Below are 55,610 nucleotides of genomic sequence, written 5' to 3' on the forward strand. Positions count from 1 at the left end.
GAAGGCCGCCAGGACGGCGACCAGCATGGCCGCGGTCTCGCCCGCCGCGAGCAGCAGCCATTCGTGCAGGATGCGGGAGCGCAGCTGCCCGGTGATTGAGGACAAGAAACGGTGAAAGGGCGGGACCGGGGAAGAACCCCCTACCCCACCACCGTCCACGTGTCGCCGCCGGCCAGCAGCGCGGCCAGGTCGCCCTTCCCCTTCTGCTCGATCGCCGCCTCCAGCTGGTCCGCCATCAGCGTGTCGTAGACCGGCCGGTCCACGCTCCGGAAGACGCCGATCGGCGTGTGGTGCAGCGTGTCGGGGTCGGCGAGCCGGGAGAGGGCGAAGGCGTTGGTGGGGGAGGGGGAGTGCGCGTCGTGCACCAGGACCCGCGCCTCGTTCTCCTCCGTGACGTCGACGACCGCGAGGTCACCGGTCAGCGGGTCGCGGACGACGCCCTTCGCGCCGTCCACGCCGAAGCGGATCGGCCGGCCGTGCTCGAGGCGGATGACGGCCTCCTCGGCCTGCTGCTTGTCCTTGAGGACCTCGAACGCGCCGTCGTTGAAGATGTTGCAGTTCTGGTAGATCTCGACGAGGGCCGTGCCGGGGTGGGCGGCGGCCTGGCGCAGGACCTCGGTGAGGTGCTTGCGGTCGGAGTCGACGGTGCGGGCCACGAAGGACGCCTCGGCGCCGATCGCCAGGGAGACGGGGTTGAAGGGCGCGTCGAGGGAGCCCATCGGCGTCGACTTGGTGATCTTCCCGACCTCGGAGGTCGGGCTGTACTGGCCCTTGGTCAGCCCGTAGATCCGGTTGTTGAAGAGCAGGATCTTGAGGTTGACGTTGCGGCGGAGCGCGTGGATGAGGTGGTTGCCGCCGATGGACAGGGCGTCGCCGTCACCGGTGACGACCCACACGGACAGGTCACGGCGCGAGGAGGCCAGGCCGGTGGCGATGGCGGGGGCGCGGCCGTGGATGGAGTGCATCCCGTAGGTGTTCATGTAGTACGGGAAGCGGGAGGAGCAGCCGATGCCGGAGACGAAGACGATGTTCTCCTTCGCCAGGCCGAGTTGGGGCATGAAGCCCTGGACGGCGGCGAGGATGGCGTAGTCACCGCAGCCGGGGCACCAGCGCACTTCCTGATCGGACTTGAAGTCCTTCATGGACTGCGCGGCCTCGGCCTTGGGGACGAGAGAAAGCGCTTCGATCGTCGTCTCGGTCGTCTCAGCCATGGTGGATGGCCTCCTTCAGCACAGTGGCGAGCTGCTCGGCCTTGAACGGCATTCCGCTCACCTGGGTGTGGGAGCGGATGTCGATCAGATATTTCGCTCGCAGCAGGGTGGCGAGCTGACCGAGATTCATCTCCGGTACGACCACCTTCTCGTAACGCCCCAGGACCGCCCCGAGGTTCCCGGGGAAGGGGTTGAGGTGGCGCAGGTGGGCCTGGGCGACGCTGCCGCCCTCGGCGCGCACGCGCCGCACGGCCGCCGTGATCGGCCCGTAGGTCGAGCCCCAGCCCAGGACCAGGGTCGTCGCCGTGCCGGAGGGGTCGTCGACCTCGACGTCCGGGACCTCGATGCCGTCGGTCTTGGCCTGCCGGGTGCGGACCATGAAGTCGTGGTTGGCCGGGTCGTAGGAGATGTTGCCGGTGCCGTCCTGCTTCTCGATGCCGCCGATGCGGTGTTCGAGGCCGGGGGTGCCGGGCACCGCCCAGGGGCGGGCCAGGGTGTGCGGGTCGCGCTTGTACGGCCAGAAGACCTCGGTGCCGTCGGCCAGCTCGTGGTTGGGGCCGGAGGCGAACTGCACCCGCAGGTCGGGCAGTTCGTCCGTCTCCGGGACGCGCCAGGGCTCGGAGCCGTTGGCGAGGTAGCCGTCGCTCAGGAGGAAGACCGGCGTGCGGTAGGTGAGCGCGATGCGTGCCGCGTCCAGCGCCGCGTCGAAGCAGTCGGCCGGCGTCCTGGGGGCCACGATCGGGACCGGGGCCTCGCCGTTGCGCCCGTACATGGCCTGCAGCAGGTCGGCCTGCTCGGTCTTGGTGGGCAGGCCGGTGGAGGGGCCGCCGCGCTGGATGTCGACGATCAGCAGGGGCAGTTCCAGGGAGACCGCGAGCCCGATGGTCTCGGACTTCAGTGCCACGCCCGGGCCGGAGGTGGTGGTGACGGCCAGCGCGCCGCCGAAGGCCGCGCCCAGCGCCGCGCCGATGCCGGCGATCTCGTCCTCGGCCTGGAAGGTGCGCACGCCGAAGTTCTTGTGCTTGGACAGCTCGTGCAGGATGTCCGAGGCCGGGGTGATCGGGTACGAGCCGAGGTAGAGCGGCAGGTCCGCCTGGTGGGCGGCGGCGATCAGGCCGTAGGAGAGGGCGAGGTTGCCGGAGATGTTGCGGTAGGTGCCCGGCGGGAAGGCGGCGGTTGCGGGGGCGACCTCGTAGGAGACCGCGAAGTCCTCCGTCGTCTCGCCGAAGTTCCAGCCCGCCCGGAAGGCGGCGACGTTCGCCTCCGCGATCTGCGGCTTCTTCGCGAACTTCCGTCGCAGGAACGACTCGGTGCTCTCCGTGGGCCGGTGGTACATCCACGACAGCAGGCCGAGCGCGAACATGTTCTTGCTGCGCTCCGCCTCCTTGCGGGAGAGGCCGAAATCCTTGAGCGCCTCGATCGTCAGCGTCGTCAGCGGCACCGGGTGCACGTTGTACGCCGCCAGGGAGCCGTCCTCGAGGGGGTTGGTCTCGTAACCGACCTTGGCCATGGGGCGCTTGGTGAACTCGTCGGTGTTGACGATGATCTCCGCGCCGTGCGGGACGTCCCCCAGGTTGGCCTTCAGGGCGGCCGGGTTCATGGCCACCAGGACGTTGGGGGCGTCACCGGGCGTGAGGATGTCGTGGTCCGCGAAGTGCAGCTGGAACGACGAGACGCCCGGGAGCGTGCCGGCCGGTGCGCGGATCTCGGCGGGGAAGTTGGGCAGCGTCGAGAGGTCGTTGCCGAACGACGCGGTCTCGGAGGTGAAACGGTCTCCTGTGAGCTGCATTCCGTCACCGGAGTCACCCGCGAAGCGGATGATCACCCGGTCGAGCCGGCGGACCTCCTTGGCGCCTGCGGGGGGCTCGGCCCCGGTCGCGGTCTGGCCGCGCTGATCGGCGGAATCGGCCTGCTCGGCCGGGCTGCTGACCTGGCTGGTCACTGCTTCGGACCTCCCTCATGGCGGCGCCGCGCACTCGGTGGCGCCGACCGGCGTTCCCCTGGCCATCGTACGTGGGCAAGGGTGGCCTTCACGGGAGGGATCAGCGGATGAACCGCAGGAAGTGCCTGTGGTATGCCCTGCTTGTCATGGTTTAGCAGGCCCCCGGGGCCGCCTTTTGAAGGCGTCCGCCCGTCAGGGGCCTGCTCGTCCCACGCGCCCGGGCCGCCGGCCGGGCTCGCCGTGGCCGGCCGCCGGTCAGGCGGTGGCCCGTCGGGGACCCGTCAGGACCGCAGGTAGGTCAGGACCGCGAGCACCCGCCGGTGGTCGCCCTCGCTCGGCGACAGGCCCAGCTTCAGGAAGATGTTGCTGACGTGCTTCTCCACCGCCCCGTCGCTGACCACCAGCTGCTTGGCGATGGCGGAATTCGTCCGTCCCTCGGCCATCAGACCGAGGACCTCACGCTCGCGCGGGGTCAGCCCGGCCAGCACGTCCTGCTTGCGGCTGCGGCCCAGCAGCTGGGCGACGACCTCGGGGTCCAGCGCGGTGCCGCCGCCGGCCACCCGGACCACCGCGTCCGCGAACTCGCGCACGTCGGCGACCCGGTCCTTCAGCAGATAGCCCACGCCCCGGCTGCTGCCGGCCAGCAGCTCCGTCGCGTACTGCTCCTCCACGTACTGCGAGAGCACCAGCACGCCCAGCTCGGGGTGGTCGCGGCGCAGCCGCACGGCCGCCCGTACGCCCTCGTCGGTGTGGGTCGGGGGCATGCGCACGTCGGCGACCACGACGTCCGGCAGGGCGTTCTCGTCGGCGAGCTCCCTGATGGACTTCAGCAGCGCCTCCGCGTCGCCCACGCCCGCCACGACCTCGTGCCCGCGGTCGGTCAGCAGCCGGGTCAGGCCCTCCCGGAGCAGGACCGAGTCCTCGGCGATGACCACCCGTACGCTGTCCTTCACGATCACGATCCACGGCCCCCTGGCGACGCTGGCTTGGCCCGCGCGCGGCGCGCGGGCGGTCCCAGCATCGCAGCATCCGGCCCCGGAACGGTGCGCTCCGGGGCCGAAGGGGTAGGTGGTGCCGCAGGTGGTGAGGGTCAGCCGCGCCAGGGCAGCTCCGCCGTCACGGTGGTCGGGCCGCCCGCCGGGGAGTCGACGAGCAGCAGGCCGTCGACCGCGTCCAGCCGCTCCGCCAGACCGGCCAGCCCGCTGCCGGAGACCGTCGAGGCGCCGCCGGCGCCGTCGTCCCACACCTGGAGCATCAGCCGGTCCGCCGAGCGCCACACGTCCACGCGGGCGGCCCGGGCACCGCTGTGCTTGCTGATGTTGCGCAGGAGCTCGGAGACGGTGAAGTAGGCGATGCCCTCGATCGCGGGCGCCGGCCGGGCCGGCAGGTCCACCTCGGCCCGTACCGGCACCGTGCAGCGCGCGGCCAGGGCCGACAGGGCCGGGCCGAGACCGCGGTCGGTCAGGATCGCCGGGTGGATGCCGCGGGCCAGGTCGCGCAGCTCCTTCAGGGCGAGCTTCACCTCGCCGTGCGCCTCGTCGACCATCTTCGCCGCCGCCTCCGGGTCCTGGAGCAGCTTCTCCTTCGCCAGACCGAGGTCCACGGCCAGGGCCGACAGCCGGGCCTGGGCGCCGTCGTGCAGCTCGCGCTCGATGCGCCGCAGGTCGGCGGCGGCGGTGTCCACGACCACCCCGCGGTCCTCCTCCAGCTCCCACACCCGGGTCGTCAGCCGCGAGGGCCCCAGCAGCCCCGTCACCAGCAGCCGGTCCACCTGGGTGGCGCCGCGGATCAGCCACGGGGTGACGAGCACCAGGGCCAGGCCGACGGCGCTGGTGACACCGATCTCGAAGGGGTTGTCCAGGTACAGGGCCCGGCCGCTGTCGTCGCCGAACACCTGCAGCCCCGGCTGGTCGGTGTACGCCGGCAGCGTCCACTGCCACGCCGGGTACAGGAACAGCGTCCAGCTCAGCGACGCCGCCACCACCGCCAGCGTGAAGCCGAAGATCGCCCACGGCAGGTACAGCACCCCGTAGAGCAGGTGCCGCCAGGACGTGCCGTCCTTCAGCAGCGCCGCCACCCAGCCCATCAGGCCGCCGCCCCCCTTGGTCCCGGGCCGGCGCCGGGGCCGTACGGGCGCCGGGGAGGCGACGTCCAGGCGCAGCAGCCCCCGGGCCCGCAGCCGCTCGAACGCGCCCAGCCCGCGCGCCCCGGCGAGCGTGCCCGCCAGCACCGGCACTCCCAGGAAGGTGATCAGCAGGCCGACGCCGAGGGTGGTCAGCGTGACGGCGTACGAGAACATGACCACCGCCACGGGCAGGCCCGTCAGGAGGTACAGGAACTCGCGCCAGGTGCGGCCCTCCACAGGCGCGCGCAGCGCGGCGGGCACCCGGTGGGGCCGGGACGCCGTCGCCGGCGCGTGGGGTGTTCCGTAGTCGATGGCCATGTCCTCGTCCTCGTCCGTCCTCGTCGTCCGCTCCGCGGTGCCTGCCCGCCCGGTGTCTTCCGGCTCCCTTCAAGGCTCCTCCGCGAAGGGGGCCCGGACCATGCGGCGGGTCGGTGTCCTGGGGGTGGGGCTGTCCCCACCCCCAGGGGGCGGCGGGCCGTCAGCCGGCCGTACGGTCCCGCCACGGCAGCTCCGCCGTGACGACGGTGGGACCGCCGGCGGGGGAGTCGACGACGAATACCCCGTCCACCGAGCCCAGCCGCTCCGCCAGCCCGGCCAGGCCGCTGCCGGCGCCGGTCGTGGCGCCGCCCTGACCGTCGTCGCGGACCTGGAGCATCAGCCGGTCCCCCCGCCGCCACAGCTCCACGCCGGCACTCCGGGCACGGCTGTGCTTGCTGATGTTCTGCAGGAGCTCGGAGACGGTGAAGTAGGCGATGCCCTCGATCGCGGGCGCCGGGCGGGCCGGCAGGTCCACGGCCACCTTCACCGGGACCGTGCAGCGGCCCGCCAGCGACGACAGGGCAGCGTCCAGACCGCGGTCGGTCAGGATCGCCGGATGGATGCCGCGGGCCAGGTCGCGCAGCTCCTGGAGGGCCAGCTTCACCTCGCCGTGCGCCTCGTCGACCATCTTGGCCGCCGTCTCCGGGTCCTCCAGCAGCTTCTCCTTCGCCAGGCCGAGCCCCATCGCCAGGGCGACGAGCCGGGCCTGGGCGCCGTCGTGCAGGTCACGCTCGATGCGCCGCAGGTCCGCGGCGGCGGTGTCCACGACCACCCCGCGGTCCTGCTCCAGCTCCGCGATGCGCCGCTCCAGCTCGCTCGACGGCGACAGCAGCCCGCGCACCATCGCCCGGTCCAGGTTCGTCAGACCCCGCGCGAGATGGCCCAGAACCGGCCATGCGACGAACAGCGCGACCAGGGTGATGGCGAACGTGAGAACACCCCATGGCAAACGGATGAACGAATACAGCGTGCTGCGCCACGCCACCGGGTCCTTCAGCGTCGTCCACAGCCAGCCGAAGAACCCCCCGTTGCCGCCCCTGCGCCGCAGGTCGCGCGGGAGCTGGCTGGGCTCGTCGATCCGTACGCCCAGCAGCGTGCGCGCCCGCTTGCGCTCCATCCGGCCCATCAGCCGCGCGCCCATCAGGCCGACCGCCAGCAGCGGCAGCCCCACGACCGTGATCGACAGCACCGCGCCCGCATACAGCCAGGTGGAGACGTAGACGAAGCCGATCAGCGCCTCCGGCAGATTGAGCAGGAGGTGCGCGATCTCCTTCCAGGTCCAGGAGCGGAAGGCGAAGTGGACGGGAGGCAGCCGGTCCTCGTCCTGGGGGCCGGCTTCGCGGGCGATCCGGCTGGTCGCGATATGGGCGGTCATATCGCAAGCCTGCCCCGGGCGGGCGGGCCACCGCCATGGGGGTCATGGGTGCGGCCCGGTGGGGATAACCCCACCTCCGGCCGGACAGCGCTGCTCACCCCGGCCGTGGCAGGGCCTAGACTCGCGTGCGTACAGATCGTCGAACAAACAGGACAGGGAGCGAGGGGCGGACGTGCCGGAGGCGACCGTGCGCACCAGGAGCGCCGATGTCCAGCTCGCGGCGGACTACTTCCACAGCTATACGGTGGTAGGGCTGATCGCCGTGGTCGGCGTGCTCTTCGTCGCCGTGGCCTTCGGCGCCTCACGGCTGCTGCGGCCGGTGGTGCCGACGCCCGAGAAGCTGCTCACGTACGAGTGCGGGGTCGACCCCGTCGGCGAGGGCTGGGCGCACACACAGGTGCGGTATTACGTCTATGCCTTCCTGTACGTGATCTTCGCGGTGGACTCGATCTTCCTGTTCCCGTGGGCGACGGTGTTCGCCGCCCCCGGCTACGGCGGAACGACGCTGGTGGAGATGTTCATCTTCCTCGGCTTCCTCGCCGTGGGCCTGTTGTACGCATGGAAGAAGGGCGTCCTCGAATGGACGTGACACCCGCCGTGGACCTGCCGGAGCCGCGCCGCCTCGGCCCGCTGGCGCGCCTCGCCCCCGAGCCGATGAAGGTCGTGCTGAACTGGGGCCGCCGCTACAGCCTGTGGGTCTTCAACTTCGGGCTCGCCTGCTGCGCGATCGAGTTCATCGCGGCCTCCATGGCCCGCCACGACTTCATCCGCCTCGGCGTCATCCCCTTCGCGCCGGGCCCCCGCCAGGCCGACCTCATGATCGTCTCCGGCACCGTGACGGACAAGATGGCCCCGGCCGTCAAGCGGCTCTACGAGCAGATGCCCGAGCCGAAGTACGTCATCTCCTTCGGCGCCTGCTCGAACTGCGGCGGGCCCTACTGGGACTCGTACTCCGTGACCAAGGGCGTCGACCAGATCATCCCGGTGGACGTGTACGTACCGGGCTGCCCGCCGCGGCCCGAGGCGTTGCTGCAGGGAATCATCAAGCTTCAGGAGAAGATCGCGCGGGAGTCGCTGGCCGAGCGGTACTCGCCGCCCTCGGCGGCGGCCCTGCGCAGCGGCCTGGTGACGCCACCCCCGGCGCCGCCTTCGCAGGAGACGGACCGATGAGCGAGCCGACCGAGCCGACCGCGCCGATCGAGCCCGGCGCGACGGAGGCCCCCGCCCCGGAGCCGGCCGTGGGCTGGCTGCCCGGCGCGGCCGCGGAGCTGTTCGGCGAGGGCGCGACCGCCGAGGAGGCGTACGGCCTGCTCACGGTCGACGTCCCCGCCGCGTCCTGGATCACCGCGCTCGAGACCGCCCGCGACCGGCTCGGCTGCACCTTCTTCGACTGGCTCAGCGCCGTCGACGAGCCCGGTACGGGCTTCCGCGTGAGCGCGCACGTCGCGGCCCTGCCGGCCGGCGGCGAGGGCACGCGCCGCCTCCTCCTGCGCACGACGGTGCCGCACGAGGCCCCGGCGCTGCCCACGGCCGTGGGCGTCTACGCCGGCGCGGCGTGGCACGAGCGCGAGACGCACGAGATGTTCGGCGTCGACTTCACCGGCCACCCCCACCTGGTGCCGCTGCTGCTGCCCGAGGGCTTCGAGGGCCACCCGCTGCGCAAGGACTTCGTCCTCGCGGCACGCGTGGCCAAGGCGTGGCCCGGCGCGAAGGAACCGGGCGAATCGGCGGAAGGCGGCCCGAAGCGCCGCCAGATGCTCCCCCCCGGCGTCCCCGACCCCAACGAATGGGGCCCCCTCAAGGGCCAACTCCCCCCGGCCCCCGCCCGCCCGACCCGCACCCCCCGCGCGGCGGGCGCCGCAGGCGCGGCAGAGCGCCCGGTACGCCGCGCCCGCAGCGCGGGCGAGGCGGAGGGCGCGGCTGCGGCGCCGCGGCGTGCGCGGTCGGTGAGCGAGGGCTCGGCGAGCCAGCAGGCGGAGGGTGCGGCTGCGGTGCCGCGGCGTGCGCGGTCGGTGAGTGAGGGTTCGGCGAGTCAGCAGGCGGAGGGTGCTGCGCCTGCTGCGCGGCGTACGCGCTCTGCGGGTGAGGGCTCGGCGAGTCAGCAGGCGGCGGAGGGTGCTGCGCCTGCTGCGCGGCGTACCCGCTCTGCGGCTGAGGGCTCGGCGAGTCAGCAGGGCACTGCAGGGCCTGAGCCCACGGGCTCCCGCCCGGCTCCCCGCTCTGCCGACGCCCCCTGGCACCACGCCGTCCCGGCCTTCGACGAACCGCCCACGAAGCCCGAACCGGAGACCGAACCCCAGCCCGCGAAGCCGGCCACAGACACCCCCCAGCCCGAGACCGAGCCCGCTCCTGCCCGCCGCGACGGCGATCAGCCGACCCGGCGCAGCCCGGCGGCGCCGAGCTCCCCGGCGGACCCCGAGGCCCCGGCGGCACCGGCGGCACCGGCGGTGCCCGAGGTCCCGGCCCCGGCTGCGGACGAGGTCGAGCCCGCTCCTTCCCGCCGCGACGGCGATCAGCCCACGCGGCGCAGCCCGGCGGTGCCAAGCTCACCGTCCCCCGAGGCCCCGGCCGAACCGGCCGCCCCGGCCGCCCCGCGCACCGGCGAAAGCCCCGCCGCAGGCGAACCCGGTACTGCCGCCGCCGAAGGCGGCGATGGCGAGCCCCAGACCGACACGAACCCCGCCGGAGGCGAGCCCGCATGAGCAGCAGCGACACTCTCGACGTCGTCCTGCGACTCCTGGCCGTGTTCGCCGTCTTCCTCGTGCTGCCGCTCGTGATCGGACAGACCGAGCACAAGGTGATGGCCCACATGCAGGGCCGCCTCGGCCCGATGTACGCCGGTGGGTTCCACGGATGGGCGCAGCTCGTCGCGGACGGTGTGAAGTTCGCGCAGAAGGAAGACATCGTGCCCGCGGGCGCGGACCGTAAGATCTTCCAGCTCGCGCCCGCCGTGGCGCTGCTGCCGTACCTGCTCGTCCTCGTGGCGATCCCGGTCGGGCCCGGCAACGCCGTCGGCCAGTTCATCGACGCCGGCATCTTCTTCGTCCTCGCCGTCATGGGCGTCGGCGTACTCGGCTCGCTGATGGCCGGCTGGGCGTCGGCGAACAAGTTCTCCCTCCTCGGCGGTCTGCGGACCGCCGCCCAGCTGATGGCCTACGAGCTGCCGATGCTGCTCGCGGCGGCCTCCGTCGCCATGGCGGCGGGCACGGTGTCGCTGCCGGGCATCGTCGACGCCTTCCACTGGTGGTGGGTGCCGTGGCAGATCGTCGGCGGGGTCGTCTTCTTCACCGCCGGGCTCGCCGAGCTGCAGCGGCCGCCGTTCGACATGCCGGTCGCCGACTCGGAGATCATCTTCGGTGCGTACACCGAGTACACCGGCCTGCGCTTCGCGATGTTCCTGCTCGCCGAGTACGCGGGCATCGTGGTGCTGTGCGGCCTGACGACGGTGCTGTTCCTCGGCGGCTGGCACGGCCCGTTCGGGGCCGAGGGGCTCGGCTGGCTGTGGACGCTGCTCAAGACGGCGGTCCTGGCCTTCGTCGTCATCTGGCTGCGCGTGACGTATCCGCGTCTGCGCGAGGACCAGCTGCAGAAGCTGGCCTGGACCGTCCTCATTCCGCTCGCCCTCGCGCAGATCGCGCTGACCGGCGTCGTCAAGGTGGTGACCCAGTAATGCCCATTCCCGGCTCCGGCCTGGCCAAGGGCCTGGCCGTCACCCTCCGCACGATGACCCGCCGGTCGGTCACCGCGCAGTATCCGGACGTCCAGCCCGAGCTGCCGCCCCGCACCCGGGGCGTCATCGGGCTGTTCGAGGAGAACTGCACGGTGTGCATGCTGTGCGCCCGCGAGTGCCCCGACTGGTGCATCTACATCGACTCCCACAAGGAGACGGTGCCCGCCGCCACCCCGGGCGGCCGTGAGCGCAGCCGTAACGTCCTCGACCGCTTCGCGATCGATTTCGCGCTGTGCATGTACTGCGGCATCTGCATCGAGGTGTGCCCCTTCGACGCGCTGTTCTGGTCGCCGGAGTTCGAGTACGCCGAGACCGACATCCACGATCTCACCCACGAGCGGGACAAGCTCCGCGAGTGGATGTGGACCGTGCCCGAGCCGCCCGCGCTCGACGCGGCGGCCGAGGAGCCGAAGGAGATCGCGGCGGCCCGTAAGACGGCCGAGAAACTGGCCGCACAACAAGCACAGGCAGAGGCAGAGGCCCAGGCCCAGACCCAGGAGAAGGAGGGAGAGGCATGACCGGCACGGCCACCGCGCTCGCCGCGGACGCGCACGGCTTCCTTTCCCCGACGGGCGTGGAGATCGCCTTCCTGCTGGTCGGCATCGTCACCCTCGGCGCGGCGGTCATCACCGTCACCACCAAGCAGCTGGTGCACGCCGCCCTCTGGCTGGTGGTGGCGCTCGGCGGGCTCGCCGTGGAGTACCTGCTGCTGACGGCGGAGTTCATCGCCTGGGTACAGGTGCTGATCTACGTCGGCTCGGTCGTGGTCCTCCTCCTCTTCGGGCTCATGCTCACCAAGGCCCCCATCGGCCGCTCCCCGGACGCCGACTCGGCCAACCGGTGGCCCGCCCTCGGCGTGGCCGTCGCGGCCGCCGCCGCCCTCGTCTGGGTGGTCGTGGACGCCTTCCGCGCGACCTGGATCGGCCTCGACGGCGCGCCGCAGGGCACCACCAAGGTCTCCGGAGAGATCCTCTTCCGGCACTGGGTGCTGCCGTTCGAGGCCCTGTCCGTACTGCTGCTCGCCGCGCTCGTCGGCGCGATCGTCCTCTCCCGCAGGAAGAACGAGGAGCGCTGATGCATCTCGTCTACCCGGCCGTCCTCGCCGCCCTCCTCTTCTGCGTGGGCCTGTACGGCGTACTGGCCCGGCGCAACGCGATCCTCGTCCTGATGTCCGTCGAGCTGATGCTCAACGCCGTCAACCTCAACCTCGTCGCCTTCGACGTATGGCTGCGCGACGAGCTGCACGCGGGCCAGGCGCTCACCCTCTTCACCATCGCCATCGCCGCCGCCGAGATCGGCATCGGCCTGGCGATCGTCCTGCTCGTGTACCGCAACCGCGGCACCGCGGACGTCGACCGTCTCCGCGACCTCGGCGAGGACGCCCCCGAACCCGGAACCGAACGCGCAGACCGCGAGGAGAAGGCCGAGGCCGCCGCGTGAGCACCACGACCACCGCCGTTCTCGTCCCCCTGCTGCCCTTCCTCGGTGCCCTCGCCGGCCTGCTGCTCGGCCGCCGCGCGCCCGGGTTCGTCCGGCCCCTGGCCGTGCTCCCGACGCTCGCCTCCGCCGTCCTCGCGGCCGTCGTCGCCTGGCGGCAGGGCGGCGGCACCGGCGAGGCGGCCCTGGACGCCGCCATGCGGCTCACCCCCACCGGGTCCGTGCCGATCGACCTCGCCCTGCACCTCGACGGCTTCGCCGTCCTGGTCGCCGTGCTCGTCGGCGCGGTCGCGACCTGTGTGCAGCTGTACTCGACCGCCTACCTGCGCGACGACCCCCGCTACCCCTCCTACGCGGCCCTCGTCTCCCTCTTCACCTCCGCGATGCTGCTCGTCGTCTACTCCGGCGACCTGATGGTGCTGCTGGTCGGCTGGGAGATCATGGGCATCTGCTCGTACTTCCTCGTCGGCCACTACTGGGAGACCGAGGCCGCACGGGCCGCCTCCCTGAAGGCATTCCTGGTCACCAAGCTCGGCGACGTCCCCTTCCTGATCGGCATCTTCGCGCTGGCCGCCGACGCCGGAACGTTCCGCGTCAACGGCATCCTCACCGCCGCCGTCTCCGGCGGCATCGAGCACCCCACCCTCGTCGCGCTGCTGCTGCTCGCCGGAGTCGCCGGCAAGTCCGCGCAGTTCCCGCTGCACACCTGGCTGCCCGACGCGATGGCCGGCCCCACCCCGGTGTCCGCGCTGATCCACGCCGCGACGATGGTCGCGGCCGGCGTCTACTTCATCGCCCGGCTCCTCCCCGTCTTCACCGCCTCGGCGGCGGCACTGGTCGTGCTCGCCGTCATGGCCGCCGTCACCATGGTCGGCTCGGCGCTCGCCGCCCTCGCCCAGGACGACATCAAGCGCGTCCTCGCCTACTCCACCGTCGGCCAGCTCGGCTACATGACCGGCGCCCTGGCCGTCGGCGACCGCGGTGCCGCCGTCTTCCACCTCATCTCGCACGGCGCGTTCAAGGCGCTCCTCTTCCTCGGGGCAGGCGTGATCATCCACGCCGCCGGCACCAACTCGCTCGCCGCGATGGCCCGCATGAACGGCCTCGCCAGGCGCATCCCCGACGCCTACTGGACGATGACCGTCGCCCTGCTCGCGCTCGCCGCGATCCCCCCGTTCAGCGGCTTCTTCTCCAAGGAAGCCGTCCTCGGCGCCGCCGAGCACGCCGCCACCGGCGACGGGCCCGGCATCCCCGGCGCGGCGGGCTGGACCGTGCTGATCGCCGGCCTGGTCACCGCCCTCCTCACCGCCGGCTACGCCACCCGCCTGTGGTTGCTCGCCTTCCACGGCAAGGGCACCGAGGCCGCCGACCACGGCAGGGAGCCCCTGGCCATGAACGCCGTGCTGTGGGTCCTCTTCCTGCCCACCATCGCCCTGGGCCTGGCCGCCTGGAAGCTGCCCGACTGGTTCGACGGCGGCTCCCTGACCCCCACGCTCACCACCTCCGTCCTCTCCACCGGCTGTGCGCTCGCCGGCGTGATCGTCATGTACGCGGCCTGGCGCCGCGCCGAAGCGCTCACCGCCCGCACCCCCCTCGGCGCCGTCGCCGCCGACCCCGGGCGCGCCCCGTACATCTCCGAGGAAGAGACCATCGCCTCCCACGAGGCCGCCTACGGCACCATCGCGGGAGCCCCCGACCCCGCCGACCCCGGCAGGCTCCTCCTCGGCCCCCTGCACCGGCACGCCGTCACCGGCTTCCGGCTCGACGCCGTGTACTCCGCGCTCTTCGTCCGGCCCGTGCGCGGCGCCGCCCGGCTCGCCCGCTTCCTCGACCGCGAGGTCGTCGAGGCGTACGTGCGCGGCGCGGGCACCGCCCCCCGCCTGCTCGGCGCGGCCGTCCGCCGCGCCCAGACCGGCAATGTGCAGACCTACCTCAGCGCCCTGCTCGCCGGCTCCGTCGTCCTGGCCGTCGCCGCCGTTCTCGTAGCCACCGGAGCCTGACCATGAGTCACACCGTCATGCAGATCCTCCTCGCTGCGATCGTCGTCGTCCCCCTCGTCGGAGCCGTCGCCGCCCTGCTCCCGGCCCCGCCCGGCCTCAAGGGCAAAAGCCCCGAGCAGGCCGTACTGCGCCACGGCGTCACCGTCACAGGCGCCGTGCTCGCGCTGTCCATCGCCCTCGCCGCCGGCTTCGACCACGACCGCCCGGCACGCATGCAGGCGACCACCGACATCAGCTGGATCCCGGCCCTGGGCATCCGGATCCACCTCGGCGTGGACGGCGTCTCGCTCCCCCTCCTCGTCCTGACCGCGCTGCTGACCTTCCTCTGCGCGCTGTACAGCTACTTCAAGATGCCCACGGGCCCGTCCCCCAGGGCATTCGTCGCGCTGCTCCTCGTCCTCGAGGCCGGCACCCTCGCGACCTTCGCCGTCCTCGACCTGATGCTGTTCTTCCTCGCGTTCGAGATGGTGCTCATCCCGATGTACTTCCTCATCGCCCGCTGGGGCGGCGAGGGCAGGGAACGCGCGGCGTGGCGGTTCATCCTCTACACCCTGCTCGGCTCCGTCGTGATGCTGCTCGGCCTCCTCCTCATCGGCATCAAGGGCGGCACCTTCGACATGGTGGCACTCGCCACTGACAACGGCGCCGGGCTCAGCCACACCACGCAGGTCATCGCGGTTCTCGCCATCGGCGCCGGGCTCGCCGTCAAGGCCCCGATGTGGCCCCTGCACAGCTGGCTGCCCGACGCCCACACCGCCGCCCCCACGGTCGGCTCGGTGCTCCTGGCGGGCGTGCTGCTGAAGATGGGCACGTACGGCTTCGTCCGCATCGTCCTGCCCATCACCCCCGAAGGCGCCCACACCTTCGCGCCCTACCTGGCCGCCTTCGCGGCCGTCGGCATCGTCTACGGCTCCCTGGTCTGCCTCGCGCTGGCCCGTTCCGGCGCCAAGGGCGACCTCAAGCGGCTCATCGCCTACTCCTCCGTCGGCCACATGGGCTTCGTGCTGCTCGGCATCGCGACGCTGACCCCCACCGGCGTGAACGGCGCGCTGTTCGCCAACATCGCCCACGGCCTGATCACCGGCCTCCTCTTCTTCCTCGTCGGTGCCATCAAGGACCGCTACGGCACCAGCGACCTCGACAGCCTCTCCGGCGCCACCGGTGCCGCGCTCTACGGCCGGGCCCCCCGCCTGGGCGGCCTCCTGGCCTTCGGCGCCGTGGCCTCTCTCGGACTGCCGGGACTGGCCGGGTTCTGGGGCGAGATGCTCGCGATGTTCGCGTCGTTCCGCCCCGCCGAGGGCCTCAGCCGCCCCGCCTTCCTCACCTTCATGGCCCTGGCCGGCCTCGGGACGCTGCTCACGGCGGCGTACATGCTGGTCGTCGTCCGCCGGGTGTGCATGGGCGGCGACGGGGACGGGGACGGTGTCACGCCCGCCACCGCCGCCACCGCGGGCAAACCGCTCGCCGACGTCCGCCCGTACGAGCTCGCCGCCTGGACCCCGCTCGTCGTCCTCACCGTTCTCGCCGGACTCTGGCCCGCGGCCCTCATCGGCCTCAGTGACCCGGCCGTTCAGCAGCTCCTCGCAGGAGGCAACTGATGGGCTCCATGGTCCAGTCCGTCGACTGGCTCGCCATCGCCCCGCCCACCGTCACGGCCGTCGTGGCCCTGGCGATCCTGGTGGCCGACCTCTTCCTCCCCGAGGGCCGCAAGCCCCTGCTGGGCTGGATCGCCATGGCCGGCCTCGTCCTGGCGGGTCTGTCCCTGCTGCCGTTGCTGGACGGCGACCGCTCGACCTTCTGCCTGACGGGCACGGACGCCGGCGACGCCTGCAGCTATACGGCGGACCACTTCACGCTCGTCATCCAGCTCCTGGTCCTCGGCGGCGCTCTGCTGACGGCGCTTCTGTCCGTCGGTGCGATCGCCGACTTCAAACTTCCCGCGGGCGAATTCTGGTTCCTGCTGCTGTCCTCCGCGGCCGGCGCCGCCCTGCTGCCCGCCTCCCGCGACCTCGCCACCCTCGTCGTGGCCCTGGAAGTGGCCTCGCTGCCCGCCTTCGCCCTCGTCGGCCTGCGGCGCGGCGACAGGCGCTCCTCCGAGGCGGCGCTGAAGTTCTTCCTCTCCTCGGTCACCGCGACCGCCGTCACCCTGCTCGGCGTCAGCTTCGTCTACGCGGCCACCGGCACCCTGCACCTCACCCAGGTCGCCGACGGCCTCACCCACGTCGACCCGCGCCTGGCCGTCCTCGCCAAGGCCGGCGTCGCCCTGACCCTGGTCGGCTTCGCCTTCAAGACCGCGGCCGCCCCCTTCCACTTCTGGGTGCCCGACACCTACGTGGGCGCACCCCTGCCGATCGCCGCCTACCTGTCGGTCATCGGCAAGGCCGTCGGCTTCACCGGCCTCATCCTGGTGACCGTCGTCGCCTTCCCCTCGTACTCCGCGGTGTGGGCCCCGGCCCTCGCCGTCCTCGCCGCGCTCACCATGACCGCAGGCAACGCCGCCGCGCTCCGCCAGCGCCCGGACCGCCGCCACAGCGCCGTCCGCCTGCTGGCCTGGTCCTCCGTCGGCCAGGCGGGCTACCTGCTCGTCCCCATCGCCGCCGCCGGCTACGCCGACGACCCCTCCCGCGCCATCGGCTCCACCGTGGCGTACGCCCTGATGTACGCCGCCGTGAACCTCGGCGCCTTCGCCGTCGCCGCCCTGGTCGCCCGCACGAGCCCGGCCCACCGCATCGCCGACTACCGCGGCCTGTACGCCCGCCACCCGCTGGCCGCCCTCGCCCTCGGCTTCTTCCTGCTCTGCCTCGCGGGCCTGCCGCCGGGGATCATCGGGCTCTTCGCCAAGGTCACCGTCTTCTCGGTGGCGGTCGACGCCGGGCTGGGCTGGCTGGCGGTCGTCATGGCCGTCAACGTCGTGATCGCCCTGTACTACTACCTCCAGTGGACGGCGGTGCTGTTCCGCGGCGCCGAGGAGCCGGGCCAGCCGGGCCAGCCGGGGGAGCCGGAGAAGCGGGGACGGCGCGTCCCCGCCCCGCTCACCGTGGCCATCACCCTGGCCGCCGTCCTGGGCGTGGCCCTCTCCGGTGCCCCCCAGCTGGTCCTGCGCTTCGCCTCGCAGGCGCTGCTGTAAGCGGCATCACCCGAATGGCGCGGCCCCCGGCACAGTGCACAAGGGAACTAGCGGCCCTCGTCTGGCGTTGACCTGTTCGAAAGGTTCCACTGGTTCAAGGGTTCCCCTGCCGCACCATTTGGAGGGCGTACCGTGCACCGCCGGCACAACGGGCTCAGGACAGCAGTGCTCCTCGGGGGGCTGTCCGCGCTCATCATCGTCATCGGCAGCATGTTCGGGCGTACGGGCCTGATCGTCGCGGTCCTGGTGGCGCTCGGCACCAATGCCTACGCCTACTGGAACAGCGACAAGCTCGCTCTGCGGGCGATGCGCGCCCGGCCGGTCAGCGAGTTCGAGGCGCCCCAGCTCTACCGCATGGTCCGCGAGCTCTCCACGGCCGCCCGCCAGCCGATGCCCCGCCTCTACATCTCCCCGACGGAGGCCCCCAACGCCTTCGCCACCGGCCGCAATCCGCGCAACGCCGCCGTCTGCTGCACCGACGGCATCATGCGCCTCCTGGACGAGCGTGAACTGCGCGGCGTCATCGGCCATGAACTGAGCCACGTCTACAACCGCGACATCCTCATCTCCTCCGTCGCCGGCGCGCTCGCCTCGGTGGTGATGTTCCTGGTCAACTTCGCCTGGCTGATCCCCATCGGCCGCTCCGACGACGACGAGGGCCCCGGCATCCTCGGCATGATCATGGTGATGATCCTCGGGCCCGTCGCGGCATCCCTCATCCAGCTCGCCGTCAGCCGCTCCCGCGAGTACGAGGCGGACGCCTCCGGCGCCCGCATGACCGGCGACCCCCTCGCCCTCGCCTCCGCGCTGCGCAAGCTCGAGACCGGTACGCAGCGGCTGCCGCTGCCGCCCGAGCCACGGCTGGAGACGGCGAGCCACATGATGATCGCGAACCCGTTCCGTCCGGGGGAGGGCATGTCGAAGCTCTTCTCCACCCACCCGCCGATGCGCGAGCGCATCAGCCGCCTGGAGCAGATGGCCGGCCACCGCAACCCCTGACCGGCCGCACCGCCGACGGGCCTAGGTGGTGAGGGGCTGGCCGTTGTACTTGCCGCCCTGGCAGACCTTCTTGATCTTCGGCGACAGGACGCCGCCGGCGGGGTCGAGCGAGAAGTCGGGAAAGCCGCCGCCGTCGATGCACGTCCGCACGTCGGTGTCCGTGGGGGCGGCCGCGGCACGGCCGGCGCCCGGCGCGAGCGCCAGCACCGCGACGGCGACCAGCACACCGCCGGCCGTTCGGGGTCCACGCATGGGGGAGCTCCTCTTCGTCGTCCCGTGGAAGGGCTTGGCCCACCTTGACCACACGGGGCGGCATTCCGCGCGCTGTGCTGCGCCGTACGGGGAACGGAGCGGCTCAGCCCTCGCCGCGGATGGCCTGGACGCAGCGCGCCAGCAGGGCGCGCAGGCTCTCCTGCTCCTCCGCCGTGAACGCGTCGGCGAGGCGGCGCTCGATGCGTACGGCCTGCCGGTCGGCGAGCTCGACGGCCTGCTTGCCGGCGTCGGTCAGCCGGGTCTCCAGCATCTTCTGGTGCCACGGATGCGCCGACCGCTCGATGAGTCCGCGCCCTTCGAGGTTCTTGAGCACGGCCGTCATGGCCTGCGGGGTGACGAGACAGGCGCGGGCCAGCGCGGCCGCGGACATGCCCGGGTTCTGCGACAGGGCCAGCAGGGCCGCGTACTGGGCGACGGTCAGGCCGGCTTCCTTCACCGCGCCGCTCTTGGCGGACATCAGGGCGTGCTCGGCGCGCTTGATGTCCAGGCCGAGCCGGCTGTCAGGGGCCATGTCCATGGGGAGGACCCTACCGTCCGAACACACGTCGACCCCGGGCCGTCCGAGCACCACCTCGTGCGCTTCCCCGCGCGAGCCCATCGCGCCAAGTGCCACTGCTGTGCGCCTGTTCGACGTCTCGGCGGGCTGCGACCGTCGGACCAGGCGCGCCCCGCGCGGGGTGGCCGGGAGGCGGCGAGGAGGGAGGTGACAGCGATGGTGCTCCTCGACCTCCAGATCATGGAGACGGCAGGGGGCCACGAGGACCCGATGGCGTTCAGTGGCGACGGCAGCGGACTCAGCCTGCTGCTTTGCGACGAAGAACCACCGTGAGAGAGGCCGGGGGCATCCACGTGATGCTCCCGCCTTATGGAGCCTGCGCGGTCCGGCCGAACCCCCAGACGCCCCCTAGGTACTTCCTCAGGGTCCGCCACCTGCGAGAACGTGCAACCCGGTGTTGACGCACACGCGTCTCAGTAGCCGGAGCATCGGTCACGTGGAAGGCTGTACATCATGAGGTTCATCCTGAATATCATCTGGCTGGTCCTCTGTGGGCTCTGGATGGCGATCGGCTATGTCGTCGCGGGCGTCATCTGCTGCGTCCTGATCATCACCATTCCGTTCGGCATCGCGAGCTTCCGCATAGCCTCCTACGCCCTGTGGCCCTTCGGCCGGACGACGGTTGAACGGCGCGACGCCGGCGCGGGCTCCCTCATCGGCAATGTCATCTGGTTCGTCTTCGCGGGATGGTGGCTGGCGCTCGGCCACATCGTCACCGGCATCGCGCTGTGCGTGACCATCATCGGAATCCCGCTCGGCATCGCGAACTTCAAGCTGATCCCGGTCTCGCTGATGCCGCTCGGCCGTGAAATCGTCCCGACGGACCGGCCGTTCGCCACCCGCTGAGCGAGCGCGCGTACGCGCCGGCGACCCGGCGAAAGCGGCGAGGGCGCGCCCGGAGCGGTGGTGAACACCACTCCGGGCGCGCCCTTTCGGCATGCTGCGCGGGCCGTCCCGCCGCTGTTCAGCGGTAGTTGACGAACTGCAGCGCGAAGTCCAGGTCCTTGCCCTTGAGAAGGGCCTGGACGGCCTGGAGGTCGTCGCGGCTCTTCGAGGACACGCGGAGCTCGTCACCCTGGACCTGGGCCTTGACGCCCTTGGGGCCCTCGTCACGGATGATCTTGGCGACCTTCTTCGCGTTCTCCTGGGAGATGCCCTCCACGATCGTGGCGAAGAGCTTGTACTCCTTGCCGGAGGGCTGCGGCTCGCCGGCGTCCAGGGCCTTCAGGGAGATGCCGCGCTTGATCAGCTTGGACTGGAAGATGTCGAGAACCGCCTTGACCCGCTCCTCGGCGTTGGCGCGCATCTCGATCTTCTCGCCCGACCACTCGATCGAGGCGCCGACGCCCTTGAAGTCGTAGCGCTGCGAGATCTCCTTGGCGGCCTGGTTGAGGGCGTTGTCGACCTCCTGCCGCTCGACCTTCGAGACGATGTCGAAACTGGAGTCGGCCATATTGAGTTGGCTCCTCGTACGTAGATCCATCAGGGGGTGCGGCCGGTGGCCGCGCAGCCAGCCTAGTCACCCGGGGCGGGATCGAGGGGCTGTGAACCGAGTGGCGGACCACCCCAGGTCATCGGGTATGGTTTACGTCGTTGCCACGGAGCAGCTCGAAAGAGCGACCGAGACGACAACCCATGGCGGTGTGCCCGAGTGGCCAATGGGAGCGGACTGTAAATCCGTCGGCTTAGCCTACCCAGGTTCGAATCCTGGCGCCGCCACGGACTGAGGCCCCTGACCTGCGAAGGTCAGGGGCTTCTTTCGTCGTCGTTTCGTTGTCGCCCGCTAGCCCGCCGCGGCCTTGACGGCCTCCGCCACCGGCGTGCCGCCGCCGATCAGCTCCAGCGTGCGGCCCGCCGTGCCCGGCTCGTCCAGCACCGCCGCCAGCACCGCCGCCACGTCGTCCCGGGACACCTCGCCGTGGCCCGTGGAGCCGGCCGACAGCTCCACCAGGCCCGTACCGGGATCGTTCGTCAGACGGCCGGGGCGCAGAACCGTCCAGTCGAGGCCGGCCCGGGCGCGTACGTCGTCGTCCGCGGCGGCCTTCGCGCACAGGTAGGCGGCGAAGACCGGGTCCGTGCCCGGCGGGGGTTCGCGGTCGGCGCCCATGGACGAGACGATCACGAAGCGCCGCACCCCGGCGGCCTCCGCCGCGTCGGCGAAGAGGCCGGCCGCCGCCCGGTCGACGGTGTCCTTGCGCTCGATGCCGCTGCCCGGGCCCGCCCCGGCCGCGAACACGGCGGCGTCGGCTCCCTCCAGGTGCCGGGCGACGTCCTCCACGGATGCCGACTCCAGGTCGGCCACGACCGGCTCGGCGCCCGCCGCCAGCAGGTCTCCCGCCTGTTCAGGGCGGCGGACGATGCCCGCCACCTCGTCACCGCGCCCGGCGAGCAGCCGCTCCAGCCGCAGCGCGATCTGACCATGTCCTCCAGCGATGACAATGCGCATGATCCGACCGTACGCCGGAGGTCACCGCTCGGGATCCCCGCCGCGCGGCGACTGGCGGGGCAGGTCCAGCGCCACCGTGGCCCGGTCGTCGGCCTGGACGTCGCCGTACTCCCGTACCGCGCTGGTCCGGGCCACCACCCGCCCCCGGTGGACCACGAGCCGGCTGTAGCCGAGCGAGAGGACCCCCGCGATCCCGCCGCCCCGCACGGCCAGCAGCTCCGCCGGGAAGCCCGCCTCCACCCGTACCTCCGGAAGGCCCATCGCCGCCCGGGCCCGCCCGCTCACGGCCTCGTACGCCTGCTCCGGGCTGAGCTCGCCGTGCGAGGCCAGCAGGAAGGCGGCCTCCAGCGGGTCGCCGCGCCCCACCGGGTTGGCGGCGTCGCGCAGCGCGCCGCTGCCCGCCGCCACCCGCACGCCCGCCGCCCGCAGCAGCCGTACGGGGGCGCACCACGCGCCGTGGCCGCCGCCCAGCGCGCCGCAGTCGCCCTGCGGCAGGCAGATCACGGTCACGCCGGCCGCCGCGAGCTGCTGGCCCGCCCGTACGGCCTGGTCGTGCGGCAGGCGCGCCAGCCCTCCGCAGGGGCCGATGGAGACCCCGGGGCGCAGTCCGCCGGCCATGGCGGCGAGCCGGGCCAGGCGGGTGGGGTCGGCGCCGTCCGTGTGCAGGTCGACGGCGCAGCCGTGCTCGGCGGCGATCGCCAGCACGGTCTCGGCGTAGCCGGTCGGGTCCGGGTCGAGGTCCGGGCAGCCGCCGACGACCGTGGCGCCCATCTTGACCGCGTCCCGCAGCATCGCCAGGCCGTCGGCGCCGGCCACCCCGGTCAGCAGCCGCGGGACGGCCACCACGCTCAGCTCGGTGAGCCCGGCCAGCGCCCGCCCGGCCTGGAGCACGGCCTCCAGCGAGCGCAGCCCCTGGACGTCGCCGACGCGGACGTGGGAGCGCACGGCGGTGGCGCCGTGGCCCAGTTGCAGCAGGGCGGCCTCGGTCGTGCGGCGCTGGACGTCCTCGACGCCGAAGGTCAGCGGCCCGGCGTCGGCCGTGAGCGCGGTGTCGCAGTGGGCGTGGGGCTCGGCGGGCGCGGGGAGCAGGACGTAGCCGGTGAGGTCGACGCGCGGGCCGGGGGCGAGGCTGCCGGCCGTGCCGACGGCCTCCACGCGCCCGCCGCTCAGACGCACGTCCACCACCCGGCCGTCCGCCAGCCGGGCGCCGCACAGCACCAGGACGCCGTCGCCGGGCGTGGTGGCGGCGGCGTCGCCGTCGGGACTTCTCGCGGGCTGCGGCTGACTGTCGGGCATCGCGATCCTCCGGGTGGCCGGGGCGGGCATGATCACGCAGCGCTCCGAGCGTAGGCCGGGTACGAAGCCGGTTCGAGCAGGCGCCGAATAGTCGTACTGGTGTGGTTCTCGTGACCGATGGGGAGACAGGGCCGGCGGGCAGGGAGCGGGATCTCCGGATCGGGCGGCCCACCGGCCTGCGCAAGGGCCCCGGCGCCGGTGCGGGGAAGGCCCTCGTGGGGGCGGCCCGATACGGATTTCACCTTCGGCGGCAGACCGTGTAATGTCTTCCTCGCTCGCCCCAATAGCTCAGTCGGCAGAGCGTCTCCATGGTAAGGAGAAGGTCAACGGTTCGATTCCGTTTTGGGGCTCTGGTGTGTGAGGTTTCCCCGTCTTCGGACGGGGAAGCTCTCCCTCATCAAAGCGGTGTAGCTCAGTCGGTAGAGCAAGCGGCTCATAATCGCTGTGTCACCGGTTCAAGTCCGGTCACCGCTACACACAGTAGCCGATTGTGGGGTCGGTCCTCCGATCGGCTACTCTTTTCTGCGTTAATCCGTCCATTCCGTCAAGGAGCACTCACGTGGCTGCCACCGACGTCCGCCCGAAGATCACGCTGGCCTGCGTGGAGTGCAAGGAGCGGAACTACATCACCAAGAAGAACCGGCGCAACGACCCGGACCGTCTTGAGATGAAGAAGCACTGCCCTCGTTGCAACGCCCACACGGCGCACCGCGAGACCCGCTAAACGCGAACGTTCATGAGGCCGTCCCCAATTTCTGGGGGCGGCCTCATGGCGTATGTACCCACGGAATCCCAGTCCACTGCAGGAGGTGCCGAGCCCATGGCGCTCGACCAGTCCTTCGTCGGACGGACCTATCCGGCCACCGATCCCTATGAGGTCGGCCGGGAGAAGATCCGCGAATTCGCCGAGGCCGTCGGCGACGCCAATCCGGCGTACACCGACCCCGAGGCCGCCAGGGCGCTCGGACACCCCGATGTGATCGCTCCGCCGACGTTCGTCTTCGCGATCAGTTTCCAGGCCGCCGGGCTCGTCATCAGGGACCCGCAGCTGGGCCTGGACTACGACCGTGTGGTGCACGGCGAGCAGAAGTTCGCCTACACCCGCCCGGTCGGCGCGGGCGACCGGCTGACGGTCACCTCCACGATCGAGTCGATCAAGTCCCTGGCCGGCAACGACGTGCTGATGGTCCGTGGCGAGGTCCACGACGCCGACGACCAGCACGTGGTGACCGTCCACACGAAGCTGGTGGCGCGCGCCGCCGAGGAGGCGTGATGGCCGCCACGATCCCGTACGACGCGGTGGAGGTCGGCACCGAGCTGCCCGCCCAGTCCTTCCCCGTGACCCGTGCCACTCTCGTCCGCTACGCGGGTGCCTCCGGCGACTTCAATCCGATCCACTGGAACGAGAAGTTCGCCAAGGAGGTCGGGCTGCCGGACGTCATCGCGCACGGCATGTTCACCATGGCCGAGGCGATCCGCGTCGTCACCGACTGGGTCGGCGACCCGGCCGCCGTCATCGACTACGGGACGAAGTTCACCAAGCCCGTCGTCGTGCCGAACGACGACAAGGGCGCGACCATCGAGGTCAGCGCCAAGGTCGCCGCCAAGCTCGACGACGAGGCCCGTACGGTCCGCGTGGACCTGGTGGCCATGAGCGACGGCCAGAAGGTGCTGGGCATGGCCCGCGCCGTGGTCAAGCTCGCCTGAGCAGCAGACCCAGGTAAGGGGCGCCCGCAAAAGCGGGCGCCCCTTACCCATTGACTCCTTAGTGAGTGACCACTAACTTACTGCCCATGCCCAGGATGACCGCCGAAGAGCGCCGCGAGAGCATCATCCGCGCCGCGATGACCGAATTCGCGCGCGGGGGCTACCACGGCACCTCCACCGAGGCGATCGCCCGCCGCGTCGGGGTCTCCCAGCCGTACCTCTTCCGGCTCTTCCCCGGCAAGCAGGCGATCTTCCTGGCCGCGGCCAACCGCTGCCTGGAGGAGACCCGGCTGCTCTTCGAGGAGGCGCGCAAGGACGCCGCGTCGCCCGAGGAGGCCCATCGCCTGATGGCGGAGGCCTACCTGGCGGACACCGACCCCGACCAGCTGCTGTTCCAGATGCAGATCTATGTCGCGGTCGCCTCCGCCGAGGCCGCGGGGGACCACGAGTTCGGCCGCACGATCAGGGAGATCTGGCTGGAGTTCTGGGACTCCGTCCACCTTGCCCTCGGGGCGGACCAGAAGGAGACCACCGAGTTCTGGGCCTACGGGATGCTCATCAACACCCTGCTGGCCCTGGGCTTCCCGGGGGATCACCGCGTCTGGGCCGGCTTCCCCCTCGCCAAACCCCGCTAGACCGACAACGGGGGCATCTGGGCATCGGCACGCCCCAGAAAATTAGTAAGCAATAACTAACAAACAAACCAACCAGGGGGGAAGTAAGTGCAGCACCACCCACCCACATCCCGCTCGGGCGCCATCTGGGCCCTGATCATCACCAGCGCCGCCGGCTTCATGGCGGCTCTGGACAACCTCGTCGTCACCACCGCCCTGCCCTCCCTCCGCGCGGACCTCGGCGGAGGGCTGGAGGAGCTCGAGTGGACGGTGAACGCCTACACCCTCACCTTCGCCGTCCTGCTGATGCTCGGCGCGGCGCTGGGCGACCGGTTCGGCCGCCGCAGGCTCTTCCTCGTCGGCCTCGCGATATTCACCGCCGCCTCGGCCGCGGCCGCGGCGGCACCCGGCATCGACAGCCTCATCGCCGCCCGCGCCGTCCAGGGCGCGGGAGCGGCGATCATGATGCCGCTGACCCTCACCCTCCTCACGGCCGCCGTCCCCGCCGAACGACGCGGCATGGCCTACGGCATCTGGGGCGCGGTCAACGGCCTCGCCGTCGCCTGCGGCCCCCTCGTCGGCGGCGGCCTGACCGAGTACGTCTCCTGGCACTGGATCTTCTGGCTGAACGTCCCGCTCGGCCTGGTCCTCCTGCCGCTCGCCCGCTTCCGCCTGAACGAGTCGTACGCCCCGGGCGCCCGCCTCGACCTCCCCGGCACACTCCTCGTCAGCGGCGGCCTCTTCGGCATCGTCTACGCCCTGGTCAAGACCCCGGCAGACGGCTGGACCAGCGCCCCGGTCCTCACCGGCCTGCTGGCCGGAACCGCGCTTCTGGGCTGGTTCGTCCACCACGGCAAGCACCACAAGGCCCCCATGCTCCCCATGCGCCTCTTCCGCAACCGGGCCTTCAGCGCGATCAACGCCGCGAGCCTCCTGATGTTCCTGGGCATGTTCGGCTCGATCTTCCTGCTCAGCCAGTTCCTCCAGAACGTGAACGGCTACTCGCCCACGGAGGCGGGCCTGCGCATGCTGCCCTGGACGGGCATGCCGATGATCGTCGCGCCGCTCGCCGGCTACCTCTCCGACCGTGTCGGAGGCCGCCCCGTGGTCACCGCCGGGCTGGCGCTCCAGGCCCTCGGCCTGGCCTGCTTCGCCGTCGTGATCGAGGCCGACCTCTCCTACGCGGCCCAGCTCCCCGCCCTGATCCTCAGCGGCATCGGCATGGCCCTGTACTTCGCGCCCGCCGCGAACCTGGTGATGTCCAGCGTCCGCCCCGCCGAGCAGGGCATCGCCTCCGGCGCCAACAACGCCCTGCGCGAAGTGGGCGGCGCCCTGGGCGTGGCCGTCATGGCCTCCGTCTTCTCCGCGCAGGGCGGCTACGAGTCCGCCGCGAGCTTCACGGACGGCATACGCCCGGCCCTGTGGGCAGGAGCGGCGGCGGTGGCCCTGGCGGCGGCAGCGGCGGCACTGCTCCCGACAGGGAAGCAACGCGAGCCGCAAACGGACCGCATCCCGGCCAGGGTCTGAGAACGAACGGGAGGGCGACGGCGGCGGAGGGGGTCGTTCCGGAATGCTGCCGGATATTTGTGGGCGGCGGGCGCGGCTCCCTCAGCGTGGGCGGCTCCCCGCCCGTAAATATCCGATTCCGGAATGGCCCCCGGAGCCGCCGGCGCCCGGCACCACGACGGACCCCCCGTACCCTGGTGCCCGTGCAGGAACGACACGACGCCCCCCTTGCCCCCCTGACCACCTTCCGCCTCGGCGGCCCGGCGACCCGCCTCATCACGGCCGTCACCGACGCCGAGGTGATCGACGCGGTCCGCGAGGCCGACGAGAGCGGCACCCCGCTGCTGATCATCGGCGGCGGCAGCAACCTCGTCATCTCCGACAAGGGCTTCGACGGCACCGCCCTGCGCATCGCCACCACCGGCTTCACCCTCGACGGCACCCGCCTCGAGCTCGCCGCCGGCGAGAACTGGTCCGACGCCGTGGCCCGGACCGTGGCCGCCGGCCTGGCCGGCATCGAGTGCATGGCCGGCATCCCCGGCTCCGCCGGCGCGACGCCCATCCAGAACGTCGGCGCGTACGGCCAGGAGGTCTCCTCCACGATCACCGAGGTCGTCGCCTACGACCGCCGCACCCGCGAAACGGTGACGATCCCCAACGCGGAGTGCGCGTTCTCCTACCGCCACAGCCGCTTCAAGGAGGACCCCACCCGCTACGTCGTCCTGCGCGTCCGCTTCGAGCTGGAGGACGCCGGCGGCCTCTCCGCGCCCCTGAAGTACCCCGAGACCGCCCGCGCGCTCGGCGTCGAGGCCGGCGACCGCGTCCCGGCCGCCGTCGCCCGCGAGACCGTGCTCAGGCTGCGGTCCGGCAAGGGCATGGTCCTCGACGCGGAGGACCACGACACGTGGTCCGCGGGATCGTTCTTCACCAACCCGATCCTCACCGCCGCCGAGCACGCCGCGTTCCTGGACCGCGTGGCCGAGCGGCTCGGCCCGGACGTCGCACCGCCGGCGTTCCCGGCGGGCGACGGGCTGATCAAGACCTCGGCGGCCTGGCTGATCGACCGGGCCGGCTTCACGAAGGGGTACGGGGCCGGGCGGGCGCGGATCTCGACGAAGCACACGCTGGCGCTGACCAACCGGGGCGAGGCCACCACGGAGGACCTCCTGGCGCTGGCCCGAGAGGTGCGGGACGGGGTCCACGCCGCGTTCGGAGTCACCCTCGTGAACGAGCCGGTCACCGTGGGCGTCAGCCTGTAGGTCGGCCGGGGCCGTCGCCGGGCTGCGGGCCGGGTTGTGCCCACCCGTTCCGCCCTGCGGAACGATTGCCCACAACCAGCCAGTCGTCGATCCCCGCCAGCAGCCTCTGCCGCACGGCATCCGGCGCCCGGGAGGCCCGTACCGACTGGCGGGCCAGTTCGGCCAGCTCCGTGTCCGTGAAGGCGTGGTGCTCGCGGGCCAGCTCGTACTGGGCCGCCAGGCGGGAGCCGAAGAGGAGGGGGTCGTCCGCGCCCAGCGCTATCGGCACGCCCGCCTCGTACAGCGTGCGCAGCGGCACGTCGCCCGGCTTCTCGTAGACGCCCAGGGCGACGTTCGAGGAGGGGCAGACCTCGCACGTGACGCCGCGGGCGGCGAGCTTCGCCAGCAGGCGGGGATCCTCGGCGGCACGCACACCGTGGCCGATACGGGCCGCGTGCAGGTCGTCCAGGCAGTCCCGGACGCTGCCCGGGCCCGAGAGCTCACCGCCGTGCGGCGCGGCCAGCAGACCGCCCTCCCGGGCGATCTCGAAGGCGCGGTCGAAGTCGCGGGCGAGCCCGCGCCGCTCGTCGTTGGAGAGCCCGAAGCCGACCACGCCGCGGTCGGCGTAGCGCACCGCCAGCCGGGCCAGCGTCCGCGCGTCCAGGGGATGCTTCATGCGGTTAGCGGCGACGAGCACCCGTATCCCCAAACCGGTCTCCCGGGACGCCGTCTCCACCGCGTCGAGGATGATCTCCAGCGCGGGGATCAGCCCGCCCAGCCGGGGCGCGTACGAGGTCGGGTCGACCTGGATCTCCAGCCACCCGGAGCCGTCCCGTACGTCCTCCTCGGCGGCCTCCAGGACCAGCCGCCGGATGTCCTCCTCGGACCGCAGGCACGAGCGCGCGATGTCGTACAGCCGCTGGAAGCGGAACCAGCCCCGCTCGTCCGTCGCCCGGAGCTGCGGCGGCTCCCCGCCGCTCAGTGCCTCGGGCAGGTGCACGCCGTACTTGTCGGCGAGCTCCAGCAGGGTCGAGGGGCGCATGGACCCGGTGAAGTGCAGGTGCAGGTGGGCCTTCGGCAGCAGTCGGACGTCGCGAACACTCTCCATCCTGGGATCTTGCCGTACGGACCGGACAACCGGAAGGGGCTTTCCCTGAACGGGCGCCGTCCCGAAAACCAATGCGGGCCCCGGCGCGTCGCCGGGGCCCGCATCACGCAGGCGCTCGTACAAGCGGCCGTACAGGCGGCCGCGTCAGTCGCGGGCCTCCGCCAGCAGCTTCTGCATCCGCGAGACGCCCTCGACCAGGTCCTCGTCGCCCAGCGCGTAGGAAAGGCGCACGTAGCCCGGGGTGCCGAAGGCCTCGCCGGGGACGACCGCGACCTCGACCTCGTCCAGGATCAGCGCGGCGAGCTCCACGGACGAGGCGGGCCGCTTGCCGCGGATCTCCTTGCCGAGCAGACCCTTGACCGACGGGTAGGCGTAGAACGCGCCCTCGGGCTCGGGGCAGACGACGCCGTCGATCTCGTTGAGCATCCGGACGATCGTGCGGCGGCGGCGGTCGAAGGCGACCTTCATCTCCTCGACGGCCGTCAGATCGCCGGAGACCGCCGCGAGCGCCGCGACCTGGGCGACGTTGCTCACATTGGACGTGGCGTGCGACTGGAGGTTGGTCGCGGCCTTGACGACGTCCTTCGGGCCGATGACCCAGCCCACCCGCCAGCCCGTCATGGCGTAGGTCTTGGCGACGCCGTTGACCACGATGCACTTGTCGCGCAGCTCGGGGACGACCACCGGCAGGGAGGAGAACTCCGCGTCGCCGTAGACGAGGTGCTCGTAGATCTCGTCCGTGAGGACCCACAGGCCGTGCTCGGCCGCCCAGCGGCCGATCTCCTCGACCTGGGCGCGGGTGTAGACGGCGCCGGTCGGGTTGGACGGCGAGACGAACAGGACGACCTTCGTGCGCTCGGTGCGCGCGGCCTCGAGCTGCTCGACCGACACCCGGTAGCCGGTGGTCTCGTCGGCGACGACGTCGACCGGCACGCCGCCCGCGAGGCGGATCGACTCGGGGTAGGTGGTCCAGTACGGGGCCGGGACGATGACCTCGTCGCCCGGGTCGAGGATCGCGGCGAAGGCCTCGTAGATGGCCTGCTTGCCGCCGTTGGTGACCAGGACCTGGGAGGCGTCGATCTCGTAGCCGGAGTCGCGCCGCGTCTTCTCGACGATCGCGGCCTTCAGCTCGGGCAGGCCGCCGGCCTGGGTGTAGCGGTGGTACTTGGGGTTGCGGCAGGCCTCCACCGCGGCCTCGACGATGTAGCCGGGGGTGGGGAAGTCGGGCTCGCCGGCGCCGAAGCCGATGACGGGCCGGCCGGCGGCCTTGAGGGCCTTGGCCTTGGCGTCGACGGCGAGGGTGGCGGACTCGGAGATCGATCCGATTCGCGCCGACACCCGGCGTTCGGTGGGGGACTGGGCGGAAGGAGTCGCAGCGGTCATAAAGGCATCGTCGCAGACCTTCCGGCGGCCGGGCACACGGGTTTCGCACACTGGTCGCGGCGCGGTCAGGGGCCTCGACGGCGGGGGGTTTCCCGGCCTTCCGGGCCCCTCTTCCGACCGCCCTTCCCGCCACCCTTCCAGCCACCCTTCGAGCCGCCCTTCCAGCCGGTTTGGGGCGGCTTCGGGGAACTCCGGGTCCACAGCTGTTCGACGACACGCTTCGGAGCACGTACACTCAACCGTCGTTGGCCCCTCACCGGCGAATCCGCTCCGTGCGTGCACACCGTGCATCCGGATGGATGCGGTACGTTGGGGGAACCACAAAGGGTCGTAGCTCAATTGGTAGAGCACTGGTCTCCAAAACCAGCGGTTGGGGGTTCAAGTCCCTTCGGCCCTGCTACACGCATCACACTGGGTGCGTACGTGCGTACGTACTGAAATGCACCGCCGTGCGGCTCAACCGGGCGCGGCACGGCCACGACCCGGATTCAGGTGAGGACGTAGTGACGGAAGCCCTTGGCTCCACCGCGACGCCTGAGAGCGGTCGTCCCGAGGACGAGGTGGCCACCAAGAAGGGCCGCCGTGGTGGAAAGCGCGGGAAGAAGGGCCCTCTGGGTCGCCTCGCGCTCTTTTACCGTCAGGTAGTCGCCGAGCTCCGCAAGGTCGTCTGGCCCACCAAGAGCCAGCTGTCGACGTACACCACTGTGGTGATCGTCTTTGTTGTCATCGTCATCGGTCTGGTGACCGTGATTGACTATGGGTTCGAGCAGGCCGTCAAGTACGTCTTCGGCTGAGCCCGGTCCCGCGCGTAAGGCGGCCTTTCCGGAGAGCCGCCTCTTCGCTCGTTCCACCCCTTGAAGCCAGGAAGAAGCAGCCACGTGTCTGACCCGAACCTGAACGACGCCGCCGAGCCCGTCGCGGCGGCTGAGGCCAACGTTGACGAGGCTGTCTCGGCCGAGGTCGAGGGCGACGACACGGCGCAGGAGATCGTCGAGAACGCCGACGGCGCCGACGAGCTCGACGCCGAAGAGGCCGCCGCCGGCGAGCCGGCCGAGGAGGCCGCGCTGCGCGTCGAGTCCGGCGACGAGGCGGAGGCCGCCGAGGCCGACGAGACCGAGTCCGAGGAGGCCCCGGAAGAGGCCGCTCCGGTGGACCCGGTCGCCGCGCTCCGCGAGGAGCTGCGCGGTCTGCCCGGCGAGTGGTACGTCATCCACACCTACGCCGGTTACGAGAACCGCGTGAAGACCAACCTCGAGCAGCGCGCCGTCTCGCTGAACGTCGAGGACTACATCTTCCAGGCCGAGGTGCCGCAGGAAGAGGTCGTCCAGATCAAGAACGGCGACCGCCGCACCGTCCGCCAGAACAAGCTCCCCGGCTACGTGCTGGTGCGCATGGACCTGACGAACGAGTCCTGGGGCGTCGTCCGCAACACCCCGGGCGTCACCGGCTTCGTGGGCAACGCCTACGACCCGTACCCGCTGACCCTGGACGAGATCGTCAAGATGCTCGCCCCCGAGGCCGAGGCGAAGGCCGCCAAGGAGGCCGCCGAGGCCGAGGGCCGTCCGGCCCCCAGCCGCAAGGTCGAGGTCCAGGTCCTGGACTTCGAGGTCGGCGACTCGGTCACCGTCACGGACGGTCCGTTCGCGACGCTGCAGGCGACGATCAACGAGATCAACGCCGACTCGAAGAAGGTCAAGGGCCTCGTCGAGATCTTCGGCCGCGAGACCCCGGTCGAGCTCAGCTTCGACCAGATCCAGAAGAACTAACCCTTCTCTGGCACCACGCCTCCGAACAGGTCAGACCGGCTGATACAGCCGGTCTGACCTCTCGGTTTTTGGCCCGGCCACGTTACCCGTTATCGTGGTGCGGTATGCCTGCGCGCAGTGTGCGTGGGCAAAAAAACTCTCACTAGGACCCGGAGAGAGCAATGCCTCCCAAGAAGAAGAAGGTCACGGGGCTTATCAAGCTCCAGATCCAGGCCGGTGCCGCGAACCCGGCTCCGCCGGTCGGCCCCGCGCTGGGTCAGCACGGCGTCAACATCATGGAGTTCTGCAAGGCCTACAACGCCGCGACCGAGTCGCAGCGTGGCATGGTCGTGCCGGTGGAGATCACGGTCTACGAAGACCGTTCCTTCACCTTCGTCACGAAGACTCCGCCGGCCGCCAAGCTGATCCTCAAGGCCGCGGGCGTGGACAAGGGCTCGGGCGAGCCGCACAAGACCAAGGTCGCCAAGATCACCGAGGCGCAGGTCCGCGAGATCGCCACGACCAAGATGCCCGACCTGAACGCCAACGACCTGGACGCCGCCGCGAAGATCATCGCCGGCACCGCCCGTTCCATGGGCGTCACGGTCGAGGGCTGATCAGGCCCGTTTGACCACGCGGCGTCAGCCGCATGATCGACACCTCAGTGGCAGGGCCGGCGCTGGCCCGGACCACGACTCCACGCTCAACCATTTCAGGAGCAGAAGTGAAGCGCAGCAAGACTCTCCGCGCTGCGGACGCCAAGGTCGAGAAGGAGCGTCTGTACGCTCCCCTCGAGGCCGTCCGTCTCGCCAAGGACACCTCGTCCGTGAAGTTCGACGCGACCGTCGAGGTTGCCATGCGTCTGGGCGTCGACCCGCGCAAGGCCGACCAGATGGTCCGCGGCACCGTGAACCTTCCGCACGGCACCGGTAAGACCGCCCGGGTCCTGGTCTTCGCGACCGGCGACCGTGCCGAGGCCGCGCGTGCCGCCGGCGCCGACATCGTCGGCTCCGACGAACTGATCGACGAGGTTGCGAAGGGCCGTCTGGACTTCGACGCCGTCGTCGCCACCCCGGACCTCATGGGCAAGGTCGGCCGCCTCGGCCGCGTGCTCGGTCCCCGTGGCCTGATGCCGAACCCGAAGACCGGCACCGTCACCCCGGACGTGGCGAAGGCTGTCACGGACATCAAGGGCGGCAAGATCGAGTTCCGCGTCGACAAGCACTCGAACCTGCACTTCATCATCGGCAAGGTGTCGTTCGATGAGACCAAGCTGGTCGAGAACTACGCCGCGGCGCTGGAGGAGATCCTCCGTCTGAAGCCGTCCGCCGCGAAGGGCCGCTACGTCAAGAAGGCGACCCTGACCACCACGATGGGCCCCGGCATCGCGCTGGACCCCAACCGCACCCGCAACCTCCTGGTGGAGGACGAGACCGTCTGAGGACCGTCTCGTAGCGCGTAGCTACGCAGTGGGCCGGGCCCCGCACCTTTCCGAAGGTGCGGGGCCCGGCTCGATTTGCATCATTGTGCACGTATCGCGTAATCTCCTTCAGAAGCCAAAGACCGCTGGTCGTTGCTGTACCTCCTCCCGGAGGTGTGGTGGCCGAAGGATCCGCTAGCTGCGGGCGACCTGCGCAGGTGATTGTGGTTGCACTCCCGTCGAGGCGTAAGCGAATTACGTCCGCACGGTCGAGTCACGCCCCGAGCGCCTGCGCCGGGGCGTTTCGTTTTGCCCAGGTCCCTTCTCGCGCCTATGCGGTCCGAATCACCCGGAAGGAGGCCGAGGCTCATGGCGAGGCCCGACAAGGTCGCAGCCGTCGAGGAGATCGCGGACAAGTTCCGCAGCTCCAACGCCGCTGTTGTGACCTCGTACACCGGGCTCACCGTCGCGCAGCTCAAGGAGCTGCGCCGGTCGCTCGGTGACAACGCTCACTACGCCGTGGTGAAGAACACGCTGACCAAGATTGCGGCCAACGAGGCCGGGATCCAGCTGGACGAGCACCTCGTGGGCTCGACCGCTGTTGCCTTCGTGACCGGTGACCCGGTCACGGCGGCGAAGGGTCTCCGTGACTTCGCCAAGGAAAACCCCTCTCTCGTCATCAAGGGCGGTGTCCTTGACGGCAAGGCGCTGTCCGCCGACGAGATCAAGAAGCTTGCGGACCTCGAGTCCCGCGAGGTTCTGCTCGCCAAGCTGGCGGGTGCCATGAAGGGCAAGCAGTCCCAGGCTGCGTCGCTCTTCCAGGCCCTGCCCTCGAAGCTGGTCCGCACCGTGGACGCGCTTCGCGACAAGGTCGAGCAGGGCGGTGCCGGTACGCCGGCTCCCGTCGAGGCCGAGGCTGCCGAGTAATCCAGGCGCACGCCTGAATCACTCGCGCCCGTCACGGTCGCAGCGGGCCCTCCGTACGCCCGCCGAAATGTACATCCGGCACCTGCCGAATTAGTGGAAGGACCGCCATCATGGCGAAGCTCACCCAGGACGAGCTGCTCGCGCAGTTCGAGGACATGACCCTCATCGACCTTGCCGCGTTCGTGAAGGCGTTCGAGGAGAAGTTCGACGTCACCGCCGCTGCCGCCGCCCCGGTCGTCATGGCCGGCGGTGTCGCCGGTGGCGAGGCCGCCGCTGCCGAGGAGCAGGACGAGTTCGACGTCATCCTCACCGGCGCCGGCGACAAGAAGATCCAGGTCATCAAGGTCGTGCGTGAGCTGACCTCCCTGGGTCTGAAGGAGGCCAAGGACCTCGTCGACGGCACCCCGAAGCCGGTCCTCGAGAAGGTCGCCAAGGACGCCGCGGAGAAGGCCGCCGAGGCCCTCAAGGGCGCCGGCGCCTCCGTCGAGGTCAAGTGATCTCACGGAGTCTGCTGACTCCTCCGGGACGCGCGTCCTGACGTACGTCCCCAACTCAAGGGCGATCACCCACACGGGTGGTCGCCCTTGGGCGTTCCCGGAACGGATGCGCGCACGCGCCTCCGTGGGCGAGTATGGTGATCTTCGTTGCCCCGGCGCGGCCCCGCTCTTCGGTGAACCCGTCGAAGCCCGCTACGGAGGCTGCCGGGGGCCGAGGGGCCTTGACGAACGGCACGTCGCGCGCGATTCTCAGGACGCGTCCCAGACGCGTCGCACATCGATCCTCCGACCGAGGCATGGATCGACGGCGGAGAGGGAAGTATCGTCATGCGCTTCCGGCGCATGGCTTGCGTCGGGCGGGCGCCAGGCGATGAGGAACAACAGGATCCCGGAGGGAGAGATTGGTATCGCACCGGTCTCCGGAAATCCGCTCTGGACATCAGTGGGCCAAGTGGCTACACTGACCCTTTGCGCTGCCTGTTAGCTGCTCCCTGCCCGTCACCAGGGGCATGCCCACTCTCGAGCATTGCTGATGGAAACCCCCTGAGCTGGGATTTCTCTCGTACGCACGGAGTGGGACCGGTACGCGCGTAGTGAGTCCGAGCCCTCGGAAGGACCCCCTCTTGGCCGCCTCGCGCAACGCCTCGACCGCCAATACGAACAACGGCGCCAGCACCGCCCCGCTGCGCATCTCTTTTGCGAAGATCAAGGAGCCCCTCGAGGTTCCGAACCTCCTTGCGCTGCAGACCGAGAGCTTCGACTGGCTGCTCGGCAATGCCGCCTGGAAGGCTCGCGTCGAGGCTGCGCTGGAGTCTGGTCAGGACGTCCCCACCAAGTCCGGTCTGGAGGAGATCTTCGAGGAGATCTCCCCGATCGAGGACTTCAGCGGGTCGATGTCGCTGACTTTCCGCGACCACCGTTTCGAGCCCCCGAAGAACTCCATCGACGAGTGCAAGGAGCGCGACTTCACGTACGCGGCCCCGCTCTTCGTCACGGCCGAGTTCACCAATAACGAGACCGGTGAGATCAAGTCCCAGACGGTCTTCATGGGCGACTTCCCGCTCATGACGCCCAAGGGCACCTTCTGCATCAACGGCACCGAGCGTGTCGTCGTCTCGCAGCTGGTCCGTTCGCCCGGTGTCTACTTCGACTCCTCCATCGACAAGACGTCCGACAAGGACATCTTCACCGCCAAGATCATCCCGTCCCGGGGTGCCTGGCTGGAGATGGAGGTCGACAAGCGCGACATGGTCGGTGTCCGCATCGACCGCAAGCGCAAGCAGTCCGTCACCGTCCTCCTGAAGGCTCTCGGCTGGACCACCGAGCAGATCCTCGAGGAGTTCGGCGAGTACGAGTCCATGCGCGCCACCCTGGAGAAGGACCACACCCAGGGCCAGGACGACGCGCTGCTGGACATCTACCGCAAGCTGCGTCCGGGCGAGCCGCCGACCCGTGAGGCCGCGCAGACGCTGCTCGAGAACCTCTACTTCAACCCCAAGCGCTACGACCTCGCGAAGGTCGGCCGCTACAAGGTCAACAAGAAGCTGGGCGCCGACGCCCCGCTCGACGCCGGTGTGCTGACCGTCGACGATGTCATCGCGACGATCAAGTACCTGGTCAAGCTGCACGCCGGTGAGGTCGAGACCGTCGGCGAGAACGGCACCTCGATCGTCGTCGAGACCGACGACATCGACCACTTCGGCAACCGCCGTCTGCGCAACGTCGGCGAGCTCATCCAGAACCAGGTCCGCACGGGTCTGGCTCGTATGGAGCGCGTCGTCCGCGAGCGGATGACCACCCAGGACGTCGAGGCGATCACGCCGCAGACCCTGATCAACATCCGGCCGGTCGTCGCCTCCATCAAGGAGTTCTTCGGCACCAGCCAGCTGTCGCAGTTCATGGACCAGACCAACCCGCTGTCGGGTCTGACCCACAAGCGTCGTCTGTCGGCGCTGGGCCCGGGTGGTCTCTCCCGTGAGCGGGCCGGCTTCGAGGTCCGAGACGTTCACCCGTCGCACTACGGCCGCATGTGCCCGATCGAGACGCCCGAAGGCCCGAACATCGGTCTGATCGGCTCGCTCGCCTCCTACGGCCGCGTCAACGCGTTCGGCTTTGTGGAGACCCCGTACCGCAAGGTCGTCGAGGGCCAGGTCACCGACGAGGTGCACTACCTGACCGCCGACGAGGAGGACCGCTTCGTCATCGCCCAGGCGAACGCGCCCCTCACCGAGGAGCTGCGCTTCGCCGAGGCCCGTGTGCTGGTCCGCCGCCGTGGTGGCGAGATCGACTACATCGCGCCCGACGAGGTCGACTACATGGACGTCTCGCCGCGCCAGATGGTGTCGGTCGCGACGGCCATGATCCCCTTCCTCGAGCACGACGACGCCAACCGCGCGCTCATGGGATCGAACATGATGCGCCAGGCCGTTCCGCTGATCAAGGCGGAGGCCCCGCTGGTCGGCACCGGCATGGAGTACCGCTGCGCGGTCGACGCCGGCGACGTCATCAAGGCCGAGAAGGACGGTGTCGTCCAGGAGGTCTCCGCCGACTACGTGACGGTGGCCAACGACGACGGCACGTACAACACCTACCGCGTCGCCAAGTTCTCCCGCTCGAACCAGGGCACGTCCTTCAACCAGAAGGTCGTCGTGGACGAGGGCGCCCGCGTGGTCACCGGCCAGGTGCTCGCCGACGGTCCGTCCACGGACGAGGGCGAGATGGCGCTCGGCAAGAACCTGCTCGTGGCGTTCATGCCGTGGGAGGGTCACAACTACGAGGACGCGATCATCCTGTCGCAGCGCCTCGTGCAGGACGACGTCCTCTCCTCGATCCACATCGAGGAGCACGAGGTCGACGCCCGTGACACCAAGCTGGGCCCCGAGGAGATCACCCGGGACATCCCCAACGTCTCCGAGGAGGTCCTCGCCGACCTCGACGAGCGCGGCATCATCCGCATCGGTGCCGAGGTCGTCGCCGGCGACATCCTGGTCGGCAAGGTCACGCCCAAGGGTGAGACCGAGCTGACGCCGGAGGAGCGCCTGCTCCGCGCGATCTTCGGTGAGAAGGCCCGTGAGGTCCGTGACACCTCGCTGAAGGTCCCGCACGGCGAGATCGGCAAGGTCATCGGCGTCCGCGTCTTCGACCGCGAAGAGGGCGACGAGCTGCCGCCGGGCGTGAACCAGCTGGTCCGCGTCTACGTCGCGCAGAAGCGCAAGATCACCGACGGTGACAAGCTCGCCGGCCGCCACGGCAACAAGGGTGTCATCTCCAAGATCCTTCCGGTCGAGGACATGCCGTTCCTCGAGGACGGCACCCCGGTCGACATCATCCTCAACCCGCTCGGTGTCCCGTCCCGAATGAACCCGGGACAGGTCCTCGAGATCCACCTCGGCTGGCTCGCCAGCCGCGGCTGGAAGGTCGAGGGCGACGAGGACTGGATGAAGCGCCTGCAGGCGATCGGCGCCGACGACGTCGCGCCGGGCACCAACGTCGCGACCCCGGTCTTCGACGGCGCCCGCGAGGACGAGATCGCCGGTCTCTTCGAGTCCACGATCCCCAACCGGGACGGCGAGCGCCTGGTGCTCCCCTCCGGTAAGGCCCGGATGTTCGACGGCCGCTCCGGCGAGCCGTTCCCGGACCCGATCTCGGTCGGGTACATGTACATCCTCAAGCTCCACCACCTGGTCGACGACAAGCTGCACGCCCGGTCGACCGGTCCGTACTCCATGATCACCCAGCAGCCGCTGGGTGGTAAGGCTCAGTTCGGTGGCCAGCGCTTCGGTGAGATGGAGGTGTGGGCGCTCGAGGCTTACGGCGCCGCCTACGCCCTCCAGGAGCTGCTGACCATCAAGTCCGACGACGTCACCGGCCGAGTGAAGGTCTACGAGGCGATCGTCAAGGGCGAGAACATCCCCGAGCCCGGCATCCCCGAGTCCTTCAAGGTGCTCATCAAGGAGATGCAGTCCCTCTGCCTCAACGTGGAGGTGCTGTCCTCGGACGGCATGTCCATCGAGATGCGGGACACCGACGAGGACGTCTTCCGCGCGGCGGAGGAGCTCGGTATCGACCTGTCCCGGCGCGAGCCGAGCAGCGTCGAAGAGGTCTGACGGGTCTGGCCGGGGCCTCGTAAGAGGCCCCGGCCGTCCCCGGACCCCCAGACCACTGATGTAGAGCCCACACCTCGCTAGCGCGAGAGGGCACGAACCCTGAAAGAGGGATTGACGACAAGTGCTCGACGTCAACTTCTTCGACGAGCTGCGGATCGGCCTGGCGACCGCGGACGACATCCGAACCTGGTCCCACGGCGAGGTCAAGAAGCCGGAGACCATCAACTACCGCACCCTCAAGCCCGAAAAGGACGGACTCTTCTGCGAGAAGATCTTCGGTCCTACCCGGGACTGGGAGTGCTACTGCGGCAAGTACAAGCGTGTCCGCTTCAAGGGCATCATCTGTGAGCGCTGTGGCGTCGAGGTCACGCGCGCCAAGGTGCGCCGTGAGCGGATGGGCCACATCGAGCTTGCCGCTCCCGTCACCCACATCTGGTACTTCAAGGGCGTTCCGTCGCGTCTGGGCTACCTGCTCGACCTCGCCCCGAAGGACCTCGAGAAGGTCATCTACTTCGCCGCCTACATGATCACGTGGGTGGACGAGGAGCGCCGCACGCGCGACCTGCCCTCGCTGGAGGCCCACGTCTCCGTCGAGCGTCAGCAGATCGAGCAGCGTCGTGACGCCGACCTCGAGGCCCGCGCCAAGAAGCTCGAGTCCGACCTGGCCGAGCTCGAGGCCGAGGGTGCCAAGGCCGACGTGCGCCGCAAGGTGCGCGAGGGCGCCGAGCGTGAGATGAAGCAGCTGCGCGACCGTGCGCAGCGCGAGATCGACCGCCTCGACGAGGTGTGGAGCCGCTTCAAGAACCTCAAGGTCCAGGACCTCGAGGGCGACGAGCTGCTCTACCGCGAGCTGCGTGACCGCTTCGGCACGTACTTCATGGGTGCGATGGGCGCCGCCGCGCTGCAGAAGCGCCTGGAGTCCTTCGACCTCGACGAGGAGGCCGAGCGCCTCCGCGAGATCATCCGGACCGGCAAGGGCCAGAAGAAGACCCGTGCGCTCAAGCGCCTCAAGGTCGTCTCCGCCTTCCTGCAGACCCGCAACAGCCCCAGCGGCATGGTGCTGGACTGCATCCCGGTGATCCCGCCGGACCTGCGTCCGATGGTGCAGCTGGACGGTGGCCGCTTCGCGACCTCCGACCTGAACGACCTGTACCGCCGTGTGATCAACCGCAACAACCGCCTCAAGCGTCTCCTTGACCTCGGTGCCCCCGAGATCATCGTGAACAACGAGAAGCGGATGCTGCAGGAGGCCGTCGACGCGCTGTTCGACAACGGCCGCCGTGGTCGCCCGGTCACCGGTCCCGGTAACCGCCCGCTGAAGTCCCTCAGCGACATGCTGAAGGGCAAGCAGGGTCGATTCCGTCAGAACCTGCTCGGTAAGCGTGTGGACTACTCCGCGCGTTCCGTCATCGTCGTCGGTCCGCAGCTGAAGCTGCACCAGTGCGGTCTGCCCAAGGCCATGGCGCTGGAGCTCTTCAAGCCGTTCGTGATGAAGCGCCTGGTCGACCTGAACCACGCGCAGAACATCAAGTCGGCCAAGCGCATGGTCGAGCGTGGCCGCACCGTCGTGTACGACGTCCTCGAAGAGGTCATCGCCGAGCACCCGGTGCTGCTGAACCGTGCGCCCACGCTGCACCGCCTCGGCATCCAGGCCTTCGAGCCGCAGCTGGTCGAGGGCAAGGCCATCCAGATCCACCCGCTCGTCTGCACCGCGTTCAACGCGGACTTCGACGGTGACCAGATGGCCGTCCACCTGCCGCTCTCCGCGGAGGCGCAGGCCGAGGCCCGCATCCTGATGCTGTCCTCGAACAACATCCTCAAGCCGGCCGACGGCCGTCCGGTCACCATGCCGACCCAGGACATGGTGCTCGGTCTGTTCTTCCTCACCACCGACGAGGAGGAGCGCAAGGTCATCGGCGAGGGCCGGTCCTTCGGCTCGGTCGCCGAGGCGATCATGGCGTTCGACGCCCGTGAGCTCTCGCTCCAGGCGAAGGTCGACATCCGCTTCCCGATCGGCACCGTTCCGCCGCGCGGCTGGGTTCCCCCGGTCCGCGAGGAGGGCGAGCCGGAGTGGCAGCAGGGCGACAGCTTCCGCCTGCGCACCACCCTGGGCCGCGCGCTCTTCAACGAGCTGCTGCCCGAGGACTACCCGTTCGTCGACTACTCGGTGGGCAAGAAGCAGCTCTCCGAGATCGTCAACGACCTGGCCGAGCGCTACCCCAAGGTCATCGTGGCGGCGACGCTCGACAACCTGAAGGCGGCCGGCTTCCACTGGGCGACCCGTTCCGGCGTCACCGTGGCCATCTCCGACGTCGTCGTTCCCGAGGCGAAGAAGGAGATCGTCAAGGGCTACGAGGCGCAGGACGAGAAGGTCCAGAAGCAGTACGAGCGCGGTCTGATCACCAAGGACGAGCGCACGCAGGAGCTCATCGCGATCTGGACCAAGGCGACCAACGAGGTCGCCGAGGCGATGAACGCGAACTTCCCCAAGACGAACCCCATCTTCATGATGGTTGACTCGGGTGCCCGAGGAAACATGATGCAGATGCGGCAGATCGCCGGTATGCGTGGTCTGGTGTCGAACGCGAAGAACGAGACCATTCCGCGACCCATTAAGGCGTCGTTCCGTGAGGGTCTCTCCGTGCTGGAGTACTTCATCTCCACCCACGGTGCCCGTAAGGGTCTCGCGGACACCGCGCTCCGTACCGCCGACTCGGGTTACCTGACCCGTCGTCTCGTGGACGTCTCGCAGGACGTGATCATCCGCGAGGAGGACTGCGGCACCGACCGTGGCCTCAAGCTGGCGATCGCGACCAAGGGCGCCGACGGTGTCCTGCGCAAGACGGACGACGTCGAGACCAGCGTGTACGCCCGTATGCTCGCCGAGGACGTCGTCGTCGACGGCAAGGTCATCGCGCCTGCCAACGTCGACCTCGGTGACGTGCTCATCGAGCAGCTCGTCGCCCACGGCGTCGAGACGGTCAAGACCCGTTCGGTCCTCACCTGTGAGTCCGCGGTCGGCACCTGTGCCTTCTGCTACGGCCGCTCGCTGGCGACCGGCAAGCTGGTGGACATCGGTGAGGCGGTCGGCATCATCGCCGCCCAGTCCATCGGTGAGCCCGGTACCCAGCTGACGATGCGTACCTTCCACACCGGTGGTGTGGCCGGTGACGACATCACCCAGGGTCTGCCCCGTGTCGTCGAGCTCTTCGAAGCCCGTACGCCCAAGGGTGTCGCCCCGATCTCGGAGGCGGCCGGCCGCGTCCGTATCGAGGAGACCGAGAAGACCAAGAAGATCGTCGTCACTCCGGACGACGGCAGCGACGAGACGGCGTTCCCGATCTCGAAGCGTGCCCGTCTGCTGGTCAGCGAGGGCGAGCACGTCGAGGTGGGCCAGAAGCTCACCGTGGGTGCCACCAACCCGCACGACGTGCTGCGCATCCTCGGCCAGCGCGCCGTCCAGGTCCACCTGGTCGGCGAGGTCCAGAAGGTCTACAACTCGCAGGGTGTGTCGATCCACGACAAGCACATCGAGATCATCATCCGGCAGATGCTGCGCCGCGTGACGATCATCGAGTCCGGCGACGCGGAGCTGCTGCCGGGCGAGCTCGTGGAGCGCTCGCGCTTCGAGTCCGAGAACCGTCGTGTGGTCACCGAGGGCGGTCACCCCGCCTCCGGCCGTCCGCAGCTGATGGGTATCACCAAGGCCTCGCTCGCGACCGAGTCCTGGCTGTCGGCGGCGTCCTTCCAGGAGACGACCCGGGTTCTGACCGACGCGGCGATCAACGCCAAGTCGGACTCCCTGATCGGCCTCAAGGAGAACGTCATCATCGGTAAGCTCATCCCGGCCGGTACGGGTCTGTCCCGTTACCGCAACATCCGGGTGGAGCCCACCGAGGAGGCGAAGGCCGCGATGTACTCGGCCGTCGGTTACGACGACATCGACTACTCGCCCTTCGGCACCGGCTCCGGCCAGGCGGTTCCGCTGGAGGACTACGACTACGGTCCGTACAACCAGTAGTCGTACGACACGCTCGTCAGGGCGGTCACCCCGATCCGGGGTGGCCGCCCTGCGGCGTTTCTAGCGGGAGGCGAGCTGGAGGGCGGCCACCACCACCCCGGCCAGCGCGGTCAGCGCGGCCACGCTCGCCAGGGGCCAGCGGTGGCGTTCCAGGGCGTCGAGGCGGGCCTCGTGGTCGGCCAGCTGCTTGTCGGTCTGGTCGCTGCGCTGGACGAGCAGCGCCAGCGACCCGTCGACCCGGGCGAAGCCGGCCTCCATGGTGCCGCGCAGCCGTTCCAGCTCCAGGGCGACGGTGGCGGGGGCGGTGCGTGCGGTGGCGTCGGATTCCCTCATGCGCGGCCCCGGTCGGCCCCTGCCGGCTGCTCGGTGCGCAGCCAGGTGGGCAGCAGGATCTGTACGGCGGGCAGCGCCATGACGCGGGTGAGCGCGCCGGCGGCGGTCAGGGCGCCGGCGACCCAGGGGAGGGTCGCCGGGATGCCGGCCGCGTCGACGATCGCCGGGAGCACGACGGCGAGTGCGACGGCGGTCTGCAGGAGGGTGCGCAGGGTCCGTCGGGTGGCCTCGGACAAGGCGGGGTTCCTTTCGGGCGTGGGGCGGCGGTGTCTCATCGGACGCGGGGGACCCGCAGGGCGTCCCAGGAGGTGCGGCCGGGCCAGCCGTCGGCGTCGGAGCCGCCGAAGCCGAGCTTGCGCTGCCACAGGGCGTAGGACGCGCGGTCCGCGTCGGTCCACTGGTCGCCGGGCCCCTGCGCGTAGGCGGAGCAGCCCTCCGCGACGAGGCGGCGGCCCATGGCGGCGACGAGGGGGGAGCGGGGCTCGCGGCGGAAGTAGTCGGCGCCGGGGAAGGGCTCGTGGTCGTTGCCGGCGGCCGGGACGGTCAGCTCCTGGCCGGGCGCGAGGACGTCGGGGTCGGCGAGGTCGTTGAGCGAGGCGAGCCGGTCCGCGGTCGTGGCGTGGGACTCGGCGATGGCGAAGAGGGTGTCGCCGGGCTGGACCGTGTACGTCGCCCCGGGCCGCGGCGTGGCCGGCTCCTGCGGGGCCGCGCCGAGGCGGGAGGCGATGGCGGAGCGCAGGTCGGCCATCTCGAAGCCGACCGGGTCGATCTTGGTGGCGGTCCACTCCTTGTGGCCGATGACGGAGGCGGAGCTCCAGCCGTGCGCCCGGCACAGGGCGGCCGAGACGCGCTCGATGGCCTCCAGCTGGGCGGCGGGCCAGGGGTCGTCGCCGTCGCCGAGGTTGACGCACTCGAAGCCGTAGAAGTGGGCGTTGCCGTCGGTGTCGTCGGACGCCGGGCGGGGCGGGGCCACCTCGTCGACGACGGCGGCGAGCACGGAGCCGTCGCCGCTGCCGGCGTGGTTGGCGCGGCCGTTGCCGACGAGGTGGACGGTGCCGTCCTTGGCGATCACGCCGTGGCAGAGCGGGCCGGGGAGCTCCTCGTAGCCGTCGTAGCAGAGCTCGACGGACGAGGCGGTGCCGGAGGTCACGGTGTGGTGGATGATCACGCCGTTGACGGGGCCCCAGGCGCCCTTGTGGTTGCGGTTGTGCTCGCGCCAGTCGCCGGTCTCGACGACGGTGACGCCCTCGGCCTCGAGGGCGGCGACGAACTGGTCTGCGGAGAGGGGAGTAGCCATGGGAGTCGCTCCAGACATGCGAGGGCCCCGGGCCGCTGGGCGGCCCGGGGCGCGGGTGGTGAGGGGCGGGGCGGGCGTCGCTACATGGGGGCGGTCGTGCTGAAGGAGTCGCGCAGCAGAACCGTTTCCTCGTCGTGCGGCCCGATGTACTCGGGATAGGTCGCCAGGTAGACGTTGCCGTCGGGGTGGATGTAGAACTGCGCGACGCCGTAAGGGTTGTGGGCCCCGACGTTGCAGGTGAACAGCGTGCGCTGGAGGCCCGTCGGGCGCATGCCCTCGGGCAGCGTGAGCAGCGGGGTGGCGACCCGGAACCTGCCGCGCAGGTTTCCGGCGAGCTCCACGCGGTCCCCGACCACGCGCGCCATGGGGCGTCCCTGCATGGGTGCTACGGGGGTGAGCGGTTGCCAGTCGATGGCCATGGGGCTTCCTTGTCCGTGGTGTCGGTGCGGGGCGGGTCGGTGCGGTGCGGTGCGGTGCGGGGCCTTTAGGCGAGGGCGAACCAGTAGCGGGTGCTCAGTGCCATCGTGGCGGTGGCCCAGTCGACGTCGGCGGGCAGCGAGGTGTTCGTCTTCGTGGTGGACATGACGGTGCGCGGGACGGTGCCCGGCCGGCCGAAGCGGCCCGGTACGTCGTAGCCGCCGTTGCCGGTCATGATCCGGGGCGCGTTCGCGGAGTTGGTGTAGTTGAGCAGCAGCGCCATCACGTAGACGCCCGGCTGGAGCGTCACCGCGGCCGTGAGAGGCAGGAAGGAGGTCGAGCCGCCGATGTCGTGCGCCTCGGGGTAGACCTTGCTCAGGTCGGCGGTCTGGGCGACGCGCTTGCCCGCCGCGTTGTACAGGCCCGCGAAGGACCCGGCCACGATGCCGCCGGCCGCGCCGGAGTAGCCCAGGGTGTGGGTGCACAGCTCCTTGACGGTGACCGTGGAGCGCACGACGACGGCGTTGTAGTAGATGCGGCCGGAGGCGGGGATGTCGCCGGGCGCCGAGGAGTTGATGCCGCTCTTGCCGTCGCCGAGGCCGGGGTCGAAGGTCCAGGCCGTGAAGCCGAGGTCGGAGGGTGCCCAGGCCCCGGAGCGGGCCGCGGCGTCGACGTAGGACTTGCGGGCGAGCTGGTCGGGGCCGGCCGGGTCGGCGGTGGCGGACGGCACGGTGGTGAAGGTCTTGGCGCCGTCGATGCTCTGCGGCCCGGTGAGCAGGACCGAGCGTCCGGCGTTCTCGGCACCGATCAGGGACGGGGTGACGCTGACGTCGCCGCTCAGGCCGTTGACGGTGCGCACGCCGCCGCTGCGGTCGTCGAGGGTGACGGTGGTGCCGTCGGGCTTGCGGTAGGCCAGGACGCCGCCGGTGGCGTAGACGACGACACCGTCGGCGGGGTTGGCGGCGGGCACCGTGGCGGCGTTCTTGATGCCGAGGACGGCCTGGCCGCCGGCGGTGTCGGCGACGGCGGCGCCGATCTGCACGTTGCCGGTGAAGTAGGAGTCGGCGGAGGCCACCAGGCTGCCGGCGGGGTCGATCCGGAGGCGGGCGGTGCCCTTGGGGTCCTGCCACGCGGCGATGTCGCCGGTGCCGTCGCCGCGGGCGGTGAGCGTCGCGGTCACCGTCAGCGGGCCGGTGACGGCGCCGCCCGTGACGGGCACGGCGCCGACGTCCTGGGCGGCGAGGCGTATCTCGGGCTGGGAGTAGCCGTTGACGGAGTGCACGGCGCCCGGGGGCCCGGCGGGCCCCGCCGGCCCGGCCGGTCCGGCGGGGCCGGGGTGTCCGGCCACGGCGACGTAGTCGGGGGTGCCGGGGTCGGTGGGGGCGATGTCGGCGAGGTCGGCCTGCGGCCGGTCGGCCGGCAGCAGGATCTTGTACGGGGCGCGGGAGGGCACCCCGGACAGCCGCTCGGTGACGGTGTACGCCCAGTTCCGCGGGTTCATGCCGGGGGCGTCGGTGGCGGGCAGGGTGACCTTGAGCCGCCCCTGGTCGTCGAGGGACGCCCTGATGGGGCCGCCGAGCATGACGTCGGCCCCGCTGTGCGTCAGCAGGGCGGGGGGCTCGAAGGTGACGTCGCCGCTCAGCGCCTGGCCGTCCGGGGTCAGATAGCGGGCGGTCACGGTCACGGTGGGGATGGCTTGGGGTAGCACGGGGCGTGCCCTTCTACGCGGGGGGCGGGAGAGATCCGGTGGGCGTCAGGACTGGACGCCGTACAGGGCGCGCGGCGAGCACCACACGGTGCTGTTGCCGTTGGCCGCGCGGGCCTGGACCTTGAAGGTGATGTGGCTGCCGTAGTCCACGCCGATGGGCTCGGTGAACAGCAGCGTGGACTTCGCCGTGGGCCCGACCTGCCGGTCGTCGACCAGCAGCCGCAGTTCGCCGCCGTTGCCCGCCGTGGCCATGGCGATCAGGCAGTAGAGCTTGGGGTGCTGGACGATGGCGTTGCCGTTGTAGAGGGTGGTCCAGCTCGTGGAGCTGGTGGACTCCCACTTGGTGGCGTTCTCCGGGGTGGGCATCGGATACGGGACGTACGGCTTGGCCAGGCCGTGGCCCTTGGCATCGTCGGCGAGGATGACGTTGCCCTTGCGGTCCCAGATCTGGACGGGCTGGTCGGGCATGCCCTGGGGGTCGCCCGTCCACACGCTGATCGCGGGGGAGCCGTCGTCGCGCCGGACGACGAAGCCCTGCTGGAACTGGCCGCCCGGCCGGTCCGGGAGGATCCGGCCGAAGTAGGCGAGTTCCTGCCCCTCCGGTGTGCGTACCGTCAGCGATCCGCCGTCACCGATGACCACCCTGCCGCCCTGGATCTCGTCCATCTTGGGCCGGGTGTTGGCGCTGCCCATCAGGGCCCGTACCTGCCGTTCCAGGTCGCGGATGCGATCCAGCAGGTCCATGGGGATGGCGGCCATTCAGATTCCTTCCAGATAGAGCTTCGCGGTCTCGGCCTTCGCCCGCTCGGGGGGCGAGACGGTCATGCCCACGACCCGGTAGCGGGCGCTGAGCCCCTCCGGGTGCCACAGGTCGGTGATGCGCAGCCGGACCGTGGCGCCGATGAGGGCCGGGGTCATCCGGCCGTCGAGCCGGATGGTGGCCTCGGGGATGAGCTGGGGGCTGCGGGAGCGGTGGAGTCCGGCCTCGGCGAGGCTGTTGAGGGTGTTCCGGTCGGTGACCGAGCTGTGGTCGGAGGTGCCTTCCAGCCGGGGCCAGCCCTCCGCCAGGTCGCTGGTGGCCTCCATGCGCTCGGACATGGTCGGCAGCGATTCCCTGGCCTGGTTGCGGTTGACCGATTCGCCGCGTGCCACCCACACGTTGGCCTGCAGGGTCGCGTCGCTGGGCAGGCTGTAGGACAGCAGCGGGCCGGGCCGGTCCAGCACGATGTCCGTGGCGCCGGTCAGGATCCTGGGATGCCCGAGCTGAAGCCGCTTCACGCGCCGCGCGGAGACCGGATCGCGGTAGCAGTGGATGCGCCACTCGAAGCCGTCCTGCAGGGCCGCGAGGCTGTCCAGCAGCTCGCGGATCCGCGCGACGTCCGTCCAGGCGTACTTCCGGGTGCGCCGTACGCCGGAGACCTCGGTCCCGTACTCGATGCCGATGTCGCCGCCCGGCTGGGCCTGGATGTGGTCGATCAGGCTGCGGGCGATGTCGAACTGGTCGACGCCCTTGCCCTCCAGGCCGTCGTTGAGGATGCGGTGGTCCAGGTACGAGTCGAAGGTGCCCGCCTGGATCTCGGCCGTCATCCGGCCCTGCTCGTCACCCGAGGGCGTGCAGGTCCACAGGATGCCGCCCCACCAGATCTCGGAGCCGCGCTCCAGCCAGACCGCGGTGCGGCCCGGCTGGAGCGCGGTACGGGCCCGCTGCGCCATCGCCTGGTCGGGAAGGGGGACCGTGGCGCGCAGGGAGCCCGCCTTGCCGATGTAGTCGTCGAACTCGACGCCGGTCAGCGGCAGGCTGTCGACGACCTGGTCGGTGCGCAGGTCGCAGAACAGGGCGCGGTAGGCGGGCCCGGTGGCCGTGGTCATGCGGCGGCCTCGTAGGTGCCGAACAGCGTGATCCAGTTGCCGTCCGCGACGGACCGCGGCCAGTCGGCGTCCATCCAGCCGCCGGAGGGGGTGCCGTCGGCGTTGTTGGAGGTCCAGCCGCAGGCGGAGCCGTTGGCGTGCCGGGACGCCTCCAGGAAGCATCCGCCGTGGTAGTAGCCGTTGTCGAGGCGGGCCTTCAGGTGGCCGTTGATGGCGGGCCCGGTCGGGCGCAGCGGCAGGGACAGCCACCAGTTGCCGTTCTTCCCGGCCCCGCCCCAGTTGCTGGTGGAGCCGATCTTCAGGGTCGCGGTGAAGTGGACGACCGAGCCGTCGTGGAGGTACCGGCCCGACAGCGAGCCGTTGCCGATGCGCGGCACCGGACCGTTGTCCGCCCCCCACTCCGGCGTGTAGTCCTGCCAGGTCGGGCGGGGTGCCGGGTAGGGCTTCCACTGCGTGCCGTCCCAGCGCTCCAGGCCGGCGCCGGTGTCGCGGTACTGACCGGGGTAGCCGCCGGTGAAGTTGGTGCCCCAGCCGCGCGGGATGATGCCGCCGACGGCCACGGTGGCCCGGCGGCGGTCGCGGACGGCGGTGGCCCAGTTGATGCCGCCGGTGCCGGCCGAGGCCCCGGCGGGGACGGTGACGTCGGCCAGCGCGATGGCACCGCCGGGCGTCGCGGGCACGGCCGGGCTGGGGGCCGGGGTGCCCTGGACGACCTCGATGACGGCCTCGGTGCGGTTGGACGTGTCGTGGGCGGCGTCGTAGATCCGCAGCACGACGAGGTCCACGCGTGGGTGGTTCGGATCGCCGTCGGCGAAGGCGATGGGGGTGTAGTTGGTGACCGCCACCGGGTAGGCCCCGGCCAGCTCGCCGGCCTGAACGACGGCCCGGCCCGGCGCGACCTTTCCGGTCATGCCGGCCTCGTCACCGAAGACGTAGAGGCCGCCCATGACGTGCTGGCCCTCCTTCGAGCCGGGAACCACGCCGTCGCGCGAGGTCAGCAGGCCGTCCGGGGCCATGGTGCCGAGCGGGGCGAGCCGGGTGTCGACGCGGGACTGGCCGCCGCCGGCGTCGGTGCGGTTGAGCAGCCAAGCGCTGCGGACGTTGTTCATGGCGTTCTCCAAAGCGGTGTGGGCGGAAGGGCGTCGGTGCGGAACGGGGGCGAGGTCACCAGTGCGCGTTGCGCCAGCTGACGGTCACGGCGGCGCGCGGATCGGCCGACTCGGGGGCGGCGCGGAAGGCCAGCGAGGTGACCCCGGGGTCGAGGTGGAACAACTGCTCGGGGGTCGACCGGGCCGTGGCGGTGTAGAGCCGGGAGGTGGTGCCGTTGAGGGTGACCGTGCCGGCGCCGGTGTCGACGGTCAGCACGTCGGACTCGGCGAGCGTGATGTCGTACTCGATCTGCCGGCCGTCGCTGAGCCGGGTCAGTGACGGGCGTACGACCGGCCCCTGGAACTCGATCACGGGGGTGGCGGGAGCGTCGCCCGCGTTGACCGCGGTGACCGTTCCGGTGCTCCCCGCCGCCCCCCACTCGAGCGGCCATTCCAGGCCGCCGCCGGGGTGCCACAGCAGCCCCGGTTCCGGCGCGGGCAGGCCCGTACGCGCGTACTGCTCGTCGGCGCCGTAGCGACGGGGATCGGTGCACAGCCACTGCAGAGAGGCCGAACCGATGCCCTGGAGGAGATAGGTACGGTCGGTGGGGACGGCACGACGGTCGACCCGGGCCCGGCAGGCGAGGATCTGGCCGTGCAGACGTACGGCCAGCCACTGCTCGCCGCTGTGCACGCGGGTGGCGGCGCGGAACGCCTCGGCGACGGCCCGTGCCTGGTCCGGCCGCTCGGGCAGCAGCCATACGGACGCCGAGACCGTGCGGGGCTTGGCCCACTGGGCGCCGGGCCAGGAGCCGTGCTGGTCGGGCCGGGGTACGTCGGCGGACTCGAGATCCGGCAGGTCGTCCCAGCCGGTCAGGCCCTTGGCGTCGATCTGGTAGGGCGTGCCGGGGCCCATGAGAAGTCCGGCCCACTCGATCTGCCCGTCCTGGGAGATCAGTGAGCCGGGGGCCGAAGTCGCGGTGTCGAGTTGTGCTGTGGGCATGGGCGGCCTCACCTCCGTGTGCTGACGTGAGCGAGAAAGAGCAGGTCCTGGGCGATGGCGAGGGCGCCACGGCCCGGCGGCTCGTAGTAGTGGTCGATGCGGGGTGCGGCCGGCGCGTTGTCGCGGGCCGCTTCGGCGGTACGGGCCAGCAGCTGGTCCAGCTTCGACAGCGGCAGCACGGCTTCCGCCTCGCCGGCCTCGGCGAGGATCACGGGGACGCCGCCGTCGCGGGGGCCGACCACACCGCCCTGGGCGAGCATCGGGATCTTCGGCAGGTTCACCCCGAACTTCTTGCCGAGGATGCTGAAGCTGAGGCTGTTGAGGCCGTCGATGACCCAGTTGGCGAAGGCGATGAGGCCGTTGAGCGGGCCCTTGACGACGCCGAGGACCATCTGGAAGCCGGTCTCGAGGAAGTCGCCCATGCCGTTCAGCGCCTTCTCCATGGCGGAGTTGACCTTGCGGAAGCCGCGGGGGATGTCCTTGGTGACCCACGTGACCACCGGCTTGATGACGCGCTCGACGGCCTTCCAGACGCCCTTGATCGTGGCGAGGTAGCCGGTGATCACCGGGACGATGACGGTCAGGGCGGTGGTGAGGTACGTCTCGACGAGGCCGAAGACCGTCTCCATGATCTGCCGGCCGAGCTCGGAGTTCAGGGCGAAGTCGATGAGCTCGGTGGCGAACGGGGCGAGGAGCGTCGCGATGAGGACGAAGGGGTTCGTCTTCATGACGAGGTTGACGGCCGTCATGATGCCGCTGGCGATTTTGAGTTTGCCGCCGAGGATGCCGGTGAACTTGCCGAGGACGCCGGCGCCCTTGCCTTGCAGGGTGATGGCCCTGGCGCTGCCGGTGGCCTGACGGTTGATGTTCTTCAGCAGGCGGGCGGACTGCTGAGAGCCGGTCTTCGTCTTCAGCAGGCCGGAGTTGGCGGTGCCGGCTTGCTTGCCGACGGCCAGTGCGGCCCGGCCGGCGGCCCCGGCGTTCGTACCGAACTGCTTGAGGTCCTTCCCGGCCTGACCGGTCGACCGCCTGATGCGGTCGGCGGCGCGGGTGGCGTTGCGGATACCGGTCTGAGTGGTGCGGAGGGACCGGCCGGCCTGGCCGAGTGCGGAGCCGAAGGCGCGGAACGCGCCGGCTGAGTTGGCGAGCGGGTTTCTGGGGAGCGCTGCTGCGGCGGCAGTCACGCGGGTTCCTCCTTACCGCCTTATCCGCGGGCCTTGGCGAGGAACAGCAGCGCTCGGGCGGTGTCCTTGGGGTCGCTGGACGGGGTGGCGTAGTAGTTCTCGATGTGGAAACCGGCGGTGGACGCCGACCCGTTGCCGCCTGCCGAGGCGATGCGGGCCTGGACGGCGGTACGGGTCAGCAGCCGGTCCAGCTTCGACAGCGGCATGACCGCCTCGTGCTCGCCCGCCTCGGCGACGATCGCCGGCACACCGCCGCTGCGGGGTGCGACGATGCCGCCCTCGGCGAGCATCGGGATGCGGGGGATGCTGACGCCGAAGGTCTTGCCGCCGACGAGGGGGACCCAGCCGGGGATGGAGACCTTGATGCCGTTCAGGGCGCCGATCGCCGAGTTGATCAGGCCGATGACGGCGTTGAGCGGGGACTTGACGGCCGAGAGGATGCCGTCGAACACGCCTCCGGCGAAGGACGACAGACCGCTCCAGGCGCTGGACAAGGCGTCCTTGACGGTGTTGAACGCGCCGGGGATCGCGGAGCCGATCCACAGGGCGATCGGCAGGATGGCGGCCTTGATGCCGTTCCACACCTTGGAGATGATCTTGCCTGTGGCCTTCATCAGCGGGCCGATGGCCTTCATGACGGTCTTGACGACCCTGCCGATGACGTCGAAGGCGACCTTCATGATCTTCTGCATCGTCTTCGACTTGGACGCCATGGTGACGACCTTCTCGATGAGCGGTGCGAAGAGTTCGAGCAACATCCCGATGACGTTGCCCTTCATCGACTTGTTGAGCCCCTTGAACCCACCGTCGGCCTTCTTCAGCCCGCCCTGGAACTTCCCCATGGACGTGCCGCCCTTGCCGGCCTCCTTGCCGACCTTGGCGACGGACCTGGCCGCCTGGTCGGCGGCGGTCTTCATGCCCTTGAGTTCGCGGGTGGACTGCTTGGCGGAGTTCTTGATCTTCCCGACGTTGGTGTTGGCGGTGCCGGCCTGGCGGCCGAGCGTGCCGGCGGAGCGGCCGGCCCCTTCCAGGCCGGTTTTGAAACCACGGAGTGAGCCGTTGGCTCTGCCGAGGGATTGCACTAGAGACATGTTCTATCCAATTCGATTGGCATCCACTCTCAGAGGATTCGTCAGCCGAGTGCGGCCATGAGGCTATTCACGCGGGCTTCGAGCGCCTTGATCTGGTCTGCAGCACCCTTGAGGCGCCTGGGATTGCCGTCGGAGACGTTGGGCTGGGCGGCGACCTTGCCCACCTGTTTGCGCTGAGCGCGGAGCCGACTCTCAAGGCTGTCGATACGCCTATGGGCCCGCTTCGTCTCTTGTGCGTGGCCGGTTAGAGTCCGGTTCGTTCGCACGACCTCGCGGTAAGCTTGCTTTGCGTTGTTATCGGCGGCGCCAAGCCTCCTCTTGATATCGCGAATCTCTGTCCTCAGTCGCGAATCAAGCCTTTCCTGGGCGGCCTCTCTCGCTTTCTTTTCGTCGTACTTATCCAAGTCCTTCTTGGAGGTTACTACGCGCCAGAAGGATCCGCCCTCGCGAGTCCAGGGCCAAGTTCTGTGCTGAACGCCAAGGATGCTTATTCCCTTTTCGTCCATCTTGAATATGCCCCCGTCGATCTTCACTGGCGTGAAGCCGAGGGCCACTAGGCCAAGCCCTAGTTTTACCGTGTCGAGGCCGAGGCTGAGCTGGTTGATCGATGCGCTCATGCCGTTCATGGTGAGGGCTTGTTTATTAACTACGAAGGAGAGGTCGTTTATCTTTTTGTTGTACCTTGAGTGCTCCTCCTTCGTGTCCTCGAATTTATTGCCAATGGAATCGGGGATCAGTGGGCCTGGGTCAACGGCCATCGCTTCACATCCAAAATGCTGCTATATGTGCAACTTTGTATGCTGACTCTGTGTTTGACGGCTACATTTCCTGTTTCCAGGTATAAGATGACTCTGTTCGGCGGTGCATGACGAATAAAGCGGAGGTCGTCTTGACGGTAGCCATCATCCTGGTCGCCACTCTGATGCTGTTCATCCCCGTATGGATATTGATAGCGCTTGAGCTCATCCCTCGTCGGCGGCGTGCGAGGCTGAAGCGGGTGGGGATTCGTGCGAGTGGGAGATGTGTCAGTATTTCGTGGATCGATAATGCGGCTGTGGCTGCGATTGAGTACGCGACTCCGGACGGGCGCAAGTTTACGCACCATACAAACCCGAGTTATGTTTCTCCCTTTACGAAGGGTGGTGCCGCAGTCATCGTCTATGACCCTCGGAACCCTCGTAATGCGCGAGTTGCCGACTGGCTCGACGGGGAACCGGGCAGTCGATTCGCGACCTGGGTTCTTGTAGCCCTTGAGGGGATTTTTCTGATACCGCAGGCGTGGTGGATTTACATACTGCTGTCCGGCGGATTCGACCTTTGATCGTGGGCCGACCGGCGTTCCCGGCAACGAGTCGTCATCCTATTGTCATCGGTGTACTTCATCCGTTTGCCCAGGCTCTTCCAATCTCCTTGGAAGGGCCTGGGATGTAGTTCGCCGGATGCTCAATTCGTCCCCCAGTGCAATTGCTGGGGCATAAAAAAACCGCCCACCGGAGCTGTGGGCGGGAGGGTTTTCTTTTTGTCTACGGGTTGGGCGACACTTCCCACGGGCCTGATGCCCTGATCTGCAGGTAGCCCGGCCCGGGAATTTTTGCGCTGCCCTGAACTCTTCGGGAATCGGTAAGCTCGGTTGCTTTCCCGCTCGGCGAGAAGTGGGTGATGCCTGTACCCGAGTCGACGGACTTCCGGTCGAACGAGTAGGTGATGGACTGGAGACCTGCGGGACACTGCAACACGTCCGCCACCTTGCCGCCGGCCGCACCTGTGAGTAGCGGTGCCGATGGGGCCGGCATGATGCGCAGTTGCCAGCGAGAAATCCCGCCTCCGCCCTCCGAGTCGGATACCCGGGTTATGGAGACGTGTGTGTATTTAGGTGCGAGCAGAAACCGATACGGTTTCCTGCCCGATATCGCTACGGATATGAGCGTCCGTTCCTCGCGATGTGCCGTTCTTTCGATTCCGTGCGCAATGAACGAGCTGGTCCACCCTGACGTTCTCAGTTCGATCAGTGTGGGTATTCCTGGCGTGCGCTCGATCTCGATCTCGCGGTTGCGCCACCCCTGATGGGATATGTCCTTGCTCAAGGATTCCCCTCCTGTGCAGATCCCGAAGGCCCAGGTTAGTGGGTAGGGGAATCGGGGGGAACGTCCTGCGTCTCGCTCCGCTCGGGGAGCGTCAGGAGAAGAAGCGAGCGAGCTGATCCGGACTCGGCATGGCGGCCACATCTCTGTGGTTGATTTCGGCGGAGGCGTCGGAGCTCGGTCCGGCTTCCGGAAGCCCTGGCCTGGGGACCGGATCCGGGAAATCCAGCGGTTCGGAGTCTTCCCCGCTGTTCAGCGTCGCTGTCATCCAGTTGGCGACAGCCAGATGGTCGACCGTCGCCGCCAGCAGATGGGTCGACACATCCCAGTCGGCCGCCTCACCGTGGAGATCACGGTTGACCGCGCTGTCCCGCGGCATGTGTTTCACCAGCACCGCAAGCCGTCGCGACGACAACGACCCCCGGTGCCAGT

The 55,610-nt window shown here is 70.2% G+C and carries 54 protein-coding genes and 4 tRNA genes (1 of these 58 running past the window's edge); 32 read left to right on the top strand and 26 right to left on the bottom strand.

What is annotated here, in order from left to right; all coding sequences use genetic code 11:
• Positions 1–140: 140 nt before the first annotated feature.
• The 5 genes from ABZ956_RS13215 to ABZ956_RS13235 form a co-directional block, all read right to left on the bottom strand.
• Positions 141–1,211 carry a 2-oxoacid:ferredoxin oxidoreductase subunit beta gene (locus tag ABZ956_RS13215; protein ID WP_361891503.1) on the bottom strand — a complete coding sequence of 357 codons (1,071 nt, stop codon included), beginning with the start codon at positions 1,209–1,211 and terminating at the stop codon, positions 141–143.
• Complete coding sequence (locus ABZ956_RS13220; protein ID WP_361891506.1) at positions 1,204–3,153, bottom strand: 2-oxoacid:acceptor oxidoreductase subunit alpha; 1,950 nt, start codon at positions 3,151–3,153, stop codon at positions 1,204–1,206. Before ABZ956_RS13220 ends, ABZ956_RS13215 begins: the two co-directional genes overlap by 8 nt.
• A 281-nt stretch (positions 3,154–3,434) precedes the next feature.
• On the bottom strand, positions 3,435–4,106 hold the full coding sequence (locus tag ABZ956_RS13225; RefSeq protein WP_361892434.1) for a response regulator transcription factor: 672 nt from the start codon (positions 4,104–4,106) through the stop codon (positions 3,435–3,437).
• A 137-nt stretch (positions 4,107–4,243) separates the two neighbouring features.
• Positions 4,244–5,596, bottom strand: a complete 1,353-nt coding sequence (locus ABZ956_RS13230) for a sensor domain-containing protein (protein ID WP_361891509.1) — start codon at positions 5,594–5,596, stop codon at positions 4,244–4,246.
• 160 nt (positions 5,597–5,756) lie between these two features.
• Complete coding sequence (locus ABZ956_RS13235; protein WP_361891511.1) at positions 5,757–6,971, bottom strand: sensor domain-containing protein; 1,215 nt, start codon at positions 6,969–6,971, stop codon at positions 5,757–5,759.
• Between the two features lie 172 nt (positions 6,972–7,143).
• On the opposite strand from ABZ956_RS13235, the gene ABZ956_RS13240 reads away from it, so the two are divergent.
• The 11 genes from ABZ956_RS13240 to htpX all read left to right on the top strand — a co-directional run bounded on the left by ABZ956_RS13240 (position 7,144) and on the right by htpX (position 18,264).
• Positions 7,144–7,560: an NADH-quinone oxidoreductase subunit A gene (locus ABZ956_RS13240; RefSeq protein WP_361891514.1), complete on the top strand. Its 417-nt coding sequence runs from the start codon at positions 7,144–7,146 to the stop codon at positions 7,558–7,560.
• Positions 7,551–8,141 (top strand): NADH-quinone oxidoreductase subunit B family protein, encoded by a 591-nt coding sequence (locus ABZ956_RS13245; protein WP_361891517.1) that lies wholly within the window; start codon positions 7,551–7,553, stop codon positions 8,139–8,141. Before ABZ956_RS13240 ends, ABZ956_RS13245 begins: the two co-directional genes overlap by 10 nt.
• Complete coding sequence (locus tag ABZ956_RS13250; protein ID WP_361891519.1) at positions 8,138–9,673, top strand: NADH-quinone oxidoreductase subunit C; 1,536 nt, start codon at positions 8,138–8,140, stop codon at positions 9,671–9,673. Before ABZ956_RS13245 ends, ABZ956_RS13250 begins: the two co-directional genes overlap by 4 nt.
• The gene (locus ABZ956_RS13255; RefSeq protein ID WP_361891522.1) at positions 9,670–10,641 is read left to right on the top strand and encodes a complex I subunit 1 family protein; all 972 of its coding nucleotides are present in this window, start codon (positions 9,670–9,672) and stop codon (positions 10,639–10,641) included. The genes ABZ956_RS13250 and ABZ956_RS13255 overlap by 4 nt, the downstream gene beginning before the upstream one ends.
• Positions 10,641–11,219, top strand: coding sequence for an NADH-quinone oxidoreductase subunit I (locus ABZ956_RS13260; protein WP_361891525.1), 579 nt, complete (start codon positions 10,641–10,643; stop codon positions 11,217–11,219). Before ABZ956_RS13255 ends, ABZ956_RS13260 begins: the two co-directional genes overlap by 1 nt.
• The gene (locus ABZ956_RS13265) at positions 11,216–11,776 is read left to right on the top strand and encodes an NADH-quinone oxidoreductase subunit J (protein ID WP_361891527.1); all 561 of its coding nucleotides are present in this window, start codon (positions 11,216–11,218) and stop codon (positions 11,774–11,776) included. The genes ABZ956_RS13260 and ABZ956_RS13265 overlap by 4 nt, the downstream gene beginning before the upstream one ends.
• Complete coding sequence (gene nuoK / locus ABZ956_RS13270; RefSeq protein WP_361891531.1) at positions 11,776–12,141, top strand: NADH-quinone oxidoreductase subunit NuoK; 366 nt, start codon at positions 11,776–11,778, stop codon at positions 12,139–12,141. The genes ABZ956_RS13265 and nuoK overlap by 1 nt, the downstream gene beginning before the upstream one ends.
• Positions 12,138–14,138 (top strand): NADH-quinone oxidoreductase subunit L, encoded by a 2,001-nt coding sequence (locus ABZ956_RS13275; protein WP_361891533.1) that lies wholly within the window; start codon positions 12,138–12,140, stop codon positions 14,136–14,138. The genes nuoK and ABZ956_RS13275 overlap by 4 nt, the downstream gene beginning before the upstream one ends.
• Positions 14,139–14,140: 2 nt before the next feature.
• The gene (locus tag ABZ956_RS13280; protein ID WP_361891536.1) at positions 14,141–15,736 is read left to right on the top strand and encodes an NADH-quinone oxidoreductase subunit M; all 1,596 of its coding nucleotides are present in this window, start codon (positions 14,141–14,143) and stop codon (positions 15,734–15,736) included.
• Positions 15,736–17,265, top strand: a complete 1,530-nt coding sequence (locus ABZ956_RS13285) for an NADH-quinone oxidoreductase subunit N (protein ID WP_361891539.1) — start codon at positions 15,736–15,738, stop codon at positions 17,263–17,265. Before ABZ956_RS13280 ends, ABZ956_RS13285 begins: the two co-directional genes overlap by 1 nt.
• Before the next feature lie 132 nt (positions 17,266–17,397).
• A complete protein-coding gene (htpX, locus tag ABZ956_RS13290) occupies positions 17,398–18,264 on the top strand; it encodes a zinc metalloprotease HtpX (protein ID WP_361891542.1) in 867 nt (288 codons plus the stop codon).
• A 21-nt stretch (positions 18,265–18,285) separates the two neighbouring features.
• Here htpX and ABZ956_RS13295 read toward each other — a convergent pair whose 3' ends face one another.
• A complete protein-coding gene (locus tag ABZ956_RS13295; RefSeq protein ID WP_361891545.1) occupies positions 18,286–18,516 on the bottom strand; it encodes a hypothetical protein in 231 nt (76 codons plus the stop codon).
• Between the two features lie 103 nt (positions 18,517–18,619).
• Positions 18,620–19,054, bottom strand: a complete 435-nt coding sequence (locus ABZ956_RS13300; RefSeq protein ID WP_361891548.1) for a MarR family transcriptional regulator — start codon at positions 19,052–19,054, stop codon at positions 18,620–18,622.
• Positions 19,055–19,249: 195 nt separating this feature from the next.
• Here ABZ956_RS13300 and ABZ956_RS13305 point away from each other — a divergent pair, with 195 nt between their 5' ends.
• Both ABZ956_RS13305 and ABZ956_RS13310 read left to right on the top strand, forming a co-directional pair.
• Complete coding sequence (locus ABZ956_RS13305) at positions 19,250–19,366, top strand: SapB/AmfS family lanthipeptide (protein ID WP_361892437.1); 117 nt, start codon at positions 19,250–19,252, stop codon at positions 19,364–19,366.
• A 180-nt stretch (positions 19,367–19,546) separates the two neighbouring features.
• Positions 19,547–19,939 carry a YccF domain-containing protein gene (locus tag ABZ956_RS13310; RefSeq protein ID WP_361891551.1) on the top strand — a complete coding sequence of 131 codons (393 nt, stop codon included), beginning with the start codon at positions 19,547–19,549 and terminating at the stop codon, positions 19,937–19,939.
• A 118-nt stretch (positions 19,940–20,057) separates the two neighbouring features.
• Here ABZ956_RS13310 and ABZ956_RS13315 read toward each other — a convergent pair whose 3' ends face one another.
• Positions 20,058–20,546, bottom strand: coding sequence for a YajQ family cyclic di-GMP-binding protein (locus ABZ956_RS13315; RefSeq protein WP_361891554.1), 489 nt, complete (start codon positions 20,544–20,546; stop codon positions 20,058–20,060).
• A gap of 184 nt (positions 20,547–20,730) precedes the next feature.
• Between ABZ956_RS13315 and ABZ956_RS13320 the strand changes: the two genes are divergently transcribed.
• Positions 20,731–20,812, top strand: a tRNA-Tyr gene (locus tag ABZ956_RS13320).
• Between the two features lie 64 nt (positions 20,813–20,876).
• Here the strand turns inward: ABZ956_RS13320 and ABZ956_RS13325 are convergent.
• Both ABZ956_RS13325 and ABZ956_RS13330 read right to left on the bottom strand, forming a co-directional pair.
• On the bottom strand, positions 20,877–21,539 hold the full coding sequence (locus ABZ956_RS13325) for an NAD(P)H-binding protein (protein ID WP_361891556.1): 663 nt from the start codon (positions 21,537–21,539) through the stop codon (positions 20,877–20,879).
• Positions 21,540–21,560: 21 nt separating this feature from the next.
• Positions 21,561–22,835, bottom strand: coding sequence for an amidohydrolase family protein (locus ABZ956_RS13330; protein WP_361891558.1), 1,275 nt, complete (start codon positions 22,833–22,835; stop codon positions 21,561–21,563).
• A gap of 277 nt (positions 22,836–23,112) precedes the next feature.
• Here ABZ956_RS13330 and ABZ956_RS13335 point away from each other — a divergent pair.
• The 8 genes from ABZ956_RS13335 (at position 23,113) to ABZ956_RS13370 (ending at position 27,921) form a co-directional block, all read left to right on the top strand.
• Positions 23,113–23,185: transfer RNA gene (locus ABZ956_RS13335), tRNA-Thr, on the top strand.
• Between the two features lie 51 nt (positions 23,186–23,236).
• A tRNA-Met gene (locus ABZ956_RS13340) sits at positions 23,237–23,309 on the top strand.
• A gap of 85 nt (positions 23,310–23,394) precedes the next feature.
• Entirely contained in the window at positions 23,395–23,559 is a 165-nt protein-coding gene (gene rpmG, locus ABZ956_RS13345) for a 50S ribosomal protein L33 (protein ID WP_004571794.1), read from the top strand.
• A gap of 96 nt (positions 23,560–23,655) precedes the next feature.
• Entirely contained in the window at positions 23,656–24,108 is a 453-nt protein-coding gene (locus ABZ956_RS13350; protein ID WP_361891561.1) for a MaoC family dehydratase N-terminal domain-containing protein, read from the top strand.
• The gene (locus tag ABZ956_RS13355) at positions 24,108–24,542 is read left to right on the top strand and encodes a MaoC family dehydratase (protein WP_361891564.1); all 435 of its coding nucleotides are present in this window, start codon (positions 24,108–24,110) and stop codon (positions 24,540–24,542) included. The genes ABZ956_RS13350 and ABZ956_RS13355 overlap by 1 nt, the downstream gene beginning before the upstream one ends.
• Before the next feature lie 86 nt (positions 24,543–24,628).
• Complete coding sequence (locus tag ABZ956_RS13360) at positions 24,629–25,177, top strand: TetR/AcrR family transcriptional regulator (RefSeq protein ID WP_361891567.1); 549 nt, start codon at positions 24,629–24,631, stop codon at positions 25,175–25,177.
• An 87-nt stretch (positions 25,178–25,264) separates the two neighbouring features.
• Positions 25,265–26,683, top strand: a complete 1,419-nt coding sequence (locus ABZ956_RS13365) for an MFS transporter (RefSeq protein WP_361891570.1) — start codon at positions 25,265–25,267, stop codon at positions 26,681–26,683.
• A gap of 182 nt (positions 26,684–26,865) precedes the next feature.
• Positions 26,866–27,921, top strand: coding sequence for a UDP-N-acetylmuramate dehydrogenase (locus ABZ956_RS13370; RefSeq protein WP_361891573.1), 1,056 nt, complete (start codon positions 26,866–26,868; stop codon positions 27,919–27,921).
• Here ABZ956_RS13370 and ABZ956_RS13375 read toward each other — a convergent pair.
• Both ABZ956_RS13375 and ABZ956_RS13380 read right to left on the bottom strand, forming a co-directional pair.
• Positions 27,911–29,008: an adenosine deaminase gene (locus ABZ956_RS13375; protein WP_361891576.1), complete on the bottom strand. Its 1,098-nt coding sequence runs from the start codon at positions 29,006–29,008 to the stop codon at positions 27,911–27,913. The two genes, ABZ956_RS13370 and ABZ956_RS13375, sit on opposite strands and share 11 nt — an antisense overlap.
• A gap of 144 nt (positions 29,009–29,152) precedes the next feature.
• A complete protein-coding gene (locus ABZ956_RS13380) occupies positions 29,153–30,391 on the bottom strand; it encodes a pyridoxal phosphate-dependent aminotransferase (RefSeq protein ID WP_361891579.1) in 1,239 nt (412 codons plus the stop codon).
• A gap of 324 nt (positions 30,392–30,715) precedes the next feature.
• Between ABZ956_RS13380 and ABZ956_RS13385 the strand changes: the two genes are divergently transcribed.
• From ABZ956_RS13385 to ABZ956_RS13425, 9 genes are all read left to right on the top strand, one after another.
• Positions 30,716–30,788: transfer RNA gene (locus tag ABZ956_RS13385), tRNA-Trp, on the top strand.
• Positions 30,789–30,894: 106 nt separating this feature from the next.
• The gene (gene secE, locus ABZ956_RS13390; RefSeq protein ID WP_071961684.1) at positions 30,895–31,185 is read left to right on the top strand and encodes a preprotein translocase subunit SecE; all 291 of its coding nucleotides are present in this window, start codon (positions 30,895–30,897) and stop codon (positions 31,183–31,185) included.
• Positions 31,186–31,269: 84 nt separating this feature from the next.
• Positions 31,270–32,157 (top strand): transcription termination/antitermination protein NusG, encoded by an 888-nt coding sequence (gene nusG / locus ABZ956_RS13395; protein WP_361891581.1) that lies wholly within the window; start codon positions 31,270–31,272, stop codon positions 32,155–32,157.
• 161 nt (positions 32,158–32,318) lie between these two features.
• Positions 32,319–32,753: a 50S ribosomal protein L11 gene (gene rplK / locus ABZ956_RS13400; protein WP_361891584.1), complete on the top strand. Its 435-nt coding sequence runs from the start codon at positions 32,319–32,321 to the stop codon at positions 32,751–32,753.
• A gap of 107 nt (positions 32,754–32,860) precedes the next feature.
• Entirely contained in the window at positions 32,861–33,577 is a 717-nt protein-coding gene (gene rplA / locus ABZ956_RS13405; protein ID WP_360909225.1) for a 50S ribosomal protein L1, read from the top strand.
• Positions 33,578–33,925: 348 nt separating this feature from the next.
• Positions 33,926–34,483: a 50S ribosomal protein L10 gene (gene rplJ, locus ABZ956_RS13410; RefSeq protein ID WP_361891587.1), complete on the top strand. Its 558-nt coding sequence runs from the start codon at positions 33,926–33,928 to the stop codon at positions 34,481–34,483.
• A 110-nt stretch (positions 34,484–34,593) separates the two neighbouring features.
• Positions 34,594–34,980 carry a 50S ribosomal protein L7/L12 gene (gene rplL, locus ABZ956_RS13415; protein WP_190111596.1) on the top strand — a complete coding sequence of 129 codons (387 nt, stop codon included), beginning with the start codon at positions 34,594–34,596 and terminating at the stop codon, positions 34,978–34,980.
• 623 nt (positions 34,981–35,603) lie between these two features.
• A complete protein-coding gene (rpoB, locus tag ABZ956_RS13420; RefSeq protein WP_361891591.1) occupies positions 35,604–39,086 on the top strand; it encodes a DNA-directed RNA polymerase subunit beta in 3,483 nt (1,160 codons plus the stop codon).
• A gap of 121 nt (positions 39,087–39,207) precedes the next feature.
• Entirely contained in the window at positions 39,208–43,107 is a 3,900-nt protein-coding gene (locus ABZ956_RS13425; protein WP_361891594.1) for a DNA-directed RNA polymerase subunit beta', read from the top strand.
• 60 nt (positions 43,108–43,167) lie between these two features.
• Here the strand turns inward: ABZ956_RS13425 and ABZ956_RS13430 are convergent, their stop codons facing one another.
• The 12 genes from ABZ956_RS13430 to ABZ956_RS13485 form a co-directional block, all read right to left on the bottom strand.
• Entirely contained in the window at positions 43,168–43,440 is a 273-nt protein-coding gene (locus ABZ956_RS13430) for a hypothetical protein (protein WP_361891596.1), read from the bottom strand.
• Positions 43,437–43,676, bottom strand: coding sequence for a hypothetical protein (locus ABZ956_RS13435; protein WP_361891599.1), 240 nt, complete (start codon positions 43,674–43,676; stop codon positions 43,437–43,439). Before ABZ956_RS13435 ends, ABZ956_RS13430 begins: the two co-directional genes overlap by 4 nt.
• Before the next feature lie 35 nt (positions 43,677–43,711).
• Complete coding sequence (locus ABZ956_RS13440) at positions 43,712–44,737, bottom strand: peptidoglycan-binding protein (protein WP_361891602.1); 1,026 nt, start codon at positions 44,735–44,737, stop codon at positions 43,712–43,714.
• Between the two features lie 80 nt (positions 44,738–44,817).
• Positions 44,818–45,156: a hypothetical protein gene (locus ABZ956_RS13445; protein ID WP_361891605.1), complete on the bottom strand. Its 339-nt coding sequence runs from the start codon at positions 45,154–45,156 to the stop codon at positions 44,818–44,820.
• Positions 45,157–45,221: 65 nt separating this feature from the next.
• Positions 45,222–46,838, bottom strand: coding sequence for a phage tail protein (locus ABZ956_RS13450; protein WP_361891608.1), 1,617 nt, complete (start codon positions 46,836–46,838; stop codon positions 45,222–45,224).
• A 69-nt stretch (positions 46,839–46,907) separates the two neighbouring features.
• A complete protein-coding gene (locus tag ABZ956_RS13455) occupies positions 46,908–47,621 on the bottom strand; it encodes a hypothetical protein (RefSeq protein WP_361891611.1) in 714 nt (237 codons plus the stop codon).
• The gene (locus ABZ956_RS13460; RefSeq protein WP_361891614.1) at positions 47,622–48,731 is read right to left on the bottom strand and encodes a hypothetical protein; all 1,110 of its coding nucleotides are present in this window, start codon (positions 48,729–48,731) and stop codon (positions 47,622–47,624) included. It lies immediately after the preceding gene.
• Entirely contained in the window at positions 48,728–49,840 is a 1,113-nt protein-coding gene (locus tag ABZ956_RS13465; RefSeq protein WP_361891617.1) for a hypothetical protein, read from the bottom strand. Before ABZ956_RS13465 ends, ABZ956_RS13460 begins: the two co-directional genes overlap by 4 nt.
• A gap of 55 nt (positions 49,841–49,895) precedes the next feature.
• Positions 49,896–50,822 (bottom strand): phage tail protein, encoded by a 927-nt coding sequence (locus ABZ956_RS13470; RefSeq protein WP_361891620.1) that lies wholly within the window; start codon positions 50,820–50,822, stop codon positions 49,896–49,898.
• Between the two features lie 8 nt (positions 50,823–50,830).
• The gene (locus tag ABZ956_RS13475) at positions 50,831–52,006 is read right to left on the bottom strand and encodes a hypothetical protein (protein ID WP_361891623.1); all 1,176 of its coding nucleotides are present in this window, start codon (positions 52,004–52,006) and stop codon (positions 50,831–50,833) included.
• Positions 52,007–52,026: 20 nt separating this feature from the next.
• Positions 52,027–53,097 carry a phage tail protein gene (locus ABZ956_RS13480; RefSeq protein WP_361891625.1) on the bottom strand — a complete coding sequence of 357 codons (1,071 nt, stop codon included), beginning with the start codon at positions 53,095–53,097 and terminating at the stop codon, positions 52,027–52,029.
• A gap of 41 nt (positions 53,098–53,138) precedes the next feature.
• Positions 53,139–53,855 carry a hypothetical protein gene (locus ABZ956_RS13485; RefSeq protein ID WP_361891628.1) on the bottom strand — a complete coding sequence of 239 codons (717 nt, stop codon included), beginning with the start codon at positions 53,853–53,855 and terminating at the stop codon, positions 53,139–53,141.
• 131 nt (positions 53,856–53,986) lie between these two features.
• Between ABZ956_RS13485 and ABZ956_RS13490 the strand changes: the two genes are divergently transcribed.
• Positions 53,987–54,418 (top strand): DUF3592 domain-containing protein, encoded by a 432-nt coding sequence (locus ABZ956_RS13490; RefSeq protein WP_361891631.1) that lies wholly within the window; start codon positions 53,987–53,989, stop codon positions 54,416–54,418.
• A 202-nt stretch (positions 54,419–54,620) separates the two neighbouring features.
• Here ABZ956_RS13490 and ABZ956_RS13495 read toward each other — a convergent pair whose 3' ends face one another.
• Together ABZ956_RS13495 and ABZ956_RS13500 are read right to left on the bottom strand one after the other, a co-directional pair.
• A complete protein-coding gene (locus ABZ956_RS13495; protein ID WP_361891633.1) occupies positions 54,621–55,181 on the bottom strand; it encodes a hypothetical protein in 561 nt (186 codons plus the stop codon).
• A 91-nt stretch (positions 55,182–55,272) separates the two neighbouring features.
• A protein-coding gene (locus tag ABZ956_RS13500) for a hypothetical protein (protein ID WP_361892441.1) crosses the window boundary here: on the bottom strand, positions 55,273–55,610 show its 3' portion. It continues 31 nt past the right edge of the window; 338 of the gene's 369 nt are visible here — the last part of the coding sequence; its start codon lies off the right edge, out of view; its stop codon occupies positions 55,273–55,275.

The sequence above is a fragment of the Streptomyces sp. NPDC046261 genome (assembly GCF_040646235.1).
Classification (GTDB): Bacteria; Actinomycetota; Actinomycetes; order Streptomycetales; family Streptomycetaceae; genus Streptomyces.

Bases quoted from the DNA above. Each gene is read 5' to 3' on its own strand.
- ABZ956_RS13215 (WP_361891503.1), bottom strand. From the start codon at position 1,211: ATGGCTGAGACGACCGAGACGACGATCGAAGCGCTTTCTCTCGTCCCC.
- ABZ956_RS13230 (WP_361891509.1), bottom strand. From the start codon at position 5,596: ATGGCCATCGACTACGGAACACCCCACGCGCCGGCGACGGCGTCCCGG.
- ABZ956_RS13235 (WP_361891511.1), bottom strand. From the start codon at position 6,971: ATGACCGCCCATATCGCGACCAGCCGGATCGCCCGCGAAGCCGGCCCC.
- ABZ956_RS13245 (WP_361891517.1), top strand. From the start codon at position 7,551: ATGGACGTGACACCCGCCGTGGACCTGCCGGAGCCGCGCCGCCTCGGC.
- ABZ956_RS13250 (WP_361891519.1), top strand. From the start codon at position 8,138: ATGAGCGAGCCGACCGAGCCGACCGCGCCGATCGAGCCCGGCGCGACG.
- ABZ956_RS13255 (WP_361891522.1), top strand. From the start codon at position 9,670: ATGAGCAGCAGCGACACTCTCGACGTCGTCCTGCGACTCCTGGCCGTG.
- ABZ956_RS13260 (WP_361891525.1), top strand. From the start codon at position 10,641: ATGCCCATTCCCGGCTCCGGCCTGGCCAAGGGCCTGGCCGTCACCCTC.
- ABZ956_RS13265 (WP_361891527.1), top strand. From the start codon at position 11,216: ATGACCGGCACGGCCACCGCGCTCGCCGCGGACGCGCACGGCTTCCTT.
- nuoK (WP_361891531.1), top strand. From the start codon at position 11,776: ATGCATCTCGTCTACCCGGCCGTCCTCGCCGCCCTCCTCTTCTGCGTG.
- ABZ956_RS13280 (WP_361891536.1), top strand. From the start codon at position 14,141: ATGAGTCACACCGTCATGCAGATCCTCCTCGCTGCGATCGTCGTCGTC.
- ABZ956_RS13285 (WP_361891539.1), top strand. From the start codon at position 15,736: ATGGGCTCCATGGTCCAGTCCGTCGACTGGCTCGCCATCGCCCCGCCC.
- ABZ956_RS13295 (WP_361891545.1), bottom strand. From the start codon at position 18,516: ATGCGTGGACCCCGAACGGCCGGCGGTGTGCTGGTCGCCGTCGCGGTG.
- ABZ956_RS13300 (WP_361891548.1), bottom strand. From the start codon at position 19,054: ATGGACATGGCCCCTGACAGCCGGCTCGGCCTGGACATCAAGCGCGCC.
- ABZ956_RS13305 (WP_361892437.1), top strand. From the start codon at position 19,250: ATGGTGCTCCTCGACCTCCAGATCATGGAGACGGCAGGGGGCCACGAG.
- ABZ956_RS13310 (WP_361891551.1), top strand. From the start codon at position 19,547: ATGAGGTTCATCCTGAATATCATCTGGCTGGTCCTCTGTGGGCTCTGG.
- ABZ956_RS13315 (WP_361891554.1), bottom strand. From the start codon at position 20,546: ATGGCCGACTCCAGTTTCGACATCGTCTCGAAGGTCGAGCGGCAGGAG.
- ABZ956_RS13325 (WP_361891556.1), bottom strand. From the start codon at position 21,539: ATGCGCATTGTCATCGCTGGAGGACATGGTCAGATCGCGCTGCGGCTG.
- ABZ956_RS13330 (WP_361891558.1), bottom strand. From the start codon at position 22,835: ATGCCCGACAGTCAGCCGCAGCCCGCGAGAAGTCCCGACGGCGACGCC.
- ABZ956_RS13350 (WP_361891561.1), top strand. From the start codon at position 23,656: ATGGCGCTCGACCAGTCCTTCGTCGGACGGACCTATCCGGCCACCGAT.
- ABZ956_RS13355 (WP_361891564.1), top strand. From the start codon at position 24,108: ATGGCCGCCACGATCCCGTACGACGCGGTGGAGGTCGGCACCGAGCTG.
- ABZ956_RS13360 (WP_361891567.1), top strand. From the start codon at position 24,629: ATGCCCAGGATGACCGCCGAAGAGCGCCGCGAGAGCATCATCCGCGCC.
- ABZ956_RS13375 (WP_361891576.1), bottom strand. From the start codon at position 29,008: ATGGAGAGTGTTCGCGACGTCCGACTGCTGCCGAAGGCCCACCTGCAC.
- ABZ956_RS13380 (WP_361891579.1), bottom strand. From the start codon at position 30,391: ATGACCGCTGCGACTCCTTCCGCCCAGTCCCCCACCGAACGCCGGGTG.
- rplK (WP_361891584.1), top strand. From the start codon at position 32,319: ATGCCTCCCAAGAAGAAGAAGGTCACGGGGCTTATCAAGCTCCAGATC.
- rplJ (WP_361891587.1), top strand. From the start codon at position 33,926: ATGGCGAGGCCCGACAAGGTCGCAGCCGTCGAGGAGATCGCGGACAAG.
- rplL (WP_190111596.1), top strand. From the start codon at position 34,594: ATGGCGAAGCTCACCCAGGACGAGCTGCTCGCGCAGTTCGAGGACATG.
- ABZ956_RS13430 (WP_361891596.1), bottom strand. From the start codon at position 43,440: ATGAGGGAATCCGACGCCACCGCACGCACCGCCCCCGCCACCGTCGCC.
- ABZ956_RS13440 (WP_361891602.1), bottom strand. From the start codon at position 44,737: ATGGCTACTCCCCTCTCCGCAGACCAGTTCGTCGCCGCCCTCGAGGCC.
- ABZ956_RS13445 (WP_361891605.1), bottom strand. From the start codon at position 45,156: ATGGCCATCGACTGGCAACCGCTCACCCCCGTAGCACCCATGCAGGGA.
- ABZ956_RS13455 (WP_361891611.1), bottom strand. From the start codon at position 47,621: ATGGCCGCCATCCCCATGGACCTGCTGGATCGCATCCGCGACCTGGAA.
- ABZ956_RS13460 (WP_361891614.1), bottom strand. From the start codon at position 48,731: ATGACCACGGCCACCGGGCCCGCCTACCGCGCCCTGTTCTGCGACCTG.
- ABZ956_RS13465 (WP_361891617.1), bottom strand. From the start codon at position 49,840: ATGAACAACGTCCGCAGCGCTTGGCTGCTCAACCGCACCGACGCCGGC.
- ABZ956_RS13470 (WP_361891620.1), bottom strand. From the start codon at position 50,822: ATGCCCACAGCACAACTCGACACCGCGACTTCGGCCCCCGGCTCACTG.
- ABZ956_RS13480 (WP_361891625.1), bottom strand. From the start codon at position 53,097: ATGTCTCTAGTGCAATCCCTCGGCAGAGCCAACGGCTCACTCCGTGGT.
- ABZ956_RS13485 (WP_361891628.1), bottom strand. From the start codon at position 53,855: ATGGCCGTTGACCCAGGCCCACTGATCCCCGATTCCATTGGCAATAAA.